The organism is Rathayibacter sp. AY1F6, from assembly GCF_002932035.1.
Classification (GTDB): domain Bacteria; phylum Actinomycetota; class Actinomycetes; order Actinomycetales; family Microbacteriaceae; genus Rathayibacter.
The window spans coordinates 1-53130 of the sequence record NZ_PSVD01000019.1; the positions used below are offsets into that span (position 1 = coordinate 1).

A 53130-nucleotide genomic window follows, 5' to 3' on the forward strand; every position below is an offset into this window, starting at 1 on the left:
CCAGCGGCCGCGCGGGTCGTTGTACCGCTCGATGCGGTAGCCGGCGCGGCGCAGCATCGCGTGGGCGCCCTCGATCGCCTCCTCCGCAGTGGCGCCCTCAACTTCGCGGCACGAAGATTCGTGCAGGCGACCGCGAGGAACGACAGGCGCTCGATGTCGCGTCTGCGTGTACCGGTCACCGATCCCGATACGGGACGCGCGCCAGCACTGTGATACCTCGCGCCACGGTGACCGAACGACGTCGGAACCGACGAGGATCCGAGGCGTGAAGAACAGCAGTGACGGTGAGCACTACCTCCTCCTCAGGACAGCCCTCTGGGCAGACGGCACCGACGTCGTTGGAATCTATGGCAGCGAGCAGCGCGCTCGGGAAGCAGCAGGTTCCTCTACGGGACCCGATCGGTGGACGCTCGAGGAGTGGAGAGGAGACGTGCGCCGCAGCAGTCTCCAGCTCCAGGCCGCTACGCGCTCACGCTGACGCAATGGAGTTGCACGGCTACAGTCACGAAGGAGGGTCGCGATGCGGCGACCGCTGGGGAGGTCGCTGTGGGCGAATCGAATGATGGCCGCTTCAAGAAGCTGCCCGATCGGATCGAGCCGGCTCAGCAGACCGTGAGCGTCCCGGCCAGCGAAGACGACTCCACGACGCCACCGCAACCGCCGGCCGGCGTTCCTGACCTCGTGATCGCGACTCGCGTGGCGGACACCGCCACGATGACCGGCCTTCTCCGCCGTACGGCGGGGCGCGTTGCACTGACGGTCGTCGTCGTCGCGGCCGGCCTCGTCACCGTCCTCGCCGCGCTCAACCTGCGCTTGTAACCAGACCGATCAGCAGTGAGCGAGGACGGCGCGTCCGACAGCGGCGCCTCTCGACTCGCCCACCGAACATTCCGGGGATCCCATGCTCAGAGCACTTTCGTCCACTTCCATGTTCTGGATCGGTGTCGCCGGGATTCTCCTGGGCATCGTCTTCGGCACGATCGTGCCGTTCTGGATCGCCCCCTACCAAGCCAACGGATCACCCACCGTCGAACAGATCATCAGCACCATCCCGGTCCTCACACGAATCGCGGAGGGCATCGGCTACTCGTTCGTCGCAGGAGCCTTCGTCGTTCGCCACTTCGAGAAGCGCGAACTCGTCGACGCTCGACGGTCCGTGCACTTCGTCGGCCGAGCAGCCCGGAAAGACGAGCAGTAGCCCCTCCGAGCAGTCCGCTGAAAGCGTCCCGCGGATCGATCCCCTTACAGGACACTCTCGGTCGCGAGTCGGTAGCTCCTCGTGGTGAGAGCCGCGTCACGCCTACTGTTCTCCCGTGGGAGAACTCAAGGTAACGAGCTCGGCGGCGGTCGAGGCCGCTTCACGTCGCGCCGAGGGGTGGATACGCCGTGGTTGAACGCCTGGACAGTTGGGATCCGAGTGGACTCTCGCCGGACCGGCAGACATCACCCCGCCAACGACGGTTGTTGAGACTGTCGCTCGTGCTGGGCGCTCTAGCCGTCCTGGCGGCCGCGGTTCTGTGGGTGGGTGATCTGCTGTTCGGCGTGCATGGCCCTTCGCACTACGTCAGCATCACCAACGACACCGGAGCCTCACTCACCTGGTCCTGCTCCTGGTCCGATCTTCACCTCGCCGCCGGGGAGACGGGTCAGCTGCGCATCCTCGACCAGCCCGACCAGGACTACGGCTGCGTCCCACAAGCAGCGACCCCCTTCGTAGCGGCGGCGCACAACAACGACATCTGCCCGTCGCTCAACTCGATGACCGAGGGAAGGCAGTTCACGGCAACCGACTTCGCGAAGACCTACCGCTGCCCGTAGCTGCATACGCGACCGGTGAACGATCCCCATGTGAGACAGCCCATGGACTAGGAGCAAATATGATCCTCTCCTGCGAGACTTCGCTGCATGAGTGAGCTCCGGCCTGTGCAGCATCAGGAGGAGCGCGTGCGATCGAGGACGAAGCGGTCTGGCGCGCGAACCTGGCGCCGTCTCGGATTGGGAAGCGTCGCACGGTTCATCGCGATCCTTGTGGCGGGGCTTGCGTCTCCGCTCTCGGTGGCAGCCGTGGTCGGCGGGGACGACTGTCCCGGGTACCTTGGGGCGTCAGACGTTCGCGCTCTGCTGGCAGTCGCCGGCGTCGCCTCGATACTTCTCGCTCTGTTCGTCCTTTGCGCGGGCCGTGACGAGACGCTGGACGGTCACCATCGAACCGCCGGCCCCATGGCACTCATCGCAGTGATACCCGGCTGGGCCGGGACCTGGCTCTCCTCTCTCCTCTGGGACCCGTGGGACACCCGGAGAGGACCCGAGCCCGCACTGACCCTTTCGAACCTGGGGTTTCTTCCCATCGCAGAACTGAGCATCATGCTCATCGCCGCGACGATCGCTGGACGCATCAACAGGACGCTGCCACGAGTCGCCGTCCTCGTCGCGGCCAGCGTCACCGCCACCGTCGTCGTTCCGCTGATCGCAAGCGGCTTTGTCGGCGGCTGCTAAGGCTCCACCCCTGCCCGCTCCTAGGTCGGTCTCGAGGAAAGTCAGGGAGCCGGAGTGGACGGCACCTGGCAGGTCGCCAACAAGTGAGCGAAGCAGGAACGCTGCGTCGCCGGGTCCCTGCTCGCCGCTACAGACCTGCCGCAGGGGCAGTCCGGAAACCGCAACCGTCGGCGTTCGTGGTTCGACTGTGGCGACGCGGCCAAGAAGTGGGGACTTCGTTCGGCCGCGCGACAGATCGGCGCGGGGGCGCCGGTGTCGCACTGCTCTCGGCCGCGGCTCGGTCGCGGCCGAGAGCAGCACCACGAAACGGGGCACCGCGAGAACCGGTAAACGATCCCCGACCGGACACCCGAGCCGGGCGGGAGAGGAAAACGCCGTCGACGGCTCATAGATCGGCTCACTCGGATCGAGCTGTCGAGGGTAGATTCGCCGGATGATGACGACTCGGACCGGCCGCTCCACCCTCGCTCTGCTGCTCTCCCTTCCCGTGTTTGCGCTCGTCGGTTGCGCCGGTTCGACGACGGAGGCTCCGGCGTCGACATCGGCTGCCGCACCGGCGTCGAGCGCGACCGCCACTCCGACGTCGACCGCCTCGACTACTCCCACGCCGACCGCGACTGCGCAGGGGGAAGCGGCCGGTCCGGTGTGGCCAGAGGACCCGTGCCAGGACACGCAGCTCACGGCCACGGTGGAGGACCGGCCCGAGCTCTCCGGGGCGGGCCAGGAAGGGTTTGCGATCGTGCTCACGAACGCCTCGGATCAGGCGTGCTCGTACTTCGGGTGGCCGGGCGTTCTGATGCTCGGCGCCGATGGCACACAGCTCACCAGCGCCGGCACGTCGGGTGCGGAAGCGTTCCCGGGGGCTCTCGCCCCGGGTGAGTCGGCGAAGGCGGAGGGCCAGCTCTCGGCGGTCGGCGCATACGACTGCACGCCGACTACCGCGACGACTGTCCGGGTGCTCGTCACCTCGGACGGCGCCGGCCCGGGAATCGACACGCCCTCCGATTTCCAGGTCTGCGGCGGGGACGGTCGCAGTGACTTCACGACCGGGCCGCTCACGCCGGCTTCCTAACTCCTCCTGAGCCCCGGCTGCACTCGTGGATGGGTTCGAGGGTGGAGACAGCTTCGTGCTATTCCTGCTGCTGGGCGCCCTTCCCTTCCTCCTCCTCGTGGCCGTGGTCTCGGTCGTCACGATCGGCATCCTTCAATGGATCGGTGGGCGCGGTCGGTCCCGTCCGTAGGCTGAGCGCATGTGCGGTCGTTTCGTCGTCAAGGACAACACCGAGGGCCTGCTCCCGGACCTCTTCACCGGCGACTTCGCCGGCCTGCGGCCGAACTACAACGTGGCGCCGACGTCGCCGGTGACGGTCGTGCGTGAGCGCGACGGGGAGCGGTCGGCGCCGACCGTGCATTGGGGGTTCGTGCCGGTGTGGGCGAAGGACTTCAAGAAGCAGCGGCCGCAGCCGATCAACGCGCGGATCGAGACGGTCGCGAGCTCGCCCATGTTCCGGAAGGCGTTCGCGACGTCGCGGGTGCTGATCCCGGCGGCCGGCTACTACGAGTGGACGGTCACGGAGACGGGGAAGCAGCCGCACTTCATCTACGAGCCCGATGCGGCCCTCGCTATGGCGGGCATCGTGTCGGCGTGGCCGGATCCGTCGAAGGCGGAGGACGATCCGGAGAAGTGGCGGCTGTCGACGGCGATCATCACTCGCGACTCGCATGTGGCGCCGGGTGAGGTCCACGACCGGATGCCGGCGTGCATCACGCCGGACGGGTACGACGACTGGCTCGGCGGGCACCTCGACGTCGACGCTCTGATGCAGCTGCTCGACCGGGAGTCGTACGCGGTCGCGCACGACCTCGAGCACTACGAGGTGTCCCGCGATGTGAACAGCGTCCGCAACAACGGACCCCACCTGCTCGACCCGCTCCCGCCGGCCGCGGTCCCGACCTGACCGGGATGACTTTCGACCTGTGGGCGGGGCTGCTGCTGCTCTTCCTGAACTACCTGCCGTTCGTGGCGGTCGGCTTCGTCGTCTTGTTCGTGATCGTGGGGTTCGTAGTCCTCATGCGCCGCGAGGCGCGACGTGACCGCAAGTAGAAACTGCTCGACCGGGTGCGCTGGGCATCGCCACCGTTGGCACGTCGTGTCTAATGGTGCGGTGCGGTCGAGAAGTGGGGACTTCGTTGACACCGCGAGCGGCCATACCGGGCAAGGGGCTCCGGTGCCGCCCTGCTCTCGGCTGCGCGCATGGCGCGGCCGAGAGCAGCACCCGCCGGCTCAGCGGTGCTGCACCCAGATGTTCGGCTCCACGTAGATCCCTTCGTCCGCGTCGCGGTCGACGCGCAGCATCGAGAGGCCGCCGGGGATGACGTACTCCCCCGATGTCGGCAGGGCCATCCCGGTCCACTCCTCCCACTGGGCGACGGTGCCGGTCATCACCTGCGACCGAGGGGCGACGCCGAGGACCGTCGCGCCCATCCGCATGTGCGTGCGCAGCCACGGGTCCAGCGGCAGCCCGTCCTTCCGGGTCCATGCGGCGTAGACGTCGATCGGGGTCAGCGGGTAGCGCGGCTTCATCGTCGGGCGCAGCGGCACGATCACGTGGTCGTAGCCGCTCGTGACGGCGCCGAGGTGGCAAAGTATGGTACGGCAATCAATGAACTTACACTTCGTCTTTCAAAGGAAGATCAACCGATCCTCGACGTGCTGCAAGCGATGTTCACCTTGACGCAGGCCGCGCCGAGCGCCGGCAAGAGCGACGCCGTGGCGAAGGCGATGCAGATCCTCACATTATGGGCACGGGGAGACATTGCAGTTGAATCAATACTGACGGAGGTGAGGTTTAGCGCGAGGCTTGAAGTGGGTGATCGTATCCGGATCTTGCCGAAGACGACGCCGTGACCGAAGCCAAGTCGATCAGATAGTTGACCAAGCCACGGCCGTAGACACTAAGGTGGCCTCGTGACGAAGATTCGATCTAGCGACGTGTTCACCCCCGGGAAGAACACCACTCTGACCTACGTCGACCGCGCGGACGATGGCGCTGCCGCCAGGCTCCGCAAACATATCCGGCGCGGCGGAATGCTTGTGTCGGTTGTCGGTCCTACCAAAATGGGCAAGACTGTACTTGCTCAAAAAGAAGCTCCGAATGCATTTGTAATTCAAGGGCATGCTATCCAGAAGGTCGAAGACTTTTGGACCCGCTTCGCCACATATTTTGGGATCCCTAGCGAAACTTCGCAGTCAAAGGTGACAGGCGATAAAAGCAAATGGGGATTCTTCAGCAAACTAAGTCTTTTCGGAGTTGGCGAAGCTGGAGCGGACGTTGGGGGTGAGCACACCACCGATATTGGCTCTTCGTCCAACACAACAATCAACCCCGAGCAAGCCGCTCTTGAGGCGGTTAAAACCATCTACGCAAAGGGTGGTCGCGTCACCGTGGTGGTTGACGACTTCCACTTCATCCCCCGGGGGGTTCGGAAGTCACTCGTGCAAGCGCTTAAGCCGGTTGCTTTCGCCGGCGCCTGCATCATCTTCATCACACTGCCCCACCGTCGCGCAGAAAGCACCGACCTTGTCTCGGATATGGGAGGCAGAACGGCAGTGGTCGAGGTCACGCCGTGGGCATCTACGGACTTGGCAGAAATCGCCAGCATTGGCTTTCCTAAGCTCCGGCTCGAAGACCACCTTGGTCTCGGGGAGAAGTTGGCCGCCAATAGCTACGGCAGTCCTCAGATCATGCAGCAACTGTGTCTTGAGCTGGTCGAGACCGTCAACGATGTAATCGAGGAGTGCGACGAACCCACCCTTGTGAACGAGCCAGCCGACTGGGAGGACTTCTACCGCGAAGTCCGAGATGAAGGCGCAATAAAGTGGGTTCAGAGATTCATTGGCGGACCACTTGTGCGCGGGCAGAAGAGAAAAACTCACACTCTTGTGGATGGGCGTGAATATGATGGCTACCAGGTCATAATCGCTGCCCTCAAGGAGCTCGGTCCCCCTCTCGACCTTTCTCCCACCGAGCTGAATCTACAAATCGACAGCATGCTCAGGGACCAGAAGTCAGGAGACGTAAAGGTCGGCGGCAAACTGGCACAAATGAGCGCGCTGGCGACAAAACCCCTAGAGGCCGCGCTGAAAGAGGCGGACAATGAGGACGCCGAAGTCGGCGAAATCTTCCAAGATCTACCAGGCAATGACCCTGCGAGCGGGACACCGCAGCCCGTCTTTGAATATATGCCCGAGGATGTCGGAAATACAATTCACATTCTCGAGCCATACGTCGCCTACACTATTCGTTGGCACGTCGACGGCTTGCTGGAATAGCAGCTACTGAAACGTCCATTATGATGCGGCAGAACATGACCGCGAGCCGTAAGAGCACATTAGACATATCCATCTTTACTAAGCAGTAGGAGCCCCCTGATGGCACAGAAGCTGACTCTCATCGATGATCTCGACGGCACTCCGATCGAGGGCGACGGTGGAACCGTCAACTTCTCGATCGACGGTGCGAACTATGAGATCGATCTGTCGGCAGAGAACGCCGACGCGCTGCGCGCCGTGTTCGAGAAGTACATCGACGCGGGCCGGCGCGTGCGCCGAGACGGCAGCGCCGGCTCGGCGTCGCCCGCTCGAGCGAAGGCCACCCCGGAGCGGTTGAAGGCGGTTCGGGAGTGGGCGGCGGAGAACGGGCACGAGGTCTCCTCGCGCGGCCGCATCCCCGCCGATGTCCAGAAGGCGTACGACGACGCCCACTAGATCGGGACTACCGTTGATGGTCTGACGAGCGCATCGGGAGGGGTGCCGGTGGTTGCATCGTTGTCGACGGCGGCTCTGCTGCGCAGCCCCTGGGCGCGGATGGCCGCTCTGATCACCGCACACGACGATGGCGGCGACCGGGAGCGGGTGCGCTCGGCAGTCGCGCGGCCGGTGTTCGCGAAGGCCGGGAAGATGGTGCGCTACTCCCCCGCCGCCGACGTCCTTGGCGACGGTGACGAGTATGTGGAGCCGTCGCCGGAGCTGTTGGCGTTCGTGGCGCATCAGTACGCGATCCCGGCGGGGTTTCTGACCGGCGCGGATGACAACGAGGTGCGTGATGCCGCGTTGCATCGCGCTCTCGATGAGCGGTATCTGCGGGGAACTGCGGTGCCGGATTCATTCACGGAGACGACGCGATGCCCGACGTTGGCGGGCGAGCTCGGCAGGGGCGGCGATGTGGCGACGGCGCTGCGCGCAGCGGAGCGCCGGTCACTGCTGGCCGCGATCCCCATCGCGCTGGTGAGCATCGGACTGACCGGCGTGCTCGCGGCGGCGGCCGTGGTGACTGCCGCCGATGGGTGGCAGTGGCTCTTGGCGTTGCTGTTCCTCGCGGCCGCGGTGACGGTCGTGTGGGCGTGGACGACGCGGCTGGTGTCGGCGGTGAGGTTCTTCCGGCTGCCTCCGGCCACCGCGCAGCGGTGGTCGGATCTGCTGCTGAAAGAAGCAGTCGGCGTCTACTTCCATGACCTCTACACGGAGGGCTACCTCCCCCGGGCCTGGTTCCACGACACCTTCTGCCGGAACCAGCCGATCACCCGGGCGGCGTTCGAGCGGCTGGGCACGGACACTGTGACGCGCGGGATCCTCGTGCACATGGCGATGCGTCAACTTCCTGCGTTGCAGCGGGCGCATCGCCGGCAGGTGCGGCCGCCGGCGGGGCTGTGAGCCGCCCGCGCACCGAAGGCCGCGCGCGGTCCCTCGGTCAATCGGGGCGAATGGCGGGGTCCGCGACAGCGGAGCTAGGGGATGAAGACCCCGCTCGACGCTGCCTCGTCAGAGTAGGCCGCTCTGAGAGCTGGGGGCAGTCCCAGTCGCGAATGCGACAGTGACGCCATGACCACTCCTCGCACTCCCCTGGCTCGAGCTGCGCTGATCAGTAACGGGATGGTCTGGTTCGGGCTGTCGCTGATGTTCGCGAGCATCGCCGGCGAGCAGACGTTCGCCGCGTTCTCGGGCGAGTGGTTCAACGTCCTGGGCTGGTTCCTCCTCGTCGCCGTAGCGATCGGCTTGGCCGTCGTTGGTGTGATCGAGAACCGCAACATCCGTGCGGGCAAGCGGCACCGGCCGCGCCCTCGCCGCTGATCGCCGCTCGAGCGCGGGTGGCCGTTCCATCCGCGTGACCGGGGGGGTCGAGGGGGCTCTCCCCCTCGTGCGGGCCGGCCCGTTTCGGGTCGGCCCGCACGCGCGCTCAGAGCATGTAGAGGTGGTATCCGACCGCCACGCCCTCGCGGAGCGGGCCGAAGGTGTCGGCGTAGTCCTGCGTCTCGTGGCTGTTCGTGATGAGGTCGAGCGCGACGCGCTCCTCGTCGCTCTCGTCGCTCATCTCGTCGGGCTCGTCCTCCCACTCGCGGAGGACCCGGTGCCCCGCGTCGGTGACGCGGTAGAGCGCCCAGTATCCGGAGAACGTGCCGACGCTCTCGCGCTTGAACACGAGAGCCGTGGCGGTCGGCCAGGCGTGCCGGGCGGCAGCGGTGAAGAGCACGCGCACCGCGGCGTGCAGGGCGCGGATCTCGCCCGTCTGGGCGGCAGCGTTCACGGCGTCTTGCGCGGCGCGCAGCTCGGCGGTGTGTCCCCACACGTCGACGTCGGGGGCGGGGGTCGTGGTGGTGGTCATGGTGGGCCTTTCTGCAGAGTCGAGGGAGGAGGGGCGGGGACCGGCGGCTGCCGGTCCCCGCGGAGCGGGCTAGCTCAGAGCCGCGGCATCGGCGGCGGTGGTGTCGCCGGTGACGACCTGCTCGACCGGGGAGAGCGCGTAACCCCAGGCCGCGAGCTGGCGGAAGTGAGCCGCGGCGCGGGCGTCGCCGCGGCGCCACGACTCTTTGCTCGTGTTCGCCTCCTGCCCTGCGAGGACGATCGCCAGCGCGACCAGGCGGGCCTTCGCGGGGTTCGCCTCGACCAGCGGGGCCAGCGCGTCGGCGTGGTAGCCGGAGGGCTGGGTGACACCGAGGAGGGTGTGCGCGAGCGCGTTGCCGTTGCCCATCCCGCCCGACACCGACGAGCGGTGCGCAGTCAGTCCCAGGGCGATGACGCGCTCGGTGTCCTTCGGGAGGGTCTTGCGGGACAGGAGCGTCGCGATCCAGTCGCGGCGCACCGTCTCCGCGGCGATCCAGGCGCGGTTGTTCGCGAGGAGGATGCGGCGCTCGGCGGACTTCGCCGCCTTCTCCTCCTCCGTCTCGGGCTCGGCGGGCGCGTTGTAGGCGTAGCTGAATCCGTGGGCGGCGGGGTCCTGGATCGCGTAGGAGACGTGGGTGTTGCCGTCGTAGATGGTGCTCACGAGGACGCCCCGCGGCTCGATGGTCGCGATGTGCTCGACGGTGACGCGCTTGCCGTCCTCCGTGCGCAGCGGGTCGATGACGACCCACGCGCTGCCCTCGCCGTCGACCTGATCGCGGGTGAGGACGGTGAAGCCTGCGGCCTCCTGGTTCGCCTCCTCCACGAGGACGGCGACGCGGCGGGCGCGCGCCTTGCGGTGGCGCTCTGCGGTGTGGGTGAACTGGCTCGGGTTGGTGGTGGCGACGGTGATGAGGTCGGCGCGGGCTTCCTCGTCGTCCTCAAATTCGAGGATGATCGCGGCCTGGTCCAGGGTCAGCTCGTGCTCGTGCAGCGCGGTCCGCGCGACTGCGGACTCCTCGACCGCCAGTCCCGCTTTCACGGTCGCGGCCTTGGTGCCGGTGCGCTTGGCGATGCTCGCGGCCGACAGGCCCTCGAACGACAGCTGCGCCCACGCGGCGGTGCGGTCGGCGGTGGTGAGTTCGGCGCGCTGGTCGTTCTCGATGATCTGCTGCACGATCCGCTCGGCGGTCTTGTCGTCGCCCTCCACGACGTAGACAGGGATCGTCGCGAGGCCGATTTCACGGCTCGCGAGGGTCCGGCGCTGCCCCGCGCGGACGATGACGTTGCCGTGCTCGTCGCGGCGTCCGAGCACAGGCGACAGGATCCCGCTCTGACGGATGGAGTCGATGAACTCCTTGGTCAGCGGGGCGCTGGTGCGGACGTTCTGCTCGATCACGAGGGCGGTCGGGTCGATGTGCTCGATGGTCCCGGTTGCGGTGGTGTTCACGATGGTTTCTCCTTGATCGGTGTGCGATCATTGAGGCGACAGGTCCCGTGGTTCTAGTACAACTACGGGGCTTTTGTCGTCTTCCTGATCGTTTTTCTTTGCCTCTCCGGCGGGATGAAACCAATTGAGTGGAGACGCCGTAGTGACGGGCTTTCCGGGCGAAATAAGGGCGCTTGCGCCCGCGTCCGGAAAGGTCGGCACGGAGGCGTCGGAGCGAGATAGGTTGAAACCGCGGAGAGGTGAAGAAAACGGGGAAACGGGCCGCGTAGCGGCTTCCCTTCGGCGGTGCTCCGTCACCGTTGCGCGGGCGGAGCTCGCGCCCCCGGAACGGGGATGCCGGGGAGTGTGAGGGGGTCGCCCCTCACGGGCCGGCCCGGAAGGCCGGCCCGCACCGCGCGGCTACCGGTCGGCGGGCTCGTAGCAGTTGGCGCAGTCGCACGGCCCGCCGGGGTTCTCCGTCCGCTCGACGGCCGCGATCTGCGCGGCCTGCTCCGCCGGGGAGAGCGCCTGCCACCCCTCATCCACCCGCCGGTTCGACTCGATGCGTGCCGCACGCTCGTCCAGCGTCTCCGGGGTCGGGGTGAGGAAAGCGGCCAGTGCCGCGCCGGTGTCCTGCTTCTCGGCGGGGGTGAGGAACGCGATCAGCGCGGCGGCGTAGGCGGTGCCGTCGTCGGTGACCGGGAATCCGCCGGGGGCCCCTTCTCCGGGCAGGGTGAGCGTGTTGCGGATGTGCGCGAGGATCTCGGCGTCCGCGGCGGTCGCGTCGTCGTCGGACTCGGCGCGGCGGGTGTCGAGGATGAGGGCGAGCTGCTCGGCCGTGGCGCGGCCGGTGTCGGTGCGGGTCATGGTGTGGTCCTCTCAGCGGCTCATGAACGGGGCGACGCGGCGGATCGCTGCGCGGCGAGCGTGGGTGACGCAGTGGCGGAACGAGCCGCTGGTGATGCCGTGCAGCTCGTCGGAGTGCCACGCCTCCCAGACACCGGACTTGCGGCGGGTGACGAGCACGGAGGGCGTCGTCCTGGGGTCGGTGCCCACAACGCGGATGCTCACCGCGCGGGTGTTCGCGAGCGTGAGATAGGTCTTAGCCGTGGTCTGCAAGTCGGTGGCGGTCTGCATGGTGTGGGTGCTCCCTCTGGCTGATCGTTTTTCTTTGCCTCTCCGGCGGGAAGAACCGTTTGAGTGGAGGCGGCGGAGTGACGCCCATTCCGGGCGAAATAAGGGAGCGCAGCGACCGCGTCCGGAATGGGTGGCACGTAGCCGGTGGAGCGAAATAGGTTTGAACCGCGGAGAGGTGAAGAAAACGGGGAATCGGGCCGCATAGCGGCCTCCCCTCGGCGGTGCTCCGTCACCGCTGCGCGGGCGGAGCTCGCGCCCCCGGAACGGGGATGCCGGGGAGTGTGAGGGGGGTCGCCCCTCACGGGCCGGCCCGGAGGCCGGCCCTCGCCCGCTCAGCTCGCCGCGGCCGTCTCCGCGACCGCCTCGCGGGCCGCGTCGAGTTCCGTGGCGGTGCGGTGTCCTTGCACGTCGGCGTAGGCGACGGAGTAGGGGCGCGTTCCGGCGTTCCAGTCCAGGGCGACGGTCACGGTCTTAGGGTTCACGCGGGTCACGACGCTCCACCCGTGCTTGTGCTTGATCGCGTCGCCCTTGGCGATCGTCTCGCGGCTGTGGATCGTGACCTGTCCCGCGGCGGCCTGCGCCTCGCGGACCTCCGACCAGTAGTCGCGCTGATCTTCGAGCTGCGCGCGCTCGGCGTGCAGCCGGTCGAGTCGGGCGCCGGTCGCGGGCGCGGTCGTCTCGATGTAGCCGCCACCGAAGTTGTGCGAGCTGCCCTCGATCTTCCGCGTGCAGCCGCGAATGTCGGTATCGAGCCGGTCGATCCGGCGGGCCACCATCCCCGGCGCGTAACGGTGTTCGGTGGTGTGGGCGGCGACGTCGGCGCGGGCGCGCGCGCGGGTGGCCTCGCGGTCGGCCTCGACGCTGCGACCCATCGCGTTGTGGGCCTTCTCGATCGCGTTACGGTGCCGCGTCTCGGAGTGGTGGCCAACCTTGATCGGCTCGCCACCCTCCGGAAGCCGATCGAACGCGCGTCGCGCGGCCGCGTCCGCGGTGTCAGCGTCGACGGCGCGGCGGTCAGCCTTCGCGTCGAGGGCGTCGACCCGGGTGGCCTGGCGCTCGATGGTCGCCGCCTCCGCCTCGGCGGTCGGGCGGAACGTCTCTTCGGCCTCGATCGTGACCTCGTGTCCGGCGTCGCGCAGGGCGGTCGCGGCGCGGTTGATGGTCCACCACTTCGGCAGGCGGTCCCGGGACTGCGGGACGTACCAGGCGCCGATGGAGCGACCCCAGCGCCAGCCGGACGCCTTCAGGATCTCGGCGGTGCCGTCGCCGCGGCTGGTGCCCTCGATGATCGTTCCGGCCTCGGGGGTGTGGGTGATGGTGAGCATGCTCTGTCTCCTTCTCGTCTCGGCGGGGGTCAGTCGTTGTCGCGGAAGTCGACGGTCGTCTCGCTGCGGTCGTGCAGCGCGTACGCGGCCGGGTACAGGTCGAGCGCTCGCGCGACGTCGACCGGCACGACGACGTAGGCGTCGGAAGCCATGTAGCCGATCCGGCCCTCCCCCACGGGCTCGACGGGCTCGAAGTGCTGCAGCGTCACCCCGGCGACCGCTCCGCTGCGGGTGACCAGGTGCACGGCCGGAGCCTGGTCGGTCACCGGGTCGCTACCACCGGCGCCGACGATGACCACCTGACGGGCCGTGCGGCTGATGCCCTCCGTCCCGGGTCCGTGGTACTCGCTCTTGATGACCTCGGTACGGTGGCCGCGCTGCTCGCTCATGCTGTGTCTCCCTCTGGCTGATCGTTTTTCTTTGCCTCTCCGGCGGGAAGAACCGTTTGAGTGGAGGCGGCGCAGTGACGCCGCTATCGGGCGAAATAAGCCCGCAGGGCGCGTCCGATAGCGGTGGCACGTAGCCGGTGGAGCGAAATAGGTTGAGACCGCGGAGAGGTGAAGAAAACGGGGAAACGGGCCGCGTAGCGGCCTCGTACCGGCGGTGCTCCGTCACCGCTGCGCGAGTGCAGCTCGCGCTCCCCGGAACGGGGAATGTCGGGGAGTGTGAGGGGGTCGCCCCTCACGGGCCGGCCCGAAGGCCGGCCCGCCGCCTCTCAGCTCTCGTCGTCGCTCTCGTCGTCGTCGGCGTCGAGGATCGCGGCGATGCGGTGCGCGGTGGTGAGTACCCGCGCGGCCGTCTCGCGGATCGTGTCGGCCTTGCAGTCGCTCCACGTCGCGACGTAGCCGACGCTGTAGGCGCTGGTGTCGAATCCGACGAGCCCGGCGACGACGAACGCGACGGACTCGGCTTCCGTCTCCATCAGCCCTCGGTGCTGCGCGTACTCCTCCAGGTCATCGACGTGACCCATCAGCACGTGCGCGGCCTCGTGGATCAGGGTCTTTGCGGCCTGCTCCGGCGACAGGCTGGAATCCACGACGACCGTGCGCTCCTCGGGGGCGGCGTAGCCGTTCGTTCCCTGCGGCAGCGGGCGGCGCTCGACCGTCCACCCTTCGGCCTCGAGAGCGGCCGTCAGCGGCGCGATGACGCCGTGATCGTGCTCCCCGGTGAGCAACTGCGCGATGTCGCGGGGATCCTCGGCGCCCTCCATCAGGTCGGTCTGCTCGATCGCGAACACGGACACGAGCGGGTAGTACGTCTGGACCTTCTGACCCTTCTCGTCGGTGCTGGTCGTGGTGCCCTCCTCGGCCTCCTCGTCAGCGGCGATCTTCCGCTGAGCGAAGCCGAAGATCTTGATCGCCTTCTCGCCCTTGCGTACCTGGCGGCCCTTGGCCTGCCACGCGCGGAACCCGGCGACGGCGGTGGCGTCGGGGCGCTGAGCGAGGATCAGCAGGAGGTTGCCCAGGCTGTAGCGGTGGAACGAGGACGCGAAAGAGAGGAACCGTCGCCACTGGTCGGAGTCGCGCAGCGCCTCGACCTGCTCGGTGATGCTCTCGTGCAGCGCGGCGGCCTGCTCGCGGCGCTCCTCCGGTGTGGTCCGCGGGGCGCGCTTCTTGGCGGTGGTCTTGCGGGCGGTGGTCGTGCTGGTCATGGCGATTCTCCCTGTGCGAGGATCGACGCGACGGGTCCCGTGGTTCTAGATCAACTACGGGGCTTTCGTCTTGTCTGATCGTTTTTTTGTGCCTCTCCGGCGGGAAGAACCGTTTGAGTGGAGGCGTCGCAGTGACGCCTATTCCGGGCGAGATAAGGGAGCCTGCGACCGCGCCCGGAATAGGTGGCACGGAGACGACGGAGCGAAATAGGTTTGTACCGCGGAGAGGAACAAAAAACCTCGAAGCAGCGCCGCGCAGCGGCTCCCCGTCGCCGCAGGCGATGCGCGCGAAGCGCACCCCGCGCCTCGAGCGGAACACCGGGGAGGGTGAGGGGCCGGCCCCTCACGGGACGGCACCGCCGGCCCTCCCCCGCCGAGAGCTGAGAGCCGCTGTCGGCGCCGGATGGGACGATGGAGGCATGTGGGAGCTGGCACACCGGACGCGCGCGGAATCGGCATCAACGGTGGTGCGCAGCAACGCGGCGACGAGCGCCGCGGCGATCGCAGAAGTGCGCGCAGGGATCCCGGAGGATCACGTCATCCTCTACGTGCTCCGCATCGAGAACTGAGCGGGCGCTCTACTCCGCGGCGCTGCGTCGGGGTGCGCGCTGGGTGGTTGTGGTGACGACGGCGGTCGCGCGGGTGAGGTTGGGGCCGATGGCGTCGGCTTCGAGGACGCGGCCGGTGCGGCGGTTCTCGCCTTCGCCCCAGGCGACGGTGCGCTCGTAGCCGACGACGATCACGGCGTCTCCCTTGTGGAGGGAGGCGAGCACGTGCTCGCCCAGTTCGAACTTCGCTTCCACGTAGTGCGTGGTCGGGGCGTCGTGCGGGGTCCACTCCCCCGCCCGGTATTCGCCGGTGTTCTCGATGACGCGCAACTTCACGATCTGCACGCGGCCCGCCTGCACGGCCTCGGGGTCGGCGGCGAGGTTGCCGGTGATCGTCCTGGTACTCATTTGCCTTCTCCTGCTGGTTCGGTTCGTGGGTCGTCCCGTCGACGTCGACGGGGATGCGCTTGGGGTGTTCTGCTCTGGTGCTTCGGTCTCGATACCCCAGGACGCGAGAGCGTCGCGTCGGGTGACCTCGACGGGCGGCTCGGACAGCGCCCTGCGCTGTTCGAGCTCGGCGCGCGTCACGGCGACACTCGGGAGACGCCGCTCGTCGCCGTAGGCGAGGCGGTAGTACCGATCGGCCTCGTTCTCCGCCCAGTCGACCTCGCCCTGCCGGTCCGCGCGCCCGGCGAGATACCCTGCCCGGTACTCGTCGCTCTCGACGTTCGGGCCGGTCACGCTGCGTGCTTCTCGATGAGGTCCGGGCGGAAGCCCGACCAGTGGTCCTCGTCGCTTGCGACGACCACCGGGGCGGCGGAGTAGCCCAGCTCCTCCGTGACGTACGCGAGCGCTGCGGGGTTCGTCGTGACGTCGACAGTCGTGTACTCGATGCCCTTCGCGTCGAGGGCTCGGTAGGTCGCGGTGCACTGCACGCACGAGGGCTTCGAGTAGACGGTCAGAGCCATGAGGAATCCTCCAGATAGAACTCCATGTGCGCTTCGAACTCCTCGCGCTTCTCCTCGGCGCAGTGCGCGTGGATCCACCACCCGGCCGCGTCGCGGTCACCGGCCTTGTCGAGCATCTGCGCGATCACGTTGACCTTCTCGCAGGAGAGAGTGGGCGAGACGGTCATCGCCACGCGGAAATTCGCGAGGGCCGCGGTGTAGGTAGCGCCCGCGGTGAGGAACGCGGTCACCGCCTCGTCGTAGGCGGCCGCAGCCGCGAGATAGATCGTCACGGCGTCGGCCTTCGGCTGCTCGGTCATCGCTTCGCTCCTTCCGGGGTGTGCGCGTCGCCCTCGTCGTCGTCGGTCGCGTGCTCCGCGATCCACAGGTCGGCGGCCTCGTCTCGTCCGAATGCTCGCAGGAGTCCGGCCAACGCGTCGACCTCGCAGCAGCTCATCCGGACGGCCAGATCGTCGGCGGTGTCCCCGTGGGAGAACACGGACACGAACTCGGCCACCGCCTCCGGGAGGGTCGGTGTCTGCGGTTCGGTGGTGGCGGTGTCGGTCATGGTGAAGTCCTCTCGTCGTCGGGTCCCGGGCGGTGGTCCTGCCCTGCCCCTCCCCCTCGTTTTTTTGCCGTGATTCTCAATCAGATTTGTCAAGCCAGCGGGGGTGGTCTGGCCGGATCGTTCTTCCTTCTCTCCCAGCGTTTTTTTGCCTGGAAGGCACGTAGTGCCGAGCAGGGTCGGAGGTGGGAGCGCAACCCGGAGGGAGGCGGAGGAGAGGTTGTCGGCGCGATGGGAGGGAGCGCAGCGACCGCGTGCCGAGAAGCTCGGAGGAGCCGGCCGCGCAGCGGCTTGCGTGGACGCCGGAGGCCCGTACGCTGCCGAAGGCTTCCAGGCAAAAATTCGCGCAGCGCACGACACCGCGCCGGCCTGAGGTCGGCGTCCGCTTGTTCGCGATCTGATGCGCGGAATTGCGGCCGCTCGAAACGGTCCCGACGCTGGACGTCCTAGCGACCGCTCTGCAAGGCAGAGTACAGTTGCTCTACACCACAGAGTGATCGGAGCATCATGTCGCTGACTCGCACGCCCTTAGAAGAACGGGTCCGAGACGCGCGGCACGTGTCATCACTTCCGCTGATCGTCTCCGGCGTCGGAGTGGTAACAGCCGGACTGCTGCCCCTGGCCGGTTCGACGCTGTTCACCGTCGGCTTCCTGATTCCTGCCTTCACGAGCATCGCTCTCTGGATCGTGCTGAGGGCTACTGCTGCTCACGCAGGTGTGGGAATGGGGCGCGAGCGCATGGGGCCGATCGCGGCCGTCATCGCCGCAATCTCGATCTTGACGTTTTTGCCCACGATGTTCGCCGGTCCGGCCTTTCTTGTTGAGTTCGTCGGTCCGGCGTTTCTTGTCGGGGTGCTCCTGTTCGCGATCGGTTGGCGACTCGAAAATCGCAGCCAGTGGCTTGCTGGCCTCGGGGTGGCAGTAGTTTCCCCCTTCCTCTTCAACAGCTTCTTGCAGGACGCTGCCCCCGAGAGCGGGTTGATCCTGGGTGCTTCCTACGGTTCCACGCCTCTGTCAATCGATGGCGTCGTTCTCACGATCGCCGGCATCACCCTCGTCGTTCTGGGTATCAACACTTTCCGGCAGGAGACGGGACGTGCCCGTGGCACCAGGCGCTGAGGAGTCGACCGACGACGAGTTCGCGTCCTTGGACGATGCCGTCCACCAACGAACGCGTCTTGCGATTTTGACCATCCTTCACGAGGCCGGCGAAGCCGACTTCCGGTTCCTGCGCACCACCCTCGACCTCACCGACGGCAACCTTGGACGACACCTCGAAGTCCTACTCAGGGCCGGTCACATCACCACACGACGGGGCTACGACGGCCGCCGAGCCAAGAACTGGGTCGCTCTCACTCCTCAGGGCACCGCCGCCCTCAGCATCGAAGTCGAAGCACTGCGCGCGATTGTCGCGCGCGTCGATCGCGCGCAGAATCCCTGACCAGGATTACCCCGCAGCGAGGTGGTTCACCACGAGTGACGGTTGCCGATGCCCTCCCACGGATTCCCGCCAGCACCGAGACCACGAGCCGCCGACCCATCTGCGATCGTCCCTGACGCGAACGCGGCGGGCTCTGCGCCTGTGGGGTGATAGCTGGTCTGGTCGCGGAAAATTGCCCAGATGACGTTGATGCGGCGTCGGGCGAGTGCGATCAGTGCCTGCTTGTGCGACTTGCCCTCGCCACGTTTTCGCTCGTAGAACGAGCGAGAGACCGGGCAGTTCCTCGACGCGATGAACGCCGCTTGGAAGCAGGCGTTCAACAGCCGCCGGTCGTAGCGCCGTGGCCGGTGGTGGTTGCCGGAGATCTTCCCGGAGTCGCGCGGCACGGGAGCGAGGCCCGCGAAGCTGGCCAGCCGGTCGGGCGTCTCGAATGCGGCGAGGTCAGTACCGGTTGCGGCGAGGAAGTCCGCGGCGAGCCTGCGCCCAAATCCGGGGAGCGACACGAGCAGATCCGCAGAACTGCTGTCCTGTAGAACGGCGTCGATCTCGGCCTCGAGCTCGGCGAGTTCGTCGCGGATGCGGAGCAGATCGCGGGCGGACCGGCTCACCAGCCGGGCCGCGGCATCCTCCCCCGCGACGACCGAGGTCTGCTCGCGCGCGGCTTCCACCGCCGTCTTAGCGACGGCCGCGGACTTCCAACAGCCCTGCCCCTTCAACCACGACGCCAGACGGCTCTCCCCCGTCCGCCTGATCGCGGACGGCGTCGCGTACCGGGTGAGCAGCACCAGAGGTCCCCTGGTCGTCGCGTAGTTGAACGCTCCCTCGAGTGACGGGAAGTAGTGGACCAGGATGGCGCGTAGCCGATTTACGGCGCGGGTGCGGTCGTGCACCAGGTCCTCGCGCCGGGCTGAGAGCAGGCGCAGCTCCGCGGTGACGTCGTCGGCCTGCCGCATCAGCGTCACGTCTCGTCGGGTCCGGGCCTGGTCGGCGATGATGACCGCGTCCTTCGCGTCCGTCTTTGCCTCGCCTCGGTAGGCGCCCGAGGCGTGATGAACGACCCGGCCCGAGATGTAGAACAGCGGCTGCGCGTGGGAGCTGAGCAGCGTCTGCAGCAGCCCCGTTCCGCCGTGGTTGAGGTCCGTCGCCCACGCGACGTCGGTGCCACCCGGCAAGGAGGCGACGTCGCCCATCAGGGTCAGGATCGCCGTTTCTCGGTTCTTGAACCGTTGCGAGAGCAGCTTGGTTCCGTTGGTGTCGATGACGACGCAGTGGTGTTCGGGCTTGCCGGCGTCGATACCGGCCCAGAGTTGGGGCATGCAGGGTCCTTCCGTTGAGGGGTGCGGTGCGCCGTGAACGACCGTGCCGGCATGTCCTTACGGGGCGATCTGGTCGCGTTTCTCAATGAGCGGTCCTGCCGTTGCGGGATCCCGGGCGGCTAATCACGGCGTGCCATCAGTCGGCTGAAGGCGGTCAGCCATACCCGGGATCCCTGGCGCGTTCCGGAGCCTACAACTGCCCCGGATCCACGGAAATAACGGTAAGGAAGGCGGTTCTCCGCCTTAGCAACCGGAGGGCGCAGTGCAACCCGGTGGGCGGCGGTGGAGAGAGTTTCGGCGCGATGTGAGGGAGCGCAGCGACCGCGTGCCGAAAGTCTCGGAGGAGCCGGTGGCGCAGCCACTTGAACGGAGCCCGTAGGTAGCTACGACCGCAGCGAAGCGGAGGGAGCCGCCGAAGGCTTCACGGCAAAGAAACGTGAGCCCAACGGGCGAACATCAGCGGCCGGCACAGCCGGCCGAACCTCTGGGCGGCGCTCCGTCGCTGCTGCGCGAGTGCAGCTCGCGCCCCGGAACGGGATACCGGGGAGCGTGAGGGGTTACCCCTCACGGGGCGGCAACGCCGACCCTCCCCCACCGTCGACCGCGACATGCTGACTTGTAAACATGCCTACAAGTCAGCACGTGCTGTGGGGGCTCGAACCTCCGTCACCAGAGTTGCCGAGCCGTGGGTTCGAACAGCGCCGCCGCCACCGCGCAGGTCCCCCGGAAGATAGCGGCGCCGACGCGCAGTAGCTCGTGGGTCATCCGATCCCGCGTCTGCCGGCTGCTCCCAATCACGGGGTCACCGCGGATGGCGAGTGACGGCCTGGGAGGGCCGGACGGCCCGGTAGGCATGTAGGGAAGTTGACTTGATTACATGCTTACTTGTCATCAGCTTTGCGTCCCTCGTACTGGGCGAGGAGGAGTTGAAAGGCTTCCGCAGCGAGCACCTGTACGGGGACGCCCTGCTCGGCCGCCAGGATCTTCACCGCTCGGATCGACTCCTGGGGGAGTCGAACGGAGAACACGGCGAGCTGGGTCGGCGGCACGAAGGTGCCTTCGCCCACCTGGGCTCTCTTCGGTCGAGCTGCGCGGCCCGCGGCCGCAAAGCGGTTCTCGCTCACTTGACGATTCCCTTCAACTCCGCGAGCACGTTTCGGTACTGGCCAGGATCGGTGATCGGCAGGCCGTACGCCATCGCGAGAGCCTGCGCCTGCGGGATCTCGCTCGTCAGGACGGGGACGCCGAACGGTTCGAGCGCGTCGCGGATCTGCCCAGCGGCGACCGTGCGCTTGACCACTCGGGTGAGGAGGGTGAAGGCCGGCGCGTCCGTGAGAGCTTGAACCTGCTCGATGAGGTTGACCGTCTCCGCGTACTGGGAGAAGTCGCCGCTGGTGGGTTGGATCGGGATCAGGATCAGGTCAGCGGCTCGAGCTGCTGACGTCGTGATACCCAGATCGCCCGGGGGAGTGTCGATGAGCACGTTCTGGTGGCTGCTGCTCAACCAGGGCTGCTTGTGGATCGTGTTGCGAGGCAGCCCGGTCGCGTCCCAACCGAGGGTGTTGGCCCAGTCGAGCGCGCTGCCCTGCGGGTCGCCGTCGACAATGAGCACGCTCTCCCCAGTTTCGCGAAGCGCTGCTGCGAGATGGATGACGGTCGAGGTCTTGCCCGACCCGCCTTTCAGGTTCACTACCGCTGTAATCATGTTGACAAGACTACCAGTCTGCATGCTGACATGTAAACATGCTGACGTGCTGACTTGGGGGATGCGCGGTTACTGGGGCCGTCGCTCGACGGCGGACGCCCAGACCCACAGTCGGCGGCTGGCGTCGCGGTCCTGCCACTCGACCATGACGGCTCGGGCGGTCCAGGCTATGGCGTAACCCTCGACGCGAACGGGGTTGCCGGGGTAGCGGACCCAAGCCCAGACGGGCAGGGGAGTGGCGGCCCAGGCGGGCCGCTGCCGGGTCTTGTCTAGCTCGTCGTCGGTCAGGCCGATGGGGTGGCCGCGGCCGACCGTCTCTTCGATGCGTCGATCGATCTGTGCGCCGACATGGCGCTCGTAGCGTCGGTTCGTTCCCACGCCGCCAGTAGAACATATGTTCGAACGCGTGCGGTCGACGTCATGCGGCGGTCGAGGACCACCAGAGCGAGCCGGGGGCGAGCATGCCGGTGCGTCCCCAGTGCAGCGCCTCGCGGTGATCGCCGCGGCCGGCAGCGTCGCGGGGGTAGAGCGGCCAGACGCGCTCGCCAGCGGTGCTGTCCTCGAACAGGGGTCGGCTCGACACGTGTCGGCGTCGCGGGCGTTGCCTGGGGGAGGAGGACCGGTGCGCGAGCTCGGCTTGCCACCAGGCCCAGACCTCGCGCTCGACGTCGTAGCGGTGCGCTCGATCCGTCAAGACTCCGTCGACCCCGATCGCGCGAGCGGCGGCGGTTCGGCGGTCACGCTTGGCCTGGGTCCAGCCGTGGGTGTGCTGGACGATCAGGCGGTGTGTGCGCAGGCGGGAGAGGGCGGTGGCGGCGGTGCGGGTGGTCACTCCCAGCAGTGTGGCGGCGGCGTCGACGGCGAGGGTTCCTTCTCGGCGCAGCAGCGCGTACGCCTTGCCTGCCAGGTGTCCGAGGCCGGCGCGGGTGAAGAGGTCGTGCCGAGTGTCCGTGAGGTCAGCCTCGAGCGTGGTGAGCAGCATGGTTCGTTCGGCGAAGAGCGGCCCGGGGGGGCGGGGGTTATTAGTGGCTGTGACCGGACCTTGCAGTGAGCCTGTGGAAAAGTGCTCGGACAGTCGCCATTCGCTGGCGTTCGAGCCGTCCGCGCGGACGACGAGCTGCACGTAACCGTCCTCGCGCAGGCTCCGCAGGGCGCTGGCGGCCGTGGTGCGGCCCAGGCCCGCCAGGAGGGCCAGGTCGCGGATGGACGCGGCGACGGTGCGCTTGCCGGTGTGCAGGGTGAGGTAGGCCAGGGCGGTAAGGATCGTCTTCTCCGACGTCGCCCGCTCGCTCCGACCCCACCGGCCCGGACTCACCCGGAACCGGTCGAGGAGGCCGCTGACGGCGCCGACGATGCTGCCCAGCTCCGCCAGGTCGCTCATTTCGCGCTCGGGCGGGAGAACGGCGTGCAGCGCCGCGTACTGGCGGGCCTTCTCCCACTGCCGCGCCAGTCGCTCGGCGGCCTCATCGCGGGCGCGGGGCCGGCGATGGCCGCGGCCGGTGTTCTTCGTGCGGTAGTGCTCCATCCCGGGCGCGGTCCGCGCGGCGTGCTCCACGTCGGTCAGGGACCATCCCGCGTGTGCGGCGGAGAGCAGGCACATGAACGCGGTCCACGACGGATTCGCGCCGCCTCCGGCCGTGGCCATGTGAGCGGCGCCGGCAGCGCTCAGCGTCCGGTGCGTGTGGTGCGCGGTGGCGGTGGGTACTGGGGGAGTGGCGTCGACGCGCAGCGGCGGCCGGGACTCTTCCAGGGCGTCCGTCACGGCCTCGATCGCGGCCGCGGTGACGGTCATGTCCAGCAGCTCCTCTACGCGGCCGCGGAGGACGCTCGAGAAGCTACCGTCGCGGTGCGGGGAGAGCGGCGGGCGGGCGGCGCCGGTGCGCGGGTTGCGGAGCATCCCGTGGTCGAGGGTGCGGAAGTTCGCTCGAGCGGCGATCGCCAATCGGGCCACCTGCTCGGCTGGGGCGGCTTCCGCGAGAGCGACCCACAGGTGGCGGCCTCCGGTGCCGGAGGACTGGCAGACGACGTGAGCGACCTGGTGCGCGTCGAGGACGGCGGAGAGGGCGTCGCAGTCGTCTGCGGCCTGCTCCATGAGGTCGGCGTCGACGCCGCGGGAGTCCTTGCCGTCGAAGTCGAAGCACAGCAGCCGGAACGCTCCGGCGTCGTCGGTGAGGTAGATCGCCCACGGGGCGGCCGGCGCGACGGGGGAGACGGGGAACGCGGCCGGATAGGCGTTCTCGTCCAGGCGCCCGTAGGCATCCGGGCGCATCGTGCGCACCGCGGCACGGGGGCTCAGTCGGCGCGTCAGTGCCCAGGGCGCCGAGAAGGAGTCAACTTCGGCATTTTGGGCGTGCGCAGACACAGCAATGTGGCTTACGATGAGGTCACTTCTCCTCCCTCGGGGGGGATGGATGAGGCCCGGCCTGAGAAACCGGTCCTGATCAACTGCTTCACACCTGTCGCCCTGGTAAGCCTTTGGTGTGAAGCGAGAGCTTCTAGGCCCGTCGCGTGAGCGGCGGGCCTAATGCGTTAAGTGGTGGTGATCGGCGGCTCCGATCGGGACGCGGTGACCCGCGGGAGCGCGCCGTACTTCGCGAGCAGCTCGCTGTAGAGCATGTCGACGTAGAGCGAGACGGTCACGCCGCTGGCGGCGGCAGCCTCGGAGACGGCATCACGGTTGGTGGGCAGCACGCGGGCGTTGAGTTGCACCGCCGCCGCTCCATCGTTCCGTCGTCTTCTTCCCATGCGGCTCATCATGGTGTGAGTGCTAGCAGTATTCGGGGAGTGGTGCGGCGTGTCGAGTGTCATGGTCGTGGTCGCTGTCCCCTCTGCCTGCATCCAACGTGGGTGAGGCTGCCCGCTGGTCTGCGGCACTCTCGACCTCTGACTAACGTAATCGATACTTCACCGTAGCCGTTAACACCTGTCAGCCGGCCGCGGGGCGAGCGATGCTGGCGATTGCGTTGGAGACGGCCGTCATGTGGCGGGCGCCGTCCGAAGCGACCGTGTTGGTGAGGTAGGCCACGACGAGCTGCGTGTCCGGGTCGGCCCAGGCGACGCAGACGTTGGACCCGTTGTGTCCGAACGTTCGCGGGCCGGCTATCGATCCGAGCGGCGGGTAGAGGTTGGGGGTGCGACCGCCGAGCTGGAATCCATGCGCCCAGAGGATCGGCGTGTGGGCGAAGCCGTCGACGTCGGCCTCGGTGGAGCTGGCGATCGTCGCCTGGGACAGGATCTCCGGTGAGACAACCTGCGTGTCATCGCGGCCCCGGCCATCGTTGAGCAGCATTTCGTAGAACCTGGCGACGTCGCGAGCGGTCGTTGAGATTCCGGCGCTCGGGATCACGGCCATGCGGACGGCACGGCTGTTCAAGGCCCCCATGGCGAGAGGTACGGAGCTGCGGATGGAGACGCATCGGGAGAGGTCGTGTTCAGCGACGCCCAGCATGGTGTTGGTGGCGCCGAGCGGAGTGAGCAGCACGTCGTTCATGACGTCGCGGAGAGGACGCCTGGTCACTCGTTGAATCACCTCGCCCAGGATGAAGCCGTAGGTGAACACCTGGTAGGAGGGAACGGTGCCCGGCACCGTCCTGAGGCGAGCGCTCTCGAGGTTGCGGATCGAGCTGCGCCAGTCGGTCATCGCCAGGGCGTCCCCGATCAGTCCGCGCGAGGTCGAGAACCCCGCACGATGGTGGAGGACCTGGCGGAGAGTGATCGATCCTTTCCCGTGACGAGCGAACTCCGGCCAGTAGTAAGAGACTGCGGCGTCGATGTCGAGGAGCCCGTCTGCGGCCAACTGGTGCACGAGGATGCTCAGGTAGGGCTTGCTGACTGACCAGGACCAGAAGAGTCCATCGGGTCCGTACCCCTGGGAGTGGTCGAGAAGGACGTCACCGCCCCTGAGGACGACGAGCTGCGCGGACCCTCCTCGCTGACGAACGAGGTTGACCACGGGGGACAGCGACTGATTCACCCACACCCCCGGTTCTCGTGCCCGGAACTGGTCGGGGCCTGCTGAAACTAACAGTGCTCTCTACGAGCGGCTACCGTGGTCAGCATGGCTGCGAGAACAGGTAACGGCGCGTCCGAGTATTCGATGCGCGTTCACGCAGCGATCAAGACCTTGATGGCCAGAGCCGGTCTTTCGAACGTCGACTTCGCGACGCGCACGGGAATGACGCTGACCTACTTCTACGCGCGGATGCGCGGCGACGCGATGTTCGACACGAACGATCTGGAGCGCTTCGCGCAGGTTTTGGGAGTCAAGGTCGCCACCATCTTCACGATGGCGGAGGAGTTCGGCGAGCCCACCGCGGACGTTGACGAGGTGGTCGTGCTCACGAACGGTGTCGAGTTCGCCCGACGCCTGAGCGTCCTCCTCCCGGCCGGCACGAGTGCGAGTGATGACGTCGCGGGGATCCCGGCGGCACGGCTGTCCGAGATGCTCGGCGCCACCGCGCGGTTCGGCGTGACTCGGAGCGAGCTCACTCGCCTCACCACTCACTTCCAGGTCCCTGAGGCGTTCTTGACGGAGCTGACGACCTCGGAGGACACCGCAATGATCGAAGCTGACCTCGAGCTGCGCCGAGCGCTCGCATCCAAGGGTGTCGAGCCGCTGGCGGCCCGGTCCCTCGGGGGAAACCTTTCCCCTGCTGCCATCCGCGGCATCGCCGCGTCGATCCGCGAGCTACGCGAATAGTGGCTGTATCTGGGAGGGGGAACTGTGGACGATCCGTGGCTCGTAACTGAGCAGATTCGCCAGACCGCCGAACGCGCCTTCAAGGAAATTTTCACTGAGAATTACCCCGGTGAACTGTCGACCGAAGAAGCCATCATCCGTCGCGCTCAAGAAGTGCTTGGTGCTGATATTGAGGTGTATCAGGGCGGAGACGAGTCGTGGGAGAACTATCTCGCCCTGACTCTTACCGAGACAATCGCCGCGCTGCTTCCTACCAAGTACATGATCCTCATCCGCAGCGACAAGAAAGCCTACTATCGGCTGTTCAATGTGTTCCACGAACTGGCTCACATCCTGTTGGGGCATCCTCCGAGTGAAGTCGAGCTCCCTCACGGTCTTAGCCTCGACAGCATGGGGCTGACGAGCGCAACGAACGCGGTACGTCACGCTAAGCAGTTTGTTTTCGATGGCGACGATTCCTCTCGGACGCATCGGATCCGCGAAGGCGAAGCTGAAGAATTCGCGCGTCTCATGGTGTCGCTCGTCATGTACCCGCGATACCGGTCGGGTGAGAGGAAGTTCGGCTAAGTGAGTCCGATCGAGAGCTTCTTCTTCACCGCCTCCTTCCTCGCCGTCACCGCCTACTTCTTGGGCTGGTTCATCGCCATCCTCGCCCGCCGACGTCCGCCGACGCGCCCATGGGTGGCAGCAGGCTTCGGGTCGGTGGGGCTGCTCGCACTGGGCGGCTTCCCGTGGCTGACGCTCGATGAGGCAGACAGCCTGTTCGGAGGAACGAACGTCTACTACTGCGTGATGCTCGTCGCCGCCGGCACGGCGATGTGGCTTCTCGTGGAGGCCGTGATCGACGTCGGCCGAGTGCGCCTCTGGTCGGTCGTCCTGCTCGTGGCGTGGATCGCGGCGTACGTGGCCGCGTTCATCGCGATCGACCGCCCGGCCACCTCGCCCAAGTTCTCGCATGAAGAAGTCGATCAGCTCCCGATGATTCTGTGCAGCGGGATCTACTTCCTCGGGCTGATGGTGCTGTTCGTGCGACTGATCGTGAAAGTCGCGAGGTTCCCCCGTCGCGCGTACTGGCCGTTCACTGTCGGCGGCGCGCTCATCATCGCCGGAGCCGCGGGCGAACTGGCCGGAATGCTGGTAGCGCGATACGTGCCCGACTCTGCCGCGACGACGAATGTCCTCTATCTCGCCTTCACCCCGGGATTCTTCGGTGGGATCCTGCTCTTCACCGCCGGCCTGTGCAGCTTCCCCGCTCGGCGTACGATTAGGGACGTCGCCGTCGACCTGAGCTCCCGAAAGCTCGTCACGATGCTGGCAGAGCGAGAAATCGCCGCCCCGCCCGTCTCATATGTGAGAGAAGGAACCGCGAGCGAGAAGAAGCTCGTGCGACTGATGACGCTACAGGTGCGCGTCACCGACGCGGTGATGGTCGGCGCAATGAAATTGAGCAACAACGAGAACGGTGTCGTTCGTCGCGCAGAGCGACTGATCGACGGTGAATTGCTAGCAGCAGGTATGGGATGGAACGAATGAACAAGTTGATCGTTGGAGCAGCAGCAGCAGGAGGCGTCGCCGTGGCCGGCGCTATCGGCTCGATCTTCGCCGCTCGCCAGGTCGTGCTTCCCGTCGATCCGCCTCAGATCCCGATCCTGCGCCAGGACGGGAAGACGATGACGCTGGCCGTTGACGGCAAGACCATCGCCCCCGGCATCCTCGGAATCTTCCGCACCGACCGCACGGGTCACGCGACACTCAGCCGCCCGATCCACACCGACCCGGTGACCGGTGCGACCACCCGGCGCATCGAATCGACCTGGGGCGCAAGCTTCGCCGGAGAGAAGGCCGTCATCTGCGAGGGCGACGTCTTCGCCGGACCGGAGGCGGTCGACCCTGACTTCGTGGAGGTCCTGGTCCCCGGGCCTCTAGGTGACTGCCCCGCCTGGCAGTTCGGGCCGGACGAGAACCCGGAGGGCACGTGGGCGATCCACGTGCACGGCATCCGCACCAAGCGGATCCACGCGCTGCGCAGCGTGCCGGCGATGACCGCGCTCGGCTACACGTCCCTCGTCGTCTCCTTCCGCGGCGACGGCGACGGCCCCGCGGTGCCTCACAGCGCGTCCATGCTCGGTCAGCGCGAGTGGGCCGACGTCGCCGCGGCGATCGACTACGCAGCCGCCCACGGCGCGCGGAAGATCGTCCTCATCGGCTGGTCCCTCGGTGGCGGTGTGGCGCTGCTCGCAGCGGAGCGCACGAGCCGCCGGGATCTGCTCTCCGGCCTCGTGCTCGTCGGGCCGGCGCTGAACTGGAAGACGGCGATCGAGCAAGGCGCCGTCGAGATGGGATTGCCTCGTCAGGTCGCGATCCTCGGCCTCGTGGGCCTGCGCAGCAAGCTCGCGAGCCGTCTCGTCGGTCTTCCGGAGCCGGTGGACTTCGACGCGCTGGACTGGGTGCGCGAGCCGCGAGCCGCCGCGCTGGGCTGCCCGATCCTCCTGTTCCACTCGGCCGGCGACACGACCTTGCCGATGGATGTCTCCCAGCGGTTCGCGAAGCTGAATGCGCCGGCCGTGGAAGTGGTCGAGACCGCAGCGACCGCCCACAACACGGAGTACAACGTCGACCCGGAGGTCTTCGACTCGACCATCGCTCGGTGGATTTCCGAGCACCAGTAACGAAACCGCTAGCACTGACATAGTGTTAACGCCATGGAAGCCCTTCCTGGCGTATCGCGAGCGGACCGTGCACTCACCGACGATGGCCGCACCGCTGATCGACGGTGGTCGGCCGTTGTCCACTTCTTCCACCTGGGCAACAGCCACCCCGTCGACTGCGCGTGCCAGCGGTGCGTGGCGACTCGCGAGCCGTCCATGGCCGATGAGGAGCTGGACGCGCGAACAGGGCTGGTGCGGCACTACCCGGTAGTGGAAATCGAGCAAGCCGCCGATGACGCGATCCTGCGGGCGGTGGCCTTGGAGACGTACTGGTTCGGCCGAGACGTCATCGCCGCCGGCTACGGGCTTCGCGCCGCGGAACGGTTCGAGGACGTCGCGGTGACCTCTCCTGACGGGGATCAGTTCGGCGTCGAAGGATGGCTCGCGGGGGATGCCTTCGAGCTCCAGTTCGCGACAGGGCTACGGGCGGTCGCGGACGAAAGCAAACTTCTGGCCCACAGATGCGTGGCGCTTCTTGAGCGCATCCCAGCAGGAACAGGGAACGCCGCGTGCGTCAGATAGCCCGCGGCGGCTCCGCGAGGTCGATCTGGCCCTTCTGATATGCCCGACTGACCGCGTGCAGGCGGTCGATCGCGTCCCAGTCGACCTTGTACGTCACGGTCTTGCGGTGTCGAACACCCGGCGCGGGCCTTCCAACGATCGCGCCAGCCTCCTCCAGGAGGTTGAGGTGACCGAAGAGGGTCACCTTGTTACGGGCCTCGGGAACCGCCTCGAGAATCTCCGACACCGTGGCCCCGTGAAGGCGCGCCGTCTCCTGCGACAGGAAGTGCAGCACGCGATTGCCGATTTCACTGGTCGTGGCACGCATGTGCATCACCTCCCTGGACGGCGGAGGGATCGGAGACGACATGAGTTCCATTGTGGCGCACTGGCCGTTTCCCCTTCACGCACGGGAGCCCGGTCGGCTTGAACCAAGCACACTCATAAAGCTACCTAAGTTCACGTTACAGGAAACCAAAAAAACCTTATAGTGGTCCTAGCGCGCAACCGGGACGACCGGTTGCGGCACGAGCCGTAGGGGACACACATGAGGACGCCGAGTAAGGCAGCGCTGGTCGTAGCGTTCGCGCTCATCACCACCGGCTGCACCAGCTCGAGCACCGATGCCGCGTCACCCTCCACCGAGTCGGCAGCTCCGGAGACGCGCTCCGCTGAGGCATCGACCTCACCCGAGACGGCGCCGGCCGAGAGCACACCGCCGGCCGCCGCTGAACTCTCCGACGTGGAGCCGCAGCCGGAGCCGACTGTCGAGGGCGACACTGTGGCGATCGCGGTGGCAGCGACTACCGCCTTCTGCCGACCCGCCCTGGACTACGACACCTGGATCGCTGAGCTGTACCCGTTCCTGAGCCAGCAGGCCGCGGTGGCGTACGAGACCGTCGACCCTGCGAACGTGCCCTGCACGACCCTCACCGGCGCAGCGTCGGTCCGGGATGGGGACGGCGCCTTCACGATGCGGATCCTGGTTCCCACGGATGCGGGGGAGTACTCGGTGTACGTCCACCGCACCGTCGAGACAGGTCCTTGGGCTGTCGAGCAGATCACCCCCCTGGCATCGGAGTAGCCCGGTGGCGAAGGGGGGAATGGGCGTTCTCGCGGCGGTCCTGGCACCGCTTCTCGCGATCGCGCTGCTGCTGTGGCTGCTGTTCTTCGGCGCCGCTGAGGACGCGGCCGCAGCATGCCTGCCTGGCGGCGGACCGGTGAACGTGTCCGCGATCCCCGCGGACGCGAAGGTCGGCGCCTACGGTCACGACCAGCTCGTGAACGCCGCACTCATCGTCAACGCGGGAGCCGCGAAGGGCCTCGGCGCCGATGGGCAGACGCTCGGCGTGCAGACGGCGATCGGGGAGTCCTCCCTGGTGAACATCAACTACGGCGACGGAGCGATCAACCCGGACGGGTCGGTCGCTGACTCGATCGGCCTGTTCCAGCAGCAGTCGAGCTGGGGGACCGTCGAGCAGCGCATGGACCCGACCACCTCGGCCGGCTTCTTCTACGACCGCCTCGTGGCCGTCGAGGGCTGGCAGGCGATGGAGCCCTCCATCGCGATCAACAAGGTCCAGCGCAACGCCGACCCGAACCACTACACGAAGTACCGCGCCGACGCCGTGGCGATCATGACCTACCTCAACAGCCTCGGCAGCAGCACGACCGCTCCCACCACGTCGGCGGCGCCGGTGAGTGTCCCGTCGACGCCGATCGGCACTGCGCCCGCCTCACCTGCGCCGGTCGGTGGATGCGTCGCCGTGTCCGGCGATGCGCAGGCTCTCGCAGCGAACCTCGTCGCGGCGATGGACGCCGGCAACCTGACCCTTCTCGAGGACCGGTACGCACAGCAGATCCGCGACATGGCGGCAGGGACTCCGAAGGAGAACTGCGCGATCGACGTCCGCATTCTCCAGATCATCACGATCGCGCTGAACACGTTTGGGAAGGTCGGCGTCTCCGACCTCAACCGCCAGTGCACCGGGAGCCTGCTCGGCGCCGGCACGGGTTCCTCGCACTGGATGAACGGCGGCGGCAACGCCGTGGACTTCTACAGCTTCGCCGGCACCGCCACGACCGGCTGCGACCCCAACGCCCTCCAGCTCCTTGACGTCCTCGACCCCCAGGTGCCCCAGGGCTCTCGCGCCGGCCAGATTCAGTGCCGATCGACCACGTATCAGCACATCACCCAATTCGGTGACACCCCGAACCACCTGCACTTCGACGTCGCCTACGCCGACGGCCCCCTCACCACCGAATAACCGGACTCTTTCGACGTCGCGACCGCGGCGGCGATCACCCCGCACCACCCAACACAGAAAACGGAGCACACCATGTCTGCACTGCTCGCAGCTACGACCGACATCCTCACCACCGCGGGCGCGCTCGGCGCGGTTGTCCCGGACCCGGGTCCCGGCGGCATGCCCCCCGGGTTCGAGGCCTTCACCACCGTCATGGGCTGGGCCAAGTGGGTCGGCCTCGGCGTCGCCGTCGTCGGCCTGATCATCCTCGGCGTCACCATGACCGTCTCCGCCCGCCGCGGCGAAGGCGGAGAGATCGGCGGCTGGCTCGGCCGACTCCTCGTGGGTGTGATCGTCATCTCCGCCGCGTTCACGATCGTCGGCTTCCTGATGGGCGCGTAGCGTCCCCGGGAAACCGACACCACCAACAGAAAGGCAAGGGACGTCATGAACGACTCCGAACCGCGTAACCCATTCACCACGAAGGGCTTCATCGTCGGAGCCGCCATCGTCGGAGCACTCGCCGTCGCCGGCATCGTGCTCGGCGTGACGTCCCTGGACGCCGGGGGTGGCGGCACCACCGCCTCCACCCCCGGCGCCTCCACCCCCAGCTCGACGCTCTCAGCAGACGCCGCGAGCGTGTGCGGACTCCCCGGATACGACGAGACCGGGACTCTCACCGCCGCACCGACGACGGAATGGACCATCGTCGGCACGATGGCCGCTCCGAACTCGGACACGGCTGGACCGGGAGCTACTGATGACGACGGCGTGCGACGCTGCTACGCCCACACCGTCGACGGAGCACTCTTCGCAGTCGCGAACCTGTGGGCGATGGGCTCCAACGCACGCTTGTCCGATCCCGTCATCGAGAAGCTGACCGTTCCCGGCCCCGGACGGGATGCAGCACTGGCGAGGGACGTGGCGCAATCGAACACGGGCCTGAGCGCTCAGATCGCGGGCTTTAAGACGCTGTCCTACAACGGAGACAGCGCGACGATCGACATTGCCTTCCGGCTCAACGACGGGACCCTCGCGAGTATCGCGACGGACGTTGCCTGGTCGGACGGCGACTGGAAGATGCAGCTCACCGATGAGGGCCAGTCGGCCTACAACCCGGTGCGGCTCCAGAGCCTCGGCGGCTACGTGCCATGGGCAGGTGTTGCATGAGCATCCTCGCCACCACCACCGCTCCGCCCGAATCGGAATGCGGCCTCCTCGACTTCCCCTGCAAGCTCAACGAGGGCATCGGCGACATCGTGTCGGTCGCCGCGAACGATGCGTTGCAGCAGTTCGTCAACAACATCATGGAGGGCTACGGGAAGGCCCTCGCCTCCCTCGGCACCCTCTGGGTGCGCGTACCTTCGCCGGTCACGGTCGTGGACCAGGGCGGCGGAGTGAACGGTGGCGGGACTCCGCCGCAGCCGGAGGCGTTCGAGACGATTCTCGGCTACGTGACGTGGGTGTCCGCGGGCCTGGCCGTCATGTCCCTCATCATTGCCGGAGTGATGATGGCCTCCCGGCGCCGGCACGGCGACGGCGAGGCTCACATGGGCCGTATCGGCGTGATCATCATGGCCGTGCTGCTGCTGTCCTCGGCATCAGCGCTCGTGACCGGGTTCCTGCCTCTGGCGATGCACCTCAACGAGTCCTCGAGCGTCGTCGGCTGGGTGCAAGGTCAGTTGCAGTGGTACACCGGCGGTATCGCGATCCTCTCGATCCTCGTCGCCGCCGGCCGCATGGTCTGGACGCAGCGCGCGATGCCGTTGCGCGAGCTCGCGGGATCGGTCCTGACGCTGATCGCCGTGGCCGGTGCCGGCCTCGTCGTGATCCGCCTCGCGACGTCCGCGGGAGATGCGTTCTCCGTCTGGATCCTCGATAACTCGACCGACTGCAGCGTGACCAACGGGGAGTCGAACTGCTTCGGCACGACGGTCGGAGCGATGATCGGGATGACGATGGCGTCGCAGAACTCCATCGGCCTGATCGGCCTGTTCCTGCTGGGCATGCTGGCGGTGTTCATGACCTACGTGCAGATCGCCCTGATGGTGTTCCGCGGCGCGATGCTCGTCGTCCTCGCCGGGATCTTCCCGATTGCCGCCGCCGCGACGAACACGGAAATCGGGCGGCAGTGGTTCAAGAAGGCGATGGCCTGGACTCTCGCCTTCATCCTCTACAAGCCTGCCGCCGCGATCGTCTACGCGATCGCGTTCCGGATGACCGGCACCGACCTGTTCAAATCGGACGGCACCGGCCTCTTCCAGATCGTCACAGGTCTCGCGCTGATGCTCATCGCGCTCGTGGCTCTGCCCGCGCTGATGCGCTTCCTCGTCCCGGCCGTCTCCTCGGTCGGCGGCGGCGGTGCGGCAGGCCTACTGCTGGGCGCCGCGGCGCTCTCGGCCGCAGGTGACGTCGCGACGGGCGCGATCCGCGCCAGCAACAACGGAGGCGGCGGCGGCGGGAACGGCGGCGGCGGAGGGGGCAACACCTCGTCCACGGACGGACCGTCCGGCAGCACGTCGACGCCGGGCTCGCCCGCGTCGTCGCCGGCCGCTGACCCGTCCGGGTCGGCGTCGACGGCCGGCAGCGGCGCCGGTGCTGGTGCCGGAAGCGCGGCGACGAGCGGTGCGGGAGCTGCCGCGTCGAGCGGCGCCGGGGCCGGGGCAGCCGCGAGCGGCGCGTCGGCCGCGGCCGGACCGATCGGCGCCGGTATCGCCGTCGCAACGAAGGCCGCGGAGGGCGCGAAGCACGCCGCGCAGGCCGTGAAGGCCGGCACCGAAGAGGCGACCGGCAGCAACGAGAGCGGGAGCTAACCCATGTCCAGCACGGCAACCGATCCGATCAAGGCTCGCACCTACGGCAACTGGCGAAAGCCGCAGACCGCCGGCCTCGGCGGGCTCGGGCAGCTCGCCACCCTCGTGATGTTCGTGGGCATCGTCGCCTCGATCATCGCGTCCATGTTCTCCGGCCTCGGGCCGGCACTCATCGTCGCCGCCATCTTCGGCGGCATCCTCCTGACCGTCTCGGTCAAGGACAAGCACGGGCAGAGCGCCCTCGGAAGGATGGTGGTCCGCGTGAACTGGTGGCGTACCAAGAGCAAGGGAGCGAACGTCTACCGCTCCGGTCCGATCGGACGCGCGAAGTGGGGGACGTTCCAGCTTCCGGGCCTGGCAGCTCCTTCGCAGCTCACCGAGCATGAGGACTCCCACGGGCGCCGGTTCGCGCTGATCAGCACCCCCATGACGAAGCACTTCACCGTGGTCCTGGCGACGGAGCCGGACGGCGCCGCGCTGGTGGATCAGGAGCAGATCAACAACCAGGTCGCGGAGTACGGCATCTGGCTCGCCAACCTCGGAGACGAGCCCGGCATCGAGGCCGCCTCGGTCACGGTCGAGACGGCCCCCGACACGGGTACGCGCCTGCGCGGTGAGGTCGAGGGGTCGATGGACCCGGACGCGCCGCTGTTCGCGCGAGCGATGCTCCGAGAGGTCGTGGAGACGTACCCGGTCGGATCGGCCACGATCCACGCCTACATCGCGCTCACGTTCACGGCGACCGCGCGGATCAACGGGAAGCGCCGCAATGCCAAGGAGGTCGCCGCGGACCTCTCCGCCCGCATCCCTGGTTTGACGTCTTCTCTCGCGGCGACGGGTGCGGGCGCAGCGCGGCCCCTGAGCGCGCAGGAGCTCTGCGAGGTCATCCGCACCGCGTACGACCCCGACGCGGCGCTCCTGATCGATCAGGCGCGCGCAGAGGGCGAGACGGCGGACCTGTCCTGGACCGACGTCGGCCCCGCGGGCGCCGAAGCGCACTGGGACTCCTACCGTCACGACGGAGCGGTGTCGACGTCGTGGACGATGACGGCGCCGCCGCGCGGCGTGGTCCAGTCGAACATCCTCGCTCGCCTGCTCGCGCCGCACCGTGACATCGCCCGCAAGCGGGTCACGCTGCTCTACCGGCCTATCGATCCCGCTCGAGCGGCGGCGCTGGTGGAGGCGGACCTGAACGCGGCGCAGTTCAACTCCTCGGCGTCCACCAAGCCCACCGCCCGCTCCACGTTATCCACACGTTCTGCACAGGCGACGGCCGCGGAGGAAGCCTCCGGTGCCGGGCTGATGAACTTCGGCCTGATCGTCACCGCGACCACGCTGCAGCGTGGTCAGGAGCCCGAAGCGCGCGCCGCGATCGACTCCCTCACCTCGGCCGCCCGCCTGCGGATGCGGCCCGCGTTCGGCTCGCAAGACTCCGCCTTCGCCGCCGCACTCCCGCTCGGGCTGGTCCTGCCCCGGCACCTGCGCATCCCCAACGAAATGCGGGAAATCCTGTGACACACCCCGCCACCACCAGGACGGCACTGGACACACGTCCGGTGCCGTCCCGGGTTAACCCTCAGCCCTCACCCGTCTTTGTCGTCGTTCCGACCCTTCTCGGAGGCCCCCAGTGAGCAGCACCACCAAGTTCTTCTCCCGCCACCGCGACACCGAGCCCGTCGACGCGATCGCTGCCGTCGACGGCGACGAGCTGCCCACCGGCGCCGTCGACGTCGACCAGAGCGAGGAAGCCGGCGACGTCGACGCGCTCGACTCCGCCACGCCCACGGGCGCGGTCGGAGCCCCGACGACGGCGCAGGCCGCAGCGACGTCGACGGACGCTCGCGCCCGTTCACGCCGCGCGCAAAGAGCTGAGGAGGAGGCCGCCGCAGCTCGCGCCGCCAGCTCTCCTCTCGCCCGCGAGAAGCCCTCCAAGCGGTCGCGGAAGAAGCGAGCGATCCCGCACCAGGGCGGCAGACAGAACATTGAGAAAGAGTCGGCGCCGAAGCGACCGATGCGGCCGACGTCGACAGGATGGCTCGGCCGCGGCGGCGGACAGGCCGTCTCGATCCAGCCCGCCGATGAGTTCCGCGCGACCACCGTGCAGGTGTGCGGGCTGTACCCGTTCTCGGTCGGCACGGGCACGCCCATGATCGGCGTGCCGTTGGGGAAGAACCTCACCACCGGCGCCTCCGTGCTGTGCGACCCGATCAGCTGGTTCCAGCGGGCGCAGCTCATCTCCAACCCGTCGATGTTCGTCCTCGGCAAGCCGGGCCTGGGGAAGTCCTCGCTGACCCGCCGCATGGCGACCGGGCTCGCTGGATACGGCACCATTCCGCTGGTCCTCGGGGACTTGAAGCCCGACTACGTGGATCTGATCCGCGCGATGGAGGGACAGGTCATCACCCTCGGCCGTGACCGCGGCTACCTGAACATCCTCGACCCCGGCGAGGCGACCAGCGCGGCGAAGCGCCTCCGCGACGACGCCGACCAGGCGCTCGAGCAAGCCGCGGAGCTTGACGCTCGCGGCGGCGACTCCACGGAGCTGCACCTGCGTGCGGTGAAGGCGCAGCGCCTCGCCGCTCAGGTCCTCGCGGACGCTCACGGCCGCCGGCACACGATGATCGCCGCGCTCCTGACGATCCTCCGCTCTCAGCCGCCCACGGACCGGGAGGAGACGATCATCGACCGGGCGCTCAAATACCTTGACGAGCACCACGAGGGCATCCCCGTCCTCGCGGACCTGCTCGCCGTGATCCAGGCCGCGCCGGACGAGATTCGACAGGTCGCCCTCGACCGCAACGACCTCAAGCGGTACAAGGAAATCACCGAGAACCTCGAAGCTTCCCTCATCGGCCTCACCTCCGGTGGCCGGCTGGGAGAGATCTTCTCCCGACAGACCACCACCCCCATGCGTCGCGACCGACCCGTCGTCTATGACGTGTCCTCGATCGATGACTCCGAAGGCGACCTCCAAGCGGCGATCCTCCTCGCGTGCTGGTCCGCGGGGTTCGGGACGGTCAACGTCGCCGCGGCGCTGGCCGATGCGGGGATCGAGCCCCGCCGGCACTACTTCGTGATCCTGGATGAGCTGTGGCGGGCGCTGCGCGCGGGCAAGGGCATGGTCGATCGCGTCGACGCGCTCACCCGCCTGAACCGTGCCCGCGGTGTCGGCCTGGCGATGATCAGCCACACCATGTCCGACCTCCTCGCGCTTTCCAGCGAGGAGGACCGGATGAAGGCTCGCGGATTCGTGGAGCGCTCCGGCATGGTCATCTGCGGCGGCCTGCCCGGTGCGGAGATGCCCCTGCTCACGTCGGCGGTGCCGCTGTCCTCGAAGGAGCAGGAGATGCTCACGAGCTGGCAGGACCCGCCCGCCTGGGATGGCGTCTCCGGGAAGGAAGCGGACCCGCCCGGCCGTGGCCTGTTCCTGATCAAGGTGGGTGGCCGTCCCGGTATCCCCGTCCGCGTTCACCTGACCGGGGCGGAGAAGGACGTCAACGACACCAACAAGCTCTGGCACACCACGAGCCGCGCCGGACGCGCGAACGAGCCCCTGGCGACCGATCCGGTCATGGTGGAGATTCTGCCGTGAGCGTCCTCGTCGCCCTCGGCGCGAGCTGCGTCGCGCTCGGCTCGGCCGGCGCCGCGATCGTCAGCGTGATCGCCGCCCGCCGTCAGGGGGCGGCGGAGCGCGATCGGTTTCTGCTCACAGGCTGTTGGACCGGGGTCGCCCTCATGGCGGGCTTCGTCGCCTGGGACCAGTGGGACCGGGTGATCGCATGAGCTGCACGTCGACGGTCGTCTACGACGGATACCTCTGGGGCTGCTCGATGACGACGACGCTCCCGCACACCGACCACATGACGGACCTGCCGGTCGAGTACGCCGACAACGGCCAGGCCCTCCTCACCTGGGGCACCAGCCGGCAGGCGGCCAGCGACGACACGACGGCCCACTACAACGGGCCGATCTACGAGCGATGCGAGCCGCGCCGGTTCCTGTCGGCATCCGCTCCGCTGCTCGAGCGGGCGACGTCATGATCGCCGCCCGCACCGGAGGCGCGCTGCTTCGGGGTCCGCTCGGCCAGATCGGCGCGGTCGCCGGGCTGCTGGCGGTCGCGGTCCTCGTGGCCACGGCCGCCACCCTCGCGTTCACCGCGACGGTGCAGCACGCGATCCCCTCCCAGACCACTCTCACCAGCCCAGCACCGACCGAAGGAGCCGCACCATGAGCCTCACGAACAACCGCCGGAAAGAGCCCGGGAAGGCCAGTAACGGCTTCGGGGTCGCGTTCGCGGCCGGCGGCGTCCTGATCATCGCTCTGACCATCTACATCGCGGTCCGCGTCGGGTCCCAAGTCGACGGCGTGAATCCCGACATGGACACCGACCCGTCGAACTTCTTCTCCGTCGTCCTCGACGTGTTCCGCGGCCGACTCGTCTGGCCGGGCACCGCGACGCTCATCGTCGCCGGGATCGGCGCCGTGGTCGTGTTCTTCGGCACCCTGTTCCTGATCGCGAAGAACGGCGGGAAGAAGAACCGGACCCCGATCGACTGGACCGCCCGCCACACCGCGACCTCCGCGGAGATGAGCCACATGCGCGGCAAAGAGGCGAAGGAGAAGTCGGCCCGACTGGGCGTGACCGACTCGTTCGGCGTCCCTCTGGGTGACCTGCTCAGCGACGGTCGACCTATCCACGCCTCGTTCGAGGACATGGTGCTGCTGCTCGCCGGCCCCCGCGTCGGCAAGTCGACGTCGTTCGTCATCCCCGCGATCGTCAACGCTCCCGGGTCCGTGGTCACGACCTCGAACAAGCGCGATGTGCTCGACGCCACCCGCGACCTGCGCGCAGCTAGCGGCGACGTGTGGGTGTTCGACCCGCAGCGCGTCGCGGTCGAGCCGCCGTCGTGGTGGTGGAACCCCCTCTCCTACGTCACAGACGACACCAAGGCGGCGAAGCTCGCGCAGCACTTCGCATCCGGATCCAGCGAGGTCGGCGCGCGCGCGGATGCGCACTTCGAGCCCTCCGGTCGCGAGCTGCTGGCAGGCTTCCTGCTCGCCGCGGCCCTCGACGGCCGCCCGATCACGGACGTCTACGAGTGGACGACGAAACCTGGCGATGAGACGGCCGGAGACATCCTGGCCTCGAGCGATTTCCCGCTGATGGCCAAGAGCTTGCAGGGCGCGACGCGGTTGGAGCACCGGGAGCGCGGATCGGTGTACTCCACCGCCCGGCGCATGGCGTCGTGCTTGAAGGACTCCGGCACCCGCCAGTGGGTGAACCGCACGGGCGAGAACGACACGCGGCCGGAGTTCAATCCGGCTGCGTTCGTGCGCTCCACCGGCACGCTCTACAGCCTGTCCAAGGAGGGTGCCGGTAGCGCCGGCCCCCTCGTCCTCGCGCTCACGGCCGCGACGGTCGAGGCCGCGGAGGAGCTGGCAGCGGTGTCGCCCGGCGGCCGGATGCAGACCCCGATGCTCGGCGTTCTCGATGAGGCCGCGAACGTCTGCCGCTGGCGAGACCTCCCCGACCTCTACAGCCACTACGGCTCCCGGGGGATCCCGATCATGTCGGTGTTCCAGTCCTGGTCGCAGGGCGTGAGCGTGTTCGGGAAGGAGGGCATGGACAAGCTCTGGTCGGCCGCGAACGCGAAGATCTACGCCGGCGGAATCTCGGAGACGGGCTTCCTGCGGATGGTGTCGGAGCTGATCGGCACCTACGACCGCGAGACGACCTCCGCGAGCATGAACAAAGGCGTGCGCTCGACCACCAGCGCGTTGAAGCGCGAACTGATTCTCGACGTCGCGGAGCTCGCGAACCTCCCCACTCCCAAGAAGGGGCGCAAGATCGGGCGGGCGATCCTGATGTCCTCGGGCTCGCGTGCCGCGATCCTGCGCACGGTGCCGTGGTTCGACGGCCCCAAGCCGCTCGTGGCCGCGATCAACGCCTCCATCGCGAACCACCGACCGGGCGCAGCGCCGACACCGCCGCCGGCCCCGGAGCAGGGACACGGCTTCACGCCGGTGACGGACTCATGAGCGATGACTTCTACGGGGGTGTGGACGACGAGGCCGCGCCCACGTCAGCGGCCGACGAGGCGACGAGTGCCCCGGAGAGCGAAGAGCCCACGACGCATTTCGGGTCGGCGGATGAGTTCGTGCGCAAGCAGCTCATCGGCACCTACCGGCGCCGAGTCATGGCGCAGGGCTCCGGTGCCGGTCTGCGGTGGAAAGCGGCCTGGTGGGAGTCCAAGGAAGCGCAGCAGCGCATCGAGGCACTGTGGCGGGCGTGGGAGGCCGCACGCGCCGACCCGAAAGCCGGCATGAGTGCGTGGTGGATCAACCACTGCGACCCACACATGAGCGTCCTGCTCTCTGCGGACGGCCCATTCGCTGATTCGACGGACGAGAACCGGCTCGGTGAACCGCTGCCTTACACGGCACCGGTAGAAGGCACTTTCCCGTCCGATCTACAACCGCCGCTGTACACGCAGCGCCCATCCAGAGAAAACGCCTGAGAGGCGCTCTGAGGACGTAAGAAGGGGAGCACCGTCCGGTGCTCCCCTTCTTCGTTGTCGACGCTCCGGCTAGCGGCTCAGGTCCGCGCGATCGGCGCCCTGCCCCTGGCCACGACCGCGCCGCGTCTGAGGGACGGTGCTCATCGGAGCCTTCGACGTCACCGCGGCGCTGGGCGGGGTGGCGTGCGCGCTGTCGGCGCTCATCCGCGCCTCGATGACGTGCGGGGGGACTCCCTTGGCTTCCATCGCCTGAATGGTCGACTGTCGACGCTCGGCGCTGTCGTAAGCGATCTCTCCGGCCTCACGCGACGCTGACGCGCGCGGATCTGTCGCGGGCGGCGCCGACTCCGTGGACGGGCCTCCGGTGCCCTGTGCGGCCTCCTGGCGTTCTGCGGGGGCGTCGTCGCGGAAGAGCTGTGCCTGAGCGCGCGCGTCGGAGGCCAGTTCGCGCAGCTCGTCGGGAGTCGCGTTGGTAGTGCCGCCGGCGGCCGCGTCGCGGTCGTAGTCGCTCGCGCGCGCTTCGAGCTGTGCAGCCATCTCCGCGCGCCCGTTGTCGACGTCGGACGCGCCGGGGGTTTCTCGAGCGGCCTCCTGGTTGCGGGCGTCGTTCGCGCGGTCGAGGCGGTCGGCTTCCGCGATCAGTAGCTGTGCCTCCGTGACCTCAGCTCCCGCTCGAGCACGCTCGGGAGCTACCGTGTCCTTCCACTCCTCGACCAGCGCGGCTCGTGCAGCAGCGACGGCCGCGGGGTCCGCGGTGCGGAACTCTCCGTCGTTCCAGTCGATCGACGTCTGCACGCGGTAGTCCTGGAACCCGGCCGGGTCGGTGTCGCGCTTCCACTCCTCGGCCGCGGAGAGTTCGAGGGTGCCGGCGTCGCCCGCGAGCGCCGCGCGGTAGTCGGTGATCAGAGCGCGCTCCGCGTTCACGTCCGGCTCTGCGCGGCCGCGTATGTCCATGGTGAGGCGGTCGTCGTCGTGGCGGTGGTAGTGCTCCGGCGCGGAGTTGGTGGCCCATTCCTTCGCCCGGTCCAGCTCCGACTTCGCCTGACCGGCGGCGTCGCGCAACACGGCGGTGTCGACGCCGTAGCGCTCGAACACTTCGCGCTGAACGACGGCCGACGCGCGCTCCGCGATCGGGTCGTGGTTCTTCCACGCCTGCGCCGTCTCCGCGACCTTCGAGATGTCTTGGATGCTCGCCTTCTCCCACCAGTCGGGCCGGTCCACGACCTGCAACGTCGCGCGTGCAGCGCCGCGCTCGGCGTCGAAACGGGCCGACAGCTCGCGCGCCTGCGCGGCGGAGCGTGCCTGCGCGTCACGGGCCAGCTCCTCGCGCAGCCGGGCGAACTTCTCGCCCATCTGCATCGCGATGGTCAACGCGATCCGGACGTTCTGACCGACCTCCTGGCCTACCTCGTCGTCGTCACTCATGACTTCCTCCCCTTGCCTTGGTGAATCGTCTATCGGCCACGGTCGCCGCGGTCCTGGTCAGGTCCCTGCCGAGACTGTCGGGCGCGGTCCGCGAGCATCGCTTCCTCGCGCTCCCGGTCAGCCTTGGTGAGCTTCGTGGGTACGGGACTGCCCGACCCGAAGTTGGTCTGGGACAGCCGGCGAACGTCTTTGAGCTCCTCCGGGAGCGCCTGCCAGGCCCGCTCGTTCTCCGCGACCTTCTCGGCCTTCACGACGACCTGGTAGCCGTCGCGAACAGCGGACAACTGACCCCGCAACGTCTGCGACAGCTCGCGCATCCGTCGCGCATCACCGGCTGCCTTGTGAGCCGACGCGACCGCGTGCGTCAAGCGCGCGAACTGGTTCAGCAGCAGCAGCTCCGCGGCTGCATTCTTCTTATTCCCCGCCGCGGCCATGATCAATGCGGAGTACGCCGCCGTCGAGGGCATCATCGCGGGCCGCGGCCGCGTCTCGTGCGCCCGCAGGTGCGCCGAGCGGGCGAGCGATCGCGCAGCGTCCGCGAGCGGTCCCGGGGTGGGCTCCATGCGCCGGGACCACGCCGCGTAGGCGCCGGCCGTCTCGCGCGCGACGTGCGCCCACGTGGCCTTGTCGGAGGGGTCCACGGACCTGATGTAGTCGTGCAGTCGGTCCATGTCCGCCGCGTACGCCTCGAACAGCTCGGGGGCCGGCTCCGCCGTCTCCCGGCCAGGGTTGACCGGCGTGTACTGCCAGGGATTCTTCGCTGTAGCGCGCCATTCGGATGCCGCATCCGACGCGGACTCCGGCTGGTCCGGCCAGCCCTTCCGCAGCTCCGGCAAGGTCAGGTCGCGCGCGAGCCGGCCGCCGCCGTGCCAGATCGCCTTCTCACCGTTCGTCGGCCGCAGCGCGACCGAGTAGCCGGCGATCACGTCATCACGGCCCGTCGCGAAACGAGGCCGCACCAGCACCCCGCCCTGGCGCAGACGGCGAACGAACTCGCTCTCATCCTGCGACGCGGATGAGGCAGCGCGCACCGCGCGCTCGAGGCGCTGCATGTCCGGCTCGACGTGCCCGCGACGTGCAGCGGACTCACGCGCTCCCGGCCGCACACCGCGCTCCGGGAACTCGCGCTCCGGCGCCTGGTAGACCTGCAACCCGTACTCGCGCTCCAGCTCACGGCTGATCGTCTGCGACCGCTCGTAGTCCTTGTGCACCGACGCTTTCGTGCCGTCCTCGCGCACCAGCGACACGGCGATGTGCACGTGGTCGTTGCCGTTCTTCGACAGGCCATGACGCACCGCGACCCACCGGCAATCGGCCTTGCCGATGTCCTCGCCAGCGAAACCCATCCGCTGCACGAAGTCGGTCGAGATTCGGCCCCACTGCTCGTCTGTGAGCTGGCCCTCCTCCGCCGCCAGCGACAGCGAGCAATGCCACACATCAGCCGCCACGCGATCCTTCACGATCGCGCCGGCCGAGTCCCGAACCGCCTCGCCGTTCTCGTCGGTGCGCACCTTGTTGCGCGTCACCTCGACGCCGAACAGCTCCCGCGGTCGGTCCAGATCAGCAGCGATTGCCGCAGCCGCAGCGCCGTCCAAAACCTCATGCCCGTACTCAGCCATGATCGCGGAATCCCCCGCGATCAGGTGCTGCTCCTCGTGCTCGTTCGTCTTACCGGGACCGACGAGGTAGCCCATCAGTCCACGCATGCGCGTGCCGCGCGTGATGTTCGTTCTCACCGTCCACCGAGCCGGTCTGCCGTCGCCTCGATCAGGCGTCGCACCCGTCGGTACTCCTCCGCAGCCTCAACAGCCTCGGCCGGGAACTGGCCCGTGCTGTTCGCGAACCGCGCGAGCTGGTTCATGTTGTCCGACGTCTTCTGCAACAGCTTCGACGCCCGGAACAGCTCAGCAACCACCAACCGCCACTCCGTGTCCGTGCGCACCTGGGCGTTCATCGCGGACTCGAACAGCAGTCGCGGCACCGTCACTTCCAGCACCTCGGCACGGGCGCGAAGGTGCGCATCCTCCTCGGGCGTGACCGATACCTCGTACCGCTTCGACCGCGCAGCGACACCCGGCACGTTCGCACGACGGCGCCGGCCGAACAACCGACCCTCTCGTGACGACTCCGACACGACCCTCACCGTCCTTCCGGCCCAGCGCAGCGAACCCGCCCCCAGGCGGGGACCATACGACCAGTATGCGCCGACCCGGCCGCGCAGCGGAAGGGGCGCAAGCGGTTTACCACGGGTAAACCTATAGCTTGCTCCTCCGATTGGAATCGAAAGCGCCTGCCGCCGAAGGTGGCTGGTGCCCGATCCGCGCAGCTGGATCGAGAGTGGTGGTCGTAGCGCGACTCGATTAACCTGGCGGCATGGCAGACAAGAGAATCGACCCCGAAGCCGCAGCCGCCTCCGCACGCGAACTGCTCGAGCGATCCGTCGAAGAACGGGTCGCGGCAGTGCGGGTCCTCGTCGCGGCGACCAACGACGTCGACACCGCGGACCAGGCAGCGAAGGACGCACGCGACGCCCACAGCAAAGCGTGGGACGCGGCGCTCGCCTCCGGATGGAGCGACAAGGAACTGCGCGCCACCGGAGCCCGCGCTCCGGGCACCATCGGCGCAGCTCCTCGCGCTCGACGGTCCACCCGACGTGCGACGGAGGAGACACCGGCTCCTGCACCGGAGCACAACGGATGACGCACGACGAGACGCGCTCGCCTGTAGCGCATCCGTCGCGTCCGGCCGTCCATCCGCCGCTGCACTCTGGCCTCCAGAGCAAGACCGTCAAGAGCGCTCCGCGTCCCCTCCGGGGATGACCCTCCGGGTCACACTTGACGGCCTCGCCCCTCCGTCCGGCGCTCTGCTTATCGGATGGATGGCCTCAGAGAATGGACACCAGCAGCAGTGCAACCGACACGACGGGACACAGCATGACGAGCGCACATCCGGACGACGAGCTGCGCGCGTGGGCGGCGGGTGACAACGGCCGCGAGGCCGCGACCGAACTGCTCATCCGGACCGGCCTCGCGAACGCTGACGAGCCGTGGATTCTGCACGACTCCGGGTGGGGTGTCTACGCCATCGACTACGACCGCGCCCTCCACGGACGTACCGGCCTCACCAGCGCCGACCTCGCGATACTCACCCTCGCCGCCGCCCTCGCAGAAGGCACCCACATCTCCATCCGCCACGTCACCCAACAGCTCGACTACGAGCACGCGCGACACGCTCTCACTGCGATCGCGCACGCCGCCGGCTACCACCAGCCCACCCGCACGATCGACAACACGGGACCCATGCCCCGCATCGCCCAGCGTCCGCCGCTGATCGCCTGGGACGACGAACCGGACTGACCCGCAGACGTCGACCTGGGGGGGTCTGTACCGCCGCCGACCTCGCGAGTACCGCGACGGTGCGTGACGTCCCCCTCGTTGCGACGGAGGCCCCCGCTGAGCGTTCACGCTCAGCGGGGGCCTCTTCGTTTACGACGCCGCCTCGTCGCGCGTCTCGGTGAGCGACAGGGCGAGCGATCCGTCGCCCTTCGCCTTCGCTCGGTCGAGCGCGCGGTAGACGGTCGCGCGACCGACGCCGTACTGCTCGGCCAGCTCCGCGACCGTGTGCTCACCGGTGCGGTACTCGGCCACCATGAGCTGCTCGAACTTGGCCGACAGCTTCGGCTTGCGGCCCTTCAACCGGCCCTTGGCCTTCGCGACCGCCATGCCCTCGCGCGTGCGCGACCGGATCATCTCGGCCTCGAACTCCGCGACCATCGCGAGCATGTTGAACAGCAGCCGGCCCACTGGATCGGTCGGGTCGTGCACCGCTCCCCCGATGCTCAGACTGACGCCTCGCGTCGTCAGCTCCGCCACCAGGTCGCGCGCATCCGGCAGCGATCGCGCGAGCCGGTCGAGCTTGGTGACCAGCAGCGTCGAGCCCTCGTCGCACGCTGCCATCGCCTCGCGCAGCGCCGGCCGATCCCGGTTCGAGCCCGAACGGCCGGCGTCGACGTGGATGCGATCCAGCGGAGCCCCGGCGGCGTGCAGCGCATCGCGCTGCGCCGTCGCGTCCTGCTTGTCCGTCGACACCCTCACCTACCCAGCCAGCCTCGCCGTGCCGTCAGCGTCTCGGCGGCCACCCCGTCACCGGAATTCATTCCGGACAGGGCTATCGAGGCATCGAGCGAGCAAGCACTCTCGGCCTGTTCTCGGTTTCAGACATCACCCGCTCGCCCCACCAGGCTGACTGGAACTGATTCGGGGGCCACGCATTCAGCCGCGAATGCTGTTGTGCGGTGTTCATCCGTCCTTCACCGCTCGGCACGTGACAGCCGTTCTACGCTGACACTGCGCAGCCGTTGAGGAAGCGCAGACCTGGGGGGGACACCATGCTGAAGAACCGAATGACGGCTCTGCTCGCCGCCGCAACGATGACGGTCGCGCTGGGCGCCGCCACGGCCCCAGCAGCCACAGCGGCAGAGAGCAGCACGAGCTACGTCGTCACGACGGCTGCGATGCCGCAGAACGTGATTGATTCGGCTGTCGCGGGCGGCGGGATGACCACCATGGCGAGCCCGGTCGGATCGACCTGGAACGATCACCGCGGCCGCAAGGTCGTGCTTCGGATCGACGCGCAGAACAAGCTGTGGACGAAGCACAACGTGAATCGCAACGTCCCGCGTGTCGCCACCCAGTACCCGGACAGCTCGCGCGCCGAGGCCGGCACCTCTTGGGAGTACTTCACGACCTTCCAGCAGCGCAACGGCACGACCATTACCCGCACGCAGCAGGTGCGCACGGTCGTTGACTTCCGCAACGTCGACGGCAACCCGCAGGGAGTCATTACCTCCTACTGCGTCGGTATCACCCGCTGCCCCGACTGGATCAACCAGGTTGTCGGCTAACCCGCCTCTTCCGCGCGGCGCTACGTTCCGCGGCAATCTCCTCGCGGAACTTACGCGGCTCGAGGACTCCCAGACGCCCGGTCACTTCCTCGTTGACGGCATCGTCTTCACCGACACTGCGACACGCCTCACCCTCACCACCGGCGACACCATCGAGGTTTCAGCGTTCGTGACCGCTGAGCAGCTGCATGACACGCTTCGCCCGCACCTCGACGTGCAACCCGTGTCCGAGGCGAGTTGGGCACGCTATCCGAGTGCCTCCGTCTGGGCGAACTGGCTGATCCTGCACTACGACCTGGCCCTCCTCGAACGGAACATGGCCGAGGAAGTCCCGAACCTCCACTACAGGAGCATCATCCGCGACGGCGAGAGCGCGACGATCACCGTTGAAGTGGGATCGCATCGTCACCAGCAGATGGTTCCTCTCACCACTCAGCCGCTCGGCATCCCTATCGAGCTCGCACAACAGACACGCGACTCCATCGCCGATACGGACGTGCTTCCGTAGAGCTAGCCCAACTCATCACCCGCAAACGACAAGGGGTGGGCACTCGACGGAGCGCCCACCCCACCCCTCACGACGTCTCTACGGAGCGAGGATGTAGGACATGCCGACGACGTCCTGGACGGTGCGGGTGTTGTAGACGCCGGGTCCGGCGGCGCCGTTCATCTCGGTGATGTTGATGTAGAGGCCGTCTGCGCGCTGCTCGACGGAATCGACCCAGGCGACGTGACCGTAGGTGGGGTCCGCGCCCTGCACGCCGGGCTCGAACACGACGATGCTGCGAGCCTGAGCATCGAGGACCGTGGTCCAGCCGTTCGCGGCCGCGCTGGTGTCCCAGTCGAGGGCGTTGCCGTAGATTGCGGGACGCAGCCCCGTCGCCTCGAAGAACTTCTCCTTCGCGCCCCATGTGCACTGACCGGCAGCGCCGCTGTTCGCGCCCTCGGTGACGCCAGTGGCGCGGCCGGAGTCCGCGACGGCCGTGGTCGTCCGGGCGGTGGTGTCCGCGAAGGCCGGCGCGGCGCCTACGACCGGTACCGCGACGGTGAGTGATGCTGCGAGCAGGCCCGCAGCGAGTCGGGGCCGGCGGAAGCCGTGTCCCGAGTGGTTCTGACGGTTGGCCGAGCTGGTGTCGAATTCGTTGCTCGTGCTGGTGCGCATGATGTACTCCTTCGTCTCTTCTTGCTTCCCTTGAACACCCTCCACGCTGCCACTCATACGGCTCTCACTCCTGAATTAGAGGAAGCAGCCACGCAGCGCCCACCTGGCATCCAGGCATCGAGCACTATTCGCCCAGTGAACGTGCACTTTTGACGCCGTCGCACTTGTCGCGCACACTGCATCGGTCTGAGCGGAACCACGCTCGGTACAGCCGGCCTCCCTCTGCTCATAAAATTCACAGGATAAATATTGCCCCGCTATGGCGCGGATGGAGCGCTTTCACAAGCAGCGAGGACGACGTCCGGCTTGCGGGCTCCTAGAAGTCCAGTTGGACTGAGTGCAGAAACGCGCACCACGCTAGGACCCGCACCATCACATCATCGCCGGGACAACCCGGCCATCTGGGGGGAATTCATGAAGCACACGCGCCACTTCGCTACCGCCGCCATCATCACGCTCGGAGCAGCACTCCTCGCGCCCGCAGCGCACGCCGAACCCACTGCAGTCTCGCTGACAGTGTCGCCCGACGCGCCGACGACTATCGACATCTCGAACTACTACGTCGATCCCGCCGCCGACCTCTCCGGCACCCTCATCGCCGTCGATGAGAACGGCACCGAGTACACCGCCACGATCTCCGGGGACACCGCGACTATCGCCCCGGAGTCCACCACCGAAGCGCGCGCCGCCCTCGCCGCGGGATGCAGCCGCACCAACTTCATCTTCCCACTGGGCGCCGGTGTTCAAGAGTCGGTAGACGGCTGCAGCCTCATCGGCGTCAACTCCTCTGCCACCCACACGTACCAGTGGGACGTCGATGCCGCTTCGGACGGACAAGCCGCCGTCGAAGGCCGCGGCTACAAGCCCGTGGGTCAGCCCGGTGATTTCACCTACCAGCCCTACTGGAGCGGCCTGGGACGCGGGGGCGGCGGTAGCGGTACCGTAACCATCGGAGAAGTCATCACCGTCTCGAAGATCCGCGGCAGCGCCATCGGTATCACCGGCGTCGCAGGATCGTTCTACTGACCCTCGGGCAGCCACCACTAGCAGCACTCTCGAAGGAGAAGGCCATGGGCACCAGCTACAGCCGAAAACTGCTCATCATAGGAATCGTGATCGGCGCCGTCAGCGCCCTCTTCGCCCTGTTCAGCCCCGCGGTCCTCATTGACCTAGGTGCCACCGTCGAGCAGAACTACCTGTACACGATCGCAGGAGCCATCTCCCGGATCCTGGTGTTCTTCGGGTTGCCCTTCTCGGCCGGACTGATCTGCCTCTCCCTCCTGCTTTCCAAAAGCGCGACCAGTGAGCTCGCGCAGCGAATGCGGGAGCACGACGGCACCGCTCAGCAAGAGAACCTCCGCCAGTAACGGCTGAGCATGGGACTCAAGTAGGGGTTGGTCACGATGACATCGTGACCAACCCCTACTTGTTGGCATTCACTGATCGCAGCCGCCCTCGGGGCGGCGGGCTCGCCAGGACGTGCTCACACACCTAGCTCCATCAGCAACGGCTGGCCGGCATCTGCACCGTGCGAACCGTCTGCAACCCGTTCAGTGACGCCCAGCTGAGGTACACCCCAAAGCAACACCAGCGAGACCAAGCGACGCGCGTAGCAGTAGGGTCGCTTCTCCCCCTTTCGCTACACATCTGTGTCAAGGTCTAGGAGTGACGCAACGAACGCAGACCGTCGGCTACGTCCGAGTCAGCACGACCGACCAGAACCTCGATCGGCAAATCGAGGCGATCGGCGCCGTCGACCGGATCTTCGAAGAAAAGGTCTCCGGCGCCACCCGTACCGACCGCCCCGCCCTCGCGGACTGCATCCGCTACGTCCGAGATGGCGACCTCGTCCGAGTCGCGTCGATGGATCGCCTCGCGCGCTCGCTGCGAGATCTCCGCGACGTCGTCGACGAGATCGTCGCGAAGGGCGCCTCCGTCGAGTTCATCAAGGAACAACAGACCTACGGACCCGGCGGCGACGACGCACTTGGACAGCTCATGCTGCACCTGCTCGGCGCGTTCGCCGAGTTCGAGCGCTCCCTCATCCGAGAGCGGCAAGCCGAAGGCATCCGCATCGCGAAAGCCGCGGGGAAGTACACGGGCCGGCAACGCCGGCTCGACGCCGACCAAATCGCTGCAGCTCGAGCGGACATCACCGCCGGCATCCCGAAAGCAGCAGTGGCACGCAAGCTCGGCGTCGACCGCACCACCCTCTACCGAGCGCTGGCACTCCCCCAACCCGACGAACTCGCCACGACCGAAATCTAGAGCGACGTCAGAACGACTGCTTGTCGAACCCCTCCGGAGCCGTGTGCATCGGATCTGCCCACTGCAGGCCGGCGGCGACCGCGCGAGCCAAGCTCTCAAGGCCGGTACCGAAGTAGCAGTACCCGTGAGTCGTCTCGACCTGCTGGTGCGGCGGCATCACCACGAGCCGCCAGTTGAACAGCATCTTCCACACCTCGACCGTGAAGGTCTCCGTCTCCTGCAGCCGAAAGCCGTTCTCCGTCCGCACGATCCGCTCCCCCGCGAAGTCGGCCTCGGAACGCATCTGCTGCTCGAGGTCATCCAGCGCCTCGGCCCGGGTGCGCAGCATCGCCTTCTGATCCACCACTCCAGTGTCCCGATAGCCGCCCCGTCACCGGGCATTTCATCGGGCGGGTCCAACGGGACACTGCCGCCCGCGCCCGCGCGCGACGCATCCCGCTCGCCGAAGTGACGCGGTGGACGACCCTCTTTCGGGACGGCCGGAATGCCGGTCCTCCCACTGCTACACACGGGGGCCAGGACACTGCTGACCAGAAGATTCCTCGGCGGCGAGAGTTCCACCGTGGTCGATATGCTCGCGGCAGCCGGTCATCGGCTTCCCGTGAGGAGAGAGCCGTGCGTCCTGCCAGAGTGCTTGTCATAGCCCTGAGCGCTGTGTGCGTTGCGGGAGCCAGCGCAGCGGTGATCGCCGGCCTCGCGTCCTCGTCGTCGCAAAACGAGGCGATCTCGACGGCACTAATCGCAGACCTCGAGCACCGGAACGCTCAGAGCCTGGTCGAGGGATCGCCGCAGCTCACCGGCCTCGGCGTCCCGGAGTCGACCTCGACGCCGAAACGACTCGCTGCGGTCATGGAGGACGACGCCCGACTGCGCGCTCAGCGGGACCACTACCTCGAGCTCGGGGAATCCTTCACCGCGTTCGAGACCCAGGTGGCGCTGAACTCGGTGCAGATCACGGGCGACTCGGCCACGGTGACGTTCACCGAGAGCACCACCCTTCAGCGGAGTCCGTACGAGACCGGCGAAGCGGCTCCGGAGTACGCCTACTCCTTCCCCCAGGAGGCGACGCTACGGCTGCACGCGGGCACCTGGTCAGTCGACACCCTCACCCACGAGACGGCGCACACACCAGCAGATTTCCCGGAAACCGTCGCACCGGACGTCTCCCCCGCCAGCTGACGGCGCGTCCCCTTGACTCGGATCGATCCGACCGCTCTCCCTTGCAGCAGACCCGGTGAACGATCCCCATACGGGACGCCGATCGCTTGATCGCAACCCGAGACCTGATACCTGACACCCGGGGCCCGAGGCGCGAGGCGCGAGGCGCGAGGCGCATCATCGCGCGACGGGCCTCGAGTGGAAATCCATGCCGCCCGGGTCGAAACTATTGAGCCTTCGCGATCAGGCGTCAGCCCCCACGGCGCCCTACGGTCAGATCAGTGATCGTCGGGTTGGAATCGCGACGCGGAGCATCAGCACCCCACTGACCGCGAGGAAGCTGGCGCCGATGAGCCCGAATCCTGGCGGCTCGTCGGCCGAGCTGTATCCACCGTTGATCATCGGCGTGAAGACCATGTCGAAGAGCAGACTCGACGCCAGCACCGCGACGAGCGCAAGACCGGCCGTGACGATGCGCCGCTCCGCGGCAATGCTTCCGACGACGACAACGAGAGCGGCCAGGACCTCCGCGATCCAGACCCAGAACGGTAAGAAGAATGCGGGTGCCGGCGCCTCGTACTGCAGATAGTTGCACGCAGCGCTCTCGTATCCGTCAGACCAGCAGGGGCCCCAGAAGGTGGCAGCACCGATCCCCTGCACCGCCGCGTGAATCAACAACAGGACCCCCGCCGCCGCCGCGAGAACGCTCAGGAGGATCGACGCGCCCTTCCGACTCAACCGAGGGGCGGTCTTCGTGATCGACATGGCGCCGAGACTAGAAGCGCCCGGTGAACAACCGGGGACAGGACCGACGTTGCTTCCGCGCTGGCGCGACCGGTGAACGATCGGTCTCCGGGACAGATCCGACCCGGATGGACCAGTGCGCTCCTGCCGTTCACTCGCTGGTCCGAGAGTGATGGTGTGCAGACACTGTCGCTCAATGCTTCCGCCGTGATCGCGGGCGTAATCACTCTCCTCGCCCTCGTCGCGGGCGTCTTCCTCGACGGATTCACGTTTGCGTGCAACGAGTCCCTTCCTCCTCAGTGCACGGGGTTCCACGTCGCGTGGCCGGCTCTGTGCTCTGTCGCCCTCGCGACCCTCGTTCTCCTGGTCGTAGCGATGCGCGTCAGCACGCGCTCCCACGCTCGATGGAGGTCGCTGCTGCTCGCCTTGGGGGTCGTCGGCGCCGTCACCAGCTGGGTTCTGGCTCTGCGTACCGCCGTGATCGTCGGTTGAGCAGCCCACGGCACGGTCGAACGACCGCTTGTTCCGTATGGAGATCGTTCATCGGGGCGAGGGGGCGGTGGCCTTCGCTTCGACCGTGTGGATCTAGCTCAGGTTCACCTTCGAGTTCTATGTTGAGCCCATGAAGCGACTCGCGACGTCAGGCCAGTTGGTTGGATGGACAATCGCCTTGCTCGGGGCTGCTGGTGCCGCCGCGTTCCTGGTGCACTGGAGCTCGTGCCTCGGTGGCCTGAACGAGGGTTGCTACAGCGCCACACAGTCAGACT

The 53130-nt window shown here is 67.8% G+C and carries 70 protein-coding genes (1 of these 70 only partly in view); 43 read left to right on the forward strand and 27 right to left on the reverse strand.

Annotated features, from left to right (window positions below):
* The 8 genes from C5C44_RS17235 to C5C44_RS17100 all read left to right on the forward strand — a co-directional run.
* The coding region (locus C5C44_RS17235; protein ID WP_219827853.1) for a hypothetical protein at positions 1-213 on the forward strand (213 nt) is incomplete at its 5' end.
* A 333-nt stretch (positions 214-546) separates the two neighbouring features.
* Positions 547-819, forward strand: coding sequence for a hypothetical protein (locus C5C44_RS13340; RefSeq protein WP_104224258.1), 273 nt, complete (start codon positions 547-549; stop codon positions 817-819).
* A gap of 109 nt (positions 820-928) precedes the next feature.
* Positions 929-1198 (forward strand): hypothetical protein, encoded by a 270-nt coding sequence (locus tag C5C44_RS13345; RefSeq protein ID WP_104224259.1) that lies wholly within the window; start codon positions 929-931, stop codon positions 1196-1198.
* Positions 1199-1464: 266 nt separating this feature from the next.
* Positions 1465-1818 carry a hypothetical protein gene (locus C5C44_RS13350; protein ID WP_146082270.1) on the forward strand — a complete coding sequence of 118 codons (354 nt, stop codon included), beginning with the start codon at positions 1465-1467 and terminating at the stop codon, positions 1816-1818.
* Positions 1819-1905: 87 nt separating this feature from the next.
* Positions 1906-2496, forward strand: a complete 591-nt coding sequence (locus C5C44_RS13355; protein WP_104224261.1) for a hypothetical protein — start codon at positions 1906-1908, stop codon at positions 2494-2496.
* A gap of 433 nt (positions 2497-2929) precedes the next feature.
* Complete coding sequence (locus C5C44_RS13360; protein WP_104224262.1) at positions 2930-3568, forward strand: DUF4232 domain-containing protein; 639 nt, start codon at positions 2930-2932, stop codon at positions 3566-3568.
* A gap of 178 nt (positions 3569-3746) precedes the next feature.
* Positions 3747-4454 carry an SOS response-associated peptidase gene (locus C5C44_RS13365; RefSeq protein ID WP_104224263.1) on the forward strand — a complete coding sequence of 236 codons (708 nt, stop codon included), beginning with the start codon at positions 3747-3749 and terminating at the stop codon, positions 4452-4454.
* A gap of 5 nt (positions 4455-4459) precedes the next feature.
* Entirely contained in the window at positions 4460-4600 is a 141-nt protein-coding gene (locus tag C5C44_RS17100) for a hypothetical protein (protein WP_181074970.1), read from the forward strand.
* A 180-nt stretch (positions 4601-4780) separates the two neighbouring features.
* Here C5C44_RS17100 and C5C44_RS13370 read toward each other — a convergent pair whose 3' ends face one another.
* Positions 4781-5098, reverse strand: coding sequence for a hypothetical protein (locus tag C5C44_RS13370; RefSeq protein WP_146082271.1), 318 nt, complete (start codon positions 5096-5098; stop codon positions 4781-4783).
* A 6-nt stretch (positions 5099-5104) separates the two neighbouring features.
* Between C5C44_RS13370 and C5C44_RS13375 the strand changes: the two genes are divergently transcribed.
* The 5 genes from C5C44_RS13375 to C5C44_RS13395 all read left to right on the forward strand — a co-directional run bounded on the left by C5C44_RS13375 (position 5105) and on the right by C5C44_RS13395 (position 8626).
* Positions 5105-5404: a hypothetical protein gene (locus C5C44_RS13375; protein WP_146082272.1), complete on the forward strand. Its 300-nt coding sequence runs from the start codon at positions 5105-5107 to the stop codon at positions 5402-5404.
* A gap of 60 nt (positions 5405-5464) precedes the next feature.
* Positions 5465-6829 carry a hypothetical protein gene (locus C5C44_RS16750; RefSeq protein WP_146082273.1) on the forward strand — a complete coding sequence of 455 codons (1365 nt, stop codon included), beginning with the start codon at positions 5465-5467 and terminating at the stop codon, positions 6827-6829.
* Between the two features lie 99 nt (positions 6830-6928).
* Positions 6929-7264 carry an Lsr2 family protein gene (locus tag C5C44_RS13385; protein WP_104224267.1) on the forward strand — a complete coding sequence of 112 codons (336 nt, stop codon included), beginning with the start codon at positions 6929-6931 and terminating at the stop codon, positions 7262-7264.
* Positions 7265-7312: 48 nt separating this feature from the next.
* Complete coding sequence (locus C5C44_RS13390; protein WP_146082274.1) at positions 7313-8209, forward strand: hypothetical protein; 897 nt, start codon at positions 7313-7315, stop codon at positions 8207-8209.
* A gap of 168 nt (positions 8210-8377) precedes the next feature.
* The gene (locus tag C5C44_RS13395; RefSeq protein ID WP_146082275.1) at positions 8378-8626 is read left to right on the forward strand and encodes a hypothetical protein; all 249 of its coding nucleotides are present in this window, start codon (positions 8378-8380) and stop codon (positions 8624-8626) included.
* Positions 8627-8732: 106 nt separating this feature from the next.
* Here the strand turns inward: C5C44_RS13395 and C5C44_RS13400 are convergent, their stop codons facing one another.
* The 7 genes from C5C44_RS13400 to C5C44_RS13430 all read right to left on the reverse strand — a co-directional run bounded on the left by C5C44_RS13400 (position 8733) and on the right by C5C44_RS13430 (position 14696).
* A complete protein-coding gene (locus tag C5C44_RS13400; protein ID WP_104224270.1) occupies positions 8733-9158 on the reverse strand; it encodes a hypothetical protein in 426 nt (141 codons plus the stop codon).
* 69 nt (positions 9159-9227) lie between these two features.
* A complete protein-coding gene (locus C5C44_RS13405) occupies positions 9228-10604 on the reverse strand; it encodes a ParB/RepB/Spo0J family partition protein (RefSeq protein WP_181074971.1) in 1377 nt (458 codons plus the stop codon).
* Between the two features lie 399 nt (positions 10605-11003).
* Positions 11004-11450 carry a hypothetical protein gene (locus C5C44_RS13410; protein ID WP_104225216.1) on the reverse strand — a complete coding sequence of 149 codons (447 nt, stop codon included), beginning with the start codon at positions 11448-11450 and terminating at the stop codon, positions 11004-11006.
* Positions 11451-11462: 12 nt separating this feature from the next.
* On the reverse strand, positions 11463-11720 hold the full coding sequence (locus C5C44_RS13415; protein WP_104225217.1) for a hypothetical protein: 258 nt from the start codon (positions 11718-11720) through the stop codon (positions 11463-11465).
* Positions 11721-12052: 332 nt separating this feature from the next.
* Positions 12053-13045, reverse strand: coding sequence for a DUF3560 domain-containing protein (locus tag C5C44_RS13420; protein ID WP_104225212.1), 993 nt, complete (start codon positions 13043-13045; stop codon positions 12053-12055).
* Between the two features lie 29 nt (positions 13046-13074).
* On the reverse strand, positions 13075-13434 hold the full coding sequence (locus C5C44_RS13425) for a hypothetical protein (RefSeq protein ID WP_104225211.1): 360 nt from the start codon (positions 13432-13434) through the stop codon (positions 13075-13077).
* 326 nt (positions 13435-13760) lie between these two features.
* Positions 13761-14696 (reverse strand): ArdC-like ssDNA-binding domain-containing protein, encoded by a 936-nt coding sequence (locus C5C44_RS13430; protein ID WP_104225214.1) that lies wholly within the window; start codon positions 14694-14696, stop codon positions 13761-13763.
* 419 nt (positions 14697-15115) lie between these two features.
* On the opposite strand from C5C44_RS13430, the gene C5C44_RS17105 reads away from it, so the two are divergent.
* On the forward strand, positions 15116-15265 hold the full coding sequence (locus tag C5C44_RS17105) for a hypothetical protein (protein ID WP_181074967.1): 150 nt from the start codon (positions 15116-15118) through the stop codon (positions 15263-15265).
* Positions 15266-15274: 9 nt separating this feature from the next.
* On the opposite strand, the gene C5C44_RS16755 is transcribed toward C5C44_RS17105, so the two are convergent.
* Genes C5C44_RS16755 through C5C44_RS13450 form a run of 4 tightly spaced genes read right to left on the reverse strand, consistent with a single transcriptional unit; the run spans position 15275 to position 16759 of the window.
* Positions 15275-15985 (reverse strand): single-stranded DNA-binding protein, encoded by a 711-nt coding sequence (locus C5C44_RS16755; RefSeq protein WP_146082262.1) that lies wholly within the window; start codon positions 15983-15985, stop codon positions 15275-15277.
* Positions 15982-16212, reverse strand: coding sequence for a glutaredoxin-like protein NrdH (nrdH, locus tag C5C44_RS13440; protein WP_104224209.1), 231 nt, complete (start codon positions 16210-16212; stop codon positions 15982-15984). Before nrdH ends, C5C44_RS16755 begins: the two co-directional genes overlap by 4 nt.
* Positions 16203-16511: a hypothetical protein gene (locus tag C5C44_RS13445; RefSeq protein WP_104224210.1), complete on the reverse strand. Its 309-nt coding sequence runs from the start codon at positions 16509-16511 to the stop codon at positions 16203-16205. The genes nrdH and C5C44_RS13445 overlap by 10 nt, the downstream gene beginning before the upstream one ends.
* Complete coding sequence (locus tag C5C44_RS13450) at positions 16508-16759, reverse strand: hypothetical protein (protein ID WP_104224211.1); 252 nt, start codon at positions 16757-16759, stop codon at positions 16508-16510. The genes C5C44_RS13445 and C5C44_RS13450 overlap by 4 nt, the downstream gene beginning before the upstream one ends.
* Positions 16760-17263: 504 nt before the next feature.
* Here C5C44_RS13450 and C5C44_RS16760 point away from each other — a divergent pair.
* Both C5C44_RS16760 and C5C44_RS13455 read left to right on the forward strand, forming a co-directional pair.
* On the forward strand, positions 17264-17875 hold the full coding sequence (locus tag C5C44_RS16760) for a hypothetical protein (RefSeq protein ID WP_146084343.1): 612 nt from the start codon (positions 17264-17266) through the stop codon (positions 17873-17875).
* Between the two features lie 28 nt (positions 17876-17903).
* On the forward strand, positions 17904-18197 hold the full coding sequence (locus C5C44_RS13455; protein ID WP_258062327.1) for a transcriptional regulator: 294 nt from the start codon (positions 17904-17906) through the stop codon (positions 18195-18197).
* 26 nt (positions 18198-18223) lie between these two features.
* On the opposite strand, the gene C5C44_RS13460 is transcribed toward C5C44_RS13455, so the two are convergent.
* From C5C44_RS13460 to C5C44_RS13490, 7 genes are all read right to left on the reverse strand, one after another.
* A complete protein-coding gene (locus C5C44_RS13460; RefSeq protein WP_258062328.1) occupies positions 18224-19513 on the reverse strand; it encodes an IS110 family transposase in 1290 nt (429 codons plus the stop codon).
* A gap of 881 nt (positions 19514-20394) precedes the next feature.
* On the reverse strand, positions 20395-20580 hold the full coding sequence (locus tag C5C44_RS13465) for a ribbon-helix-helix domain-containing protein (RefSeq protein WP_104224213.1): 186 nt from the start codon (positions 20578-20580) through the stop codon (positions 20395-20397).
* A 53-nt stretch (positions 20581-20633) separates the two neighbouring features.
* A complete protein-coding gene (locus C5C44_RS13470) occupies positions 20634-21218 on the reverse strand; it encodes an AAA family ATPase (protein ID WP_181072910.1) in 585 nt (194 codons plus the stop codon).
* Positions 21219-21287: 69 nt separating this feature from the next.
* Positions 21288-21596 (reverse strand): hypothetical protein, encoded by a 309-nt coding sequence (locus C5C44_RS13475; protein ID WP_104224215.1) that lies wholly within the window; start codon positions 21594-21596, stop codon positions 21288-21290.
* 40 nt (positions 21597-21636) lie between these two features.
* Positions 21637-23487, reverse strand: a complete 1851-nt coding sequence (locus tag C5C44_RS13480; RefSeq protein WP_374953267.1) for a hypothetical protein — start codon at positions 23485-23487, stop codon at positions 21637-21639.
* A 260-nt stretch (positions 23488-23747) separates the two neighbouring features.
* Complete coding sequence (locus C5C44_RS13485) at positions 23748-23927, reverse strand: hypothetical protein (RefSeq protein WP_104224217.1); 180 nt, start codon at positions 23925-23927, stop codon at positions 23748-23750.
* Positions 23928-24144: 217 nt separating this feature from the next.
* Positions 24145-25191, reverse strand: a complete 1047-nt coding sequence (locus C5C44_RS13490) for a serine hydrolase (RefSeq protein ID WP_181074968.1) — start codon at positions 25189-25191, stop codon at positions 24145-24147.
* Between the two features lie 84 nt (positions 25192-25275).
* Here C5C44_RS13490 and C5C44_RS13495 point away from each other — a divergent pair, with 84 nt between their 5' ends.
* The 5 genes from C5C44_RS13495 to C5C44_RS13515 are packed head-to-tail and all read left to right on the forward strand — an operon-like array spanning position 25276 to position 29147.
* On the forward strand, positions 25276-25917 hold the full coding sequence (locus tag C5C44_RS13495) for a helix-turn-helix domain-containing protein (RefSeq protein WP_146078848.1): 642 nt from the start codon (positions 25276-25278) through the stop codon (positions 25915-25917).
* A 24-nt stretch (positions 25918-25941) separates the two neighbouring features.
* The gene (locus tag C5C44_RS13500) at positions 25942-26484 is read left to right on the forward strand and encodes an ImmA/IrrE family metallo-endopeptidase (protein WP_104224220.1); all 543 of its coding nucleotides are present in this window, start codon (positions 25942-25944) and stop codon (positions 26482-26484) included.
* On the forward strand, positions 26485-27450 hold the full coding sequence (locus C5C44_RS13505) for a hypothetical protein (RefSeq protein WP_104224221.1): 966 nt from the start codon (positions 26485-26487) through the stop codon (positions 27448-27450).
* Entirely contained in the window at positions 27447-28586 is a 1140-nt protein-coding gene (locus C5C44_RS13510; RefSeq protein ID WP_181072913.1) for a S9 family peptidase, read from the forward strand. The genes C5C44_RS13505 and C5C44_RS13510 overlap by 4 nt, the downstream gene beginning before the upstream one ends.
* A gap of 33 nt (positions 28587-28619) precedes the next feature.
* Entirely contained in the window at positions 28620-29147 is a 528-nt protein-coding gene (locus C5C44_RS13515) for a hypothetical protein (RefSeq protein ID WP_104224223.1), read from the forward strand.
* Here C5C44_RS13515 and C5C44_RS13520 read toward each other — a convergent pair.
* Positions 29140-29454 carry a hypothetical protein gene (locus tag C5C44_RS13520; RefSeq protein WP_146082264.1) on the reverse strand — a complete coding sequence of 105 codons (315 nt, stop codon included), beginning with the start codon at positions 29452-29454 and terminating at the stop codon, positions 29140-29142. The genes C5C44_RS13515 and C5C44_RS13520 overlap by 8 nt on opposite strands.
* Positions 29455-29673: 219 nt before the next feature.
* On the opposite strand from C5C44_RS13520, the gene C5C44_RS13525 reads away from it, so the two are divergent.
* From C5C44_RS13525 to C5C44_RS13580, 12 genes are all read left to right on the forward strand, one after another.
* Positions 29674-30210 carry a hypothetical protein gene (locus tag C5C44_RS13525; RefSeq protein ID WP_104224225.1) on the forward strand — a complete coding sequence of 179 codons (537 nt, stop codon included), beginning with the start codon at positions 29674-29676 and terminating at the stop codon, positions 30208-30210.
* A 19-nt stretch (positions 30211-30229) separates the two neighbouring features.
* Positions 30230-31393, forward strand: a complete 1164-nt coding sequence (locus C5C44_RS13530; protein WP_104224226.1) for a hypothetical protein — start codon at positions 30230-30232, stop codon at positions 31391-31393.
* 72 nt (positions 31394-31465) lie between these two features.
* The gene (locus tag C5C44_RS13535; protein ID WP_104224227.1) at positions 31466-31774 is read left to right on the forward strand and encodes a hypothetical protein; all 309 of its coding nucleotides are present in this window, start codon (positions 31466-31468) and stop codon (positions 31772-31774) included.
* A 45-nt stretch (positions 31775-31819) separates the two neighbouring features.
* Entirely contained in the window at positions 31820-32542 is a 723-nt protein-coding gene (locus C5C44_RS13540; protein ID WP_104224228.1) for a hypothetical protein, read from the forward strand.
* Positions 32539-34185: a hypothetical protein gene (locus tag C5C44_RS13545; RefSeq protein WP_104224229.1), complete on the forward strand. Its 1647-nt coding sequence runs from the start codon at positions 32539-32541 to the stop codon at positions 34183-34185. The genes C5C44_RS13540 and C5C44_RS13545 overlap by 4 nt, the downstream gene beginning before the upstream one ends.
* A gap of 3 nt (positions 34186-34188) precedes the next feature.
* A complete protein-coding gene (locus tag C5C44_RS13550; RefSeq protein ID WP_181074969.1) occupies positions 34189-35700 on the forward strand; it encodes an SCO6880 family protein in 1512 nt (503 codons plus the stop codon).
* A gap of 631 nt (positions 35701-36331) precedes the next feature.
* Positions 36332-37777 (forward strand): ATP/GTP-binding protein, encoded by a 1446-nt coding sequence (locus C5C44_RS13555; RefSeq protein ID WP_104224273.1) that lies wholly within the window; start codon positions 36332-36334, stop codon positions 37775-37777.
* The gene (locus tag C5C44_RS13560) at positions 37774-37968 is read left to right on the forward strand and encodes a hypothetical protein (protein WP_104224230.1); all 195 of its coding nucleotides are present in this window, start codon (positions 37774-37776) and stop codon (positions 37966-37968) included. Before C5C44_RS13555 ends, C5C44_RS13560 begins: the two co-directional genes overlap by 4 nt.
* Positions 37965-38225 carry a hypothetical protein gene (locus C5C44_RS13565; RefSeq protein ID WP_104224231.1) on the forward strand — a complete coding sequence of 87 codons (261 nt, stop codon included), beginning with the start codon at positions 37965-37967 and terminating at the stop codon, positions 38223-38225. The genes C5C44_RS13560 and C5C44_RS13565 overlap by 4 nt, the downstream gene beginning before the upstream one ends.
* Positions 38222-38416, forward strand: coding sequence for a hypothetical protein (locus C5C44_RS13570; RefSeq protein WP_104224232.1), 195 nt, complete (start codon positions 38222-38224; stop codon positions 38414-38416). Before C5C44_RS13565 ends, C5C44_RS13570 begins: the two co-directional genes overlap by 4 nt.
* Positions 38413-40224 (forward strand): type IV secretory system conjugative DNA transfer family protein, encoded by a 1812-nt coding sequence (locus tag C5C44_RS13575; RefSeq protein WP_104224233.1) that lies wholly within the window; start codon positions 38413-38415, stop codon positions 40222-40224. The genes C5C44_RS13570 and C5C44_RS13575 overlap by 4 nt, the downstream gene beginning before the upstream one ends.
* On the forward strand, positions 40221-40703 hold the full coding sequence (locus C5C44_RS13580; protein ID WP_104224234.1) for a DUF4913 domain-containing protein: 483 nt from the start codon (positions 40221-40223) through the stop codon (positions 40701-40703). Before C5C44_RS13575 ends, C5C44_RS13580 begins: the two co-directional genes overlap by 4 nt.
* 69 nt (positions 40704-40772) lie before the next feature.
* On the opposite strand, the gene C5C44_RS13585 is transcribed toward C5C44_RS13580, so the two are convergent.
* From C5C44_RS13585 to C5C44_RS13595, 3 genes are read right to left on the reverse strand one after another with little or no spacing between them, the layout of a single operon-like run.
* The gene (locus C5C44_RS13585) at positions 40773-42128 is read right to left on the reverse strand and encodes a hypothetical protein (RefSeq protein ID WP_104224235.1); all 1356 of its coding nucleotides are present in this window, start codon (positions 42126-42128) and stop codon (positions 40773-40775) included.
* A 29-nt stretch (positions 42129-42157) separates the two neighbouring features.
* Positions 42158-43864, reverse strand: a complete 1707-nt coding sequence (locus C5C44_RS13590) for a relaxase/mobilization nuclease domain-containing protein (RefSeq protein ID WP_104224236.1) — start codon at positions 43862-43864, stop codon at positions 42158-42160.
* On the reverse strand, positions 43861-44235 hold the full coding sequence (locus tag C5C44_RS13595) for a plasmid mobilization relaxosome protein MobC (protein WP_258062948.1): 375 nt from the start codon (positions 44233-44235) through the stop codon (positions 43861-43863). Before C5C44_RS13595 ends, C5C44_RS13590 begins: the two co-directional genes overlap by 4 nt.
* 266 nt (positions 44236-44501) lie before the next feature.
* Here C5C44_RS13595 and C5C44_RS16765 point away from each other — a divergent pair, with 266 nt between their 5' ends.
* Both C5C44_RS16765 and C5C44_RS13600 read left to right on the forward strand, forming a co-directional pair.
* Positions 44502-44828 (forward strand): hypothetical protein, encoded by a 327-nt coding sequence (locus C5C44_RS16765; RefSeq protein ID WP_146082265.1) that lies wholly within the window; start codon positions 44502-44504, stop codon positions 44826-44828.
* Between the two features lie 233 nt (positions 44829-45061).
* On the forward strand, positions 45062-45484 hold the full coding sequence (locus tag C5C44_RS13600; protein ID WP_104224237.1) for a hypothetical protein: 423 nt from the start codon (positions 45062-45064) through the stop codon (positions 45482-45484).
* Between the two features lie 129 nt (positions 45485-45613).
* Here C5C44_RS13600 and C5C44_RS13605 read toward each other — a convergent pair whose 3' ends face one another.
* Positions 45614-46222, reverse strand: coding sequence for a recombinase family protein (locus tag C5C44_RS13605; RefSeq protein ID WP_104224238.1), 609 nt, complete (start codon positions 46220-46222; stop codon positions 45614-45616).
* A gap of 293 nt (positions 46223-46515) precedes the next feature.
* Here C5C44_RS13605 and C5C44_RS13610 point away from each other — a divergent pair, with 293 nt between their 5' ends.
* On the forward strand, positions 46516-47031 hold the full coding sequence (locus C5C44_RS13610) for a hypothetical protein (protein WP_104224239.1): 516 nt from the start codon (positions 46516-46518) through the stop codon (positions 47029-47031).
* Positions 47021-47539 (forward strand): hypothetical protein, encoded by a 519-nt coding sequence (locus C5C44_RS13615; RefSeq protein ID WP_104224240.1) that lies wholly within the window; start codon positions 47021-47023, stop codon positions 47537-47539. Before C5C44_RS13610 ends, C5C44_RS13615 begins: the two co-directional genes overlap by 11 nt.
* 78 nt (positions 47540-47617) lie before the next feature.
* On the opposite strand, the gene C5C44_RS17455 is transcribed toward C5C44_RS13615, so the two are convergent.
* Entirely contained in the window at positions 47618-48193 is a 576-nt protein-coding gene (locus tag C5C44_RS17455) for a CHAP domain-containing protein (RefSeq protein ID WP_219812933.1), read from the reverse strand.
* A 414-nt stretch (positions 48194-48607) separates the two neighbouring features.
* Here C5C44_RS17455 and C5C44_RS13625 point away from each other — a divergent pair, with 414 nt between their 5' ends.
* From C5C44_RS13625 to C5C44_RS13635, 3 genes are all read left to right on the forward strand, one after another.
* Positions 48608-49219: a hypothetical protein gene (locus C5C44_RS13625; RefSeq protein WP_104224242.1), complete on the forward strand. Its 612-nt coding sequence runs from the start codon at positions 48608-48610 to the stop codon at positions 49217-49219.
* A 44-nt stretch (positions 49220-49263) separates the two neighbouring features.
* Positions 49264-49560 carry a hypothetical protein gene (locus C5C44_RS13630; protein WP_104224243.1) on the forward strand — a complete coding sequence of 99 codons (297 nt, stop codon included), beginning with the start codon at positions 49264-49266 and terminating at the stop codon, positions 49558-49560.
* A 298-nt stretch (positions 49561-49858) separates the two neighbouring features.
* Positions 49859-50461: a recombinase family protein gene (locus C5C44_RS13635; protein WP_104336010.1), complete on the forward strand. Its 603-nt coding sequence runs from the start codon at positions 49859-49861 to the stop codon at positions 50459-50461.
* Between the two features lie 7 nt (positions 50462-50468).
* Here the strand turns inward: C5C44_RS13635 and C5C44_RS13640 are convergent, their stop codons facing one another.
* The gene (locus C5C44_RS13640) at positions 50469-50804 is read right to left on the reverse strand and encodes a hypothetical protein (RefSeq protein ID WP_146084345.1); all 336 of its coding nucleotides are present in this window, start codon (positions 50802-50804) and stop codon (positions 50469-50471) included.
* A gap of 338 nt (positions 50805-51142) precedes the next feature.
* Between C5C44_RS13640 and C5C44_RS13645 the strand changes: the two genes are divergently transcribed.
* Positions 51143-51640 carry a hypothetical protein gene (locus C5C44_RS13645; protein ID WP_146082268.1) on the forward strand — a complete coding sequence of 166 codons (498 nt, stop codon included), beginning with the start codon at positions 51143-51145 and terminating at the stop codon, positions 51638-51640.
* Positions 51641-51892: 252 nt separating this feature from the next.
* On the opposite strand, the gene C5C44_RS13650 is transcribed toward C5C44_RS13645, so the two are convergent.
* Positions 51893-52384, reverse strand: coding sequence for a hypothetical protein (locus C5C44_RS13650; protein ID WP_104224247.1), 492 nt, complete (start codon positions 52382-52384; stop codon positions 51893-51895).
* Between the two features lie 186 nt (positions 52385-52570).
* Between C5C44_RS13650 and C5C44_RS13655 the strand changes: the two genes are divergently transcribed.
* Both C5C44_RS13655 and C5C44_RS13660 read left to right on the forward strand, forming a co-directional pair.
* A complete protein-coding gene (locus C5C44_RS13655) occupies positions 52571-52855 on the forward strand; it encodes a hypothetical protein (protein WP_104273615.1) in 285 nt (94 codons plus the stop codon).
* 130 nt (positions 52856-52985) lie between these two features.
* On the forward strand, positions 52986-53130 hold the beginning of the coding sequence (locus C5C44_RS13660) for a hypothetical protein (protein WP_104224249.1). 311 nt of this gene lie beyond the right edge of the window; 145 of the gene's 456 nt are visible here — the first part of the coding sequence; its start codon is at positions 52986-52988; its stop codon lies beyond the right edge, outside the window.

Excerpts from the sequence above, each read along its gene's own strand:
- C5C44_RS13345 (WP_104224259.1), top strand. The coding sequence starts at position 929 with ATGTTCTGGATCGGTGTCGCCGGGATTCTCCTGGGCATCGTCTTCGGC.
- C5C44_RS13355 (WP_104224261.1), top strand. The coding sequence starts at position 1,906 with ATGAGTGAGCTCCGGCCTGTGCAGCATCAGGAGGAGCGCGTGCGATCG.
- C5C44_RS13360 (WP_104224262.1), top strand. The coding sequence starts at position 2,930 with ATGATGACGACTCGGACCGGCCGCTCCACCCTCGCTCTGCTGCTCTCC.
- C5C44_RS13365 (WP_104224263.1), top strand. The coding sequence starts at position 3,747 with ATGTGCGGTCGTTTCGTCGTCAAGGACAACACCGAGGGCCTGCTCCCG.
- C5C44_RS17100 (WP_181074970.1), top strand. The coding sequence starts at position 4,460 with ATGACTTTCGACCTGTGGGCGGGGCTGCTGCTGCTCTTCCTGAACTAC.
- C5C44_RS13385 (WP_104224267.1), top strand. The coding sequence starts at position 6,929 with ATGGCACAGAAGCTGACTCTCATCGATGATCTCGACGGCACTCCGATC.
- C5C44_RS13395 (WP_146082275.1), top strand. The coding sequence starts at position 8,378 with ATGACCACTCCTCGCACTCCCCTGGCTCGAGCTGCGCTGATCAGTAAC.
- C5C44_RS13400 (WP_104224270.1), bottom strand. The coding sequence starts at position 9,158 with ATGACCACCACCACGACCCCCGCCCCCGACGTCGACGTGTGGGGACAC.
- C5C44_RS13410 (WP_104225216.1), bottom strand. The coding sequence starts at position 11,450 with ATGACCCGCACCGACACCGGCCGCGCCACGGCCGAGCAGCTCGCCCTC.
- C5C44_RS13415 (WP_104225217.1), bottom strand. The coding sequence starts at position 11,720 with ATGCAGACCGCCACCGACTTGCAGACCACGGCTAAGACCTATCTCACG.
- C5C44_RS13420 (WP_104225212.1), bottom strand. The coding sequence starts at position 13,045 with ATGCTCACCATCACCCACACCCCCGAGGCCGGAACGATCATCGAGGGC.
- C5C44_RS13425 (WP_104225211.1), bottom strand. The coding sequence starts at position 13,434 with ATGAGCGAGCAGCGCGGCCACCGTACCGAGGTCATCAAGAGCGAGTAC.
- C5C44_RS13430 (WP_104225214.1), bottom strand. The coding sequence starts at position 14,696 with ATGACCAGCACGACCACCGCCCGCAAGACCACCGCCAAGAAGCGCGCC.
- C5C44_RS17105 (WP_181074967.1), top strand. The coding sequence starts at position 15,116 with ATGTGGGAGCTGGCACACCGGACGCGCGCGGAATCGGCATCAACGGTG.
- nrdH (WP_104224209.1), bottom strand. The coding sequence starts at position 16,212 with ATGGCTCTGACCGTCTACTCGAAGCCCTCGTGCGTGCAGTGCACCGCG.
- C5C44_RS13445 (WP_104224210.1), bottom strand. The coding sequence starts at position 16,511 with ATGACCGAGCAGCCGAAGGCCGACGCCGTGACGATCTATCTCGCGGCT.
- C5C44_RS13450 (WP_104224211.1), bottom strand. The coding sequence starts at position 16,759 with ATGACCGACACCGCCACCACCGAACCGCAGACACCGACCCTCCCGGAG.
- C5C44_RS16760 (WP_146084343.1), top strand. The coding sequence starts at position 17,264 with ATGTCGCTGACTCGCACGCCCTTAGAAGAACGGGTCCGAGACGCGCGG.
- C5C44_RS13460 (WP_258062328.1), bottom strand. The coding sequence starts at position 19,513 with ATGCCCCAACTCTGGGCCGGTATCGACGCCGGCAAGCCCGAACACCAC.
- C5C44_RS13470 (WP_181072910.1), bottom strand. The coding sequence starts at position 21,218 with ATGATTACAGCGGTAGTGAACCTGAAAGGCGGGTCGGGCAAGACCTCG.
- C5C44_RS13480 (WP_374953267.1), bottom strand. The coding sequence starts at position 23,487 with ATGCGCCCGGATGCCTACGGGCGCCTGGACGAGAACGCCTATCCGGCC.
- C5C44_RS13495 (WP_146078848.1), top strand. The coding sequence starts at position 25,276 with ATGGCTGCGAGAACAGGTAACGGCGCGTCCGAGTATTCGATGCGCGTT.
- C5C44_RS13510 (WP_181072913.1), top strand. The coding sequence starts at position 27,447 with ATGAACAAGTTGATCGTTGGAGCAGCAGCAGCAGGAGGCGTCGCCGTG.
- C5C44_RS13515 (WP_104224223.1), top strand. The coding sequence starts at position 28,620 with ATGGAAGCCCTTCCTGGCGTATCGCGAGCGGACCGTGCACTCACCGAC.
- C5C44_RS13520 (WP_146082264.1), bottom strand. The coding sequence starts at position 29,454 with ATGCGTGCCACGACCAGTGAAATCGGCAATCGCGTGCTGCACTTCCTG.
- C5C44_RS13525 (WP_104224225.1), top strand. The coding sequence starts at position 29,674 with ATGAGGACGCCGAGTAAGGCAGCGCTGGTCGTAGCGTTCGCGCTCATC.
- C5C44_RS13530 (WP_104224226.1), top strand. The coding sequence starts at position 30,230 with ATGGGCGTTCTCGCGGCGGTCCTGGCACCGCTTCTCGCGATCGCGCTG.
- C5C44_RS13535 (WP_104224227.1), top strand. The coding sequence starts at position 31,466 with ATGTCTGCACTGCTCGCAGCTACGACCGACATCCTCACCACCGCGGGC.
- C5C44_RS13540 (WP_104224228.1), top strand. The coding sequence starts at position 31,820 with ATGAACGACTCCGAACCGCGTAACCCATTCACCACGAAGGGCTTCATC.
- C5C44_RS13545 (WP_104224229.1), top strand. The coding sequence starts at position 32,539 with ATGAGCATCCTCGCCACCACCACCGCTCCGCCCGAATCGGAATGCGGC.
- C5C44_RS13550 (WP_181074969.1), top strand. The coding sequence starts at position 34,189 with ATGTCCAGCACGGCAACCGATCCGATCAAGGCTCGCACCTACGGCAAC.
- C5C44_RS13555 (WP_104224273.1), top strand. The coding sequence starts at position 36,332 with ATGATCGGCGTGCCGTTGGGGAAGAACCTCACCACCGGCGCCTCCGTG.
- C5C44_RS13565 (WP_104224231.1), top strand. The coding sequence starts at position 37,965 with ATGAGCTGCACGTCGACGGTCGTCTACGACGGATACCTCTGGGGCTGC.
- C5C44_RS13570 (WP_104224232.1), top strand. The coding sequence starts at position 38,222 with ATGATCGCCGCCCGCACCGGAGGCGCGCTGCTTCGGGGTCCGCTCGGC.
- C5C44_RS13575 (WP_104224233.1), top strand. The coding sequence starts at position 38,413 with ATGAGCCTCACGAACAACCGCCGGAAAGAGCCCGGGAAGGCCAGTAAC.
- C5C44_RS13580 (WP_104224234.1), top strand. The coding sequence starts at position 40,221 with ATGAGCGATGACTTCTACGGGGGTGTGGACGACGAGGCCGCGCCCACG.
- C5C44_RS13585 (WP_104224235.1), bottom strand. The coding sequence starts at position 42,128 with ATGAGTGACGACGACGAGGTAGGCCAGGAGGTCGGTCAGAACGTCCGG.
- C5C44_RS16765 (WP_146082265.1), top strand. The coding sequence starts at position 44,502 with ATGGCAGACAAGAGAATCGACCCCGAAGCCGCAGCCGCCTCCGCACGC.
- C5C44_RS13600 (WP_104224237.1), top strand. The coding sequence starts at position 45,062 with ATGACGAGCGCACATCCGGACGACGAGCTGCGCGCGTGGGCGGCGGGT.
- C5C44_RS13610 (WP_104224239.1), top strand. The coding sequence starts at position 46,516 with ATGCTGAAGAACCGAATGACGGCTCTGCTCGCCGCCGCAACGATGACG.
- C5C44_RS17455 (WP_219812933.1), bottom strand. The coding sequence starts at position 48,193 with ATGCGCACCAGCACGAGCAACGAATTCGACACCAGCTCGGCCAACCGT.
- C5C44_RS13625 (WP_104224242.1), top strand. The coding sequence starts at position 48,608 with ATGAAGCACACGCGCCACTTCGCTACCGCCGCCATCATCACGCTCGGA.
- C5C44_RS13630 (WP_104224243.1), top strand. The coding sequence starts at position 49,264 with ATGGGCACCAGCTACAGCCGAAAACTGCTCATCATAGGAATCGTGATC.
- C5C44_RS13650 (WP_104224247.1), bottom strand. The coding sequence starts at position 52,384 with ATGTCGATCACGAAGACCGCCCCTCGGTTGAGTCGGAAGGGCGCGTCG.